A 57,671-nucleotide genomic window follows, 5' to 3' on the forward strand; every position below is an offset into this window, starting at 1 on the left:
GCTGTCTCTTGATCAGATCTCCTGATCAAGAGACTTCGCCAGTTTGTACCCCTCAACGACATCCTGAAGCCTGAACCAGCCTTCCCACATCACTACCCAGCCCGCCCGTCCTGTTCGTTTGCTGTCATACCATCGACCCATTTTCGCCAGTGCCAGATACGCCCATTTCAGGTTCGGCGCCTTCTTTGGCAGGGCTTTTCCTTCCTGTTTTACCCACAGCAGCTTCCATTCTATTGGGCTCAGCACCTGCTCGCAGGGCTCATTCAGCGTTTCCTCACTCAGCCCGCCCTGGCGCAACGCCAGTACCCTCACGGCGATAAACGCGAGGATGACCACCATCCGCTCCAGGTTATCCCGTGTCTGCATACGAAGCGATTCCACACAGGTGCCCCCGCTTTTCCATGCTTTGTGGTATTCCTCTATCAGCCAGCGGCGCTCGTAATAGCTGATGATGATGCGTGCCTGCTCCGCACTCTCCACTTTTTCTGACGTCAGCAGATGCCAGCAGGCCCCACTTTCCTCTTCCTCCCGACAGCAGATATACGTCACCGGCAACTGTTCGCCCGACCCGTCCGGTGCGGCAATATTCACCGCGCTGTAGCTGACGAACATCTGTGCCTGGCGCGCCGCTCTCCCCCCTTTCTGAACCACATTCAGCGTATGACTTCCCGCCTGCGTCAGCCTTTCAGGCAGGTCGAACAGTTTGCCTGCGCCATCCTCCAGTCGCCGGTTTTGCGCGGCCCGGACCACGAAGCGCTGCCCCTGGCTGGTTTTGTAATTCAGGTACTGCCAGATGTCCGCTTCACGGTCACACACAGAGATAACATTTGACTGAATATCGCCCAGGCGCTGCGCCATCAACTGAGATGACAACTGCCATTTAAAGCTCTCTTTTTCTTCATAAGGCCGCTCTTTTCGTTGATGTTTTTTGCCATAGGTGGCGGTCTCCCTGCTCCAACGTTGCTGGTCGATAAGGCCCACCATCCGGGCGCCGTCCGGGGCGTAGAGCAGTACCGAATGGGCAAGCAGGCCGCGTGTTTTCGGGCTGGTGGTGGTGTTGCCCAGTTCATCGCAGGCGCTGGAATGGCTGAAGTTGATGGTCGTTGTATCTTCCAGTGCGAGGAGAAGCGGATGCTCCCGGGCGGCTTTGGCCGTGGCAATAAATCCTGCCTCAGCGATAGCGTCAGGAAAGACGCAGGGGTTACGCAACAGGCGGTAAGCGCCTTCAACTTCGGCGGGAGACAGGGATGATTTCACGATAGAAAGTCCGGGGTGTTGAGTGAGTGAGGCGGCTACAGTCACGAGACGGCGGGTACGCCGCGGGTCACCCAGTTGCGCAAGCCCGAAAGTGTGTTTAGCCCATGAAAAACAATCAGAAAGCACCATACTAAAAACCCGAAAAGAGAGATATCAGAAGAGATCAACAGACGGGAAAATAGTTCAAAAAAATCCCCGACAAATTCGTCAGGGATTTGTGTATAAGAGACAGCCCCAAAGGGGAGAGGGGACAGTGCGGAGCTGTTTTTTCTCCCTCGCCCCTTTGGGGAGAGGGCCGGGGTGAGGGGGATCCCTCAACCAGCACGCAATAACACTTTCATTTTTTCACTGCGGCACAGCTGCCGTTTCATTTCCACCACCAGCGGGTGGCGTGACATCACAATCATCAGCGCGAAGGCCAGTGCACCAGCGGCCACCTGCACGGCCAGTAGCAGCGGTAAGGGCAGCGCATTTTTCAGCACCACGCCCAGGCCGTAACTCACCGCCAGCGTCGGCAGCGACAGGTAAAACGGCAGCCACAGGCTCAGCATGTATTCGCGATAGCTGGAACCCAGCACCGGTTTAATCATCACGAAGTAGCTCAGCACGGTGTTGATGATTTGCACCAGCAAGAAGCCCAGCGTCACGCCCAGCGCGCCAGCCAGATGGCCGCCCGCGATAATCGCCGGAATGAACAGAACGGTTTTAAAGACGTTGAATTTGAAGCTGATATCGACGCGAGCTTTGGCCATTAACAGCGAGCCAATCGGATTGCCGACGGAACGCAGCAGCCCCACCACGCACAGCAGTTGCAGCACAGGCACAATGCTGACCCACTTCTCGCCAAACACCAGCGGCACCATATTGTTGCTGACCACCATCAGGCCGAGCAGCACCGGGAAGTTGATGATCCCCACCACCGACAGCAGCTTGTAGAAGTTCACGCGAAGCTTCGCGGTATCATCCTGAATTTTGGCAAACGCCGGAAACAGCACGCGGGTGATAATCGGGTTGAGCTTCATCGGCGGCACAACCGCCACGTTGTAAGCCAGGTTGTAGCCCCCGGCGACGCTCGCGCCAAGAATACGCGCCAGCACCAGCGTCGACAGGTTGGTGTTCACATAGTTGATGATACTGTCTGCCGTCAGCCACGCGCCAAAGCGCAGGTTCGAGGAGACAGAAGCCAGCGAAAAATGCAGGCCCGGGCGATAAATCTTGCGGCCAAACCAGCCGAAGAGCAGCGTGCGCACGGCGCTGTTCACCAGATACCCCAGAATGGCGGTCATCGCCAATGGCCAGAAATGGGCGCTGATCACCGTGAAGGTAAACCCGGCCAGCACGGCAGAGGTTTCAATCATGCCAATCTTGTTGAATTCCAGTTCTTTTTGCATCAGCGCACGGAACTGCTGCCCGTGCGGGATAACCACAAAGGCGAACGACAGCGTGCGCATCAACGGCGCCAGATCCGGGTTATGCAGCACACTGGCAATCACCCCGCTCAGGGAAAAGACCAGCGCGAACACCACAATCCCTAAACCGACGTTCAGCCAGTACAGCGTGGTGAGCTCAAGGTGGCTTATCTCTTTACGCTGAATGATGGAGTTGGCGATACCGAAATCCGACAGCGTATCCGCCAGGGCAATGATCACCAGCGACACGGTCAGCAGGCCGAACTGGTGATTGTCGATAATGCGAGCCAGCACGGTCATTTGCACCAGGCCCAGACCGATAATCACCACGGTCGCCATCGCGGACCATTTGGCCCCGCTAATGGTTTTTTCTCTCAGGCTCATCTCGCTACCTCAGTACGCCGCTTTGTTGACAAAGCCTTTGAACACCGTCAGGAACACGATGCGAATATCGAACCACAGGCTCCATTCACGGATGTATTCCAGGTCGAACTCCACACGCTTTTCCATTTTCTCAAGCGTGTCGGTTTCACCGCGCCAGCCGTTGATTTGCGCCCAGCCGGTAATGCCCGGTTTCACCTTGTGACGCAGCATGTAGCCTTCAATTAGCTGACGATATTGCTCGTTATGCGCCACGGCATGAGGGCGAGGCCCAACAATCGACATGCCGCCGGTCAGCACATTGATAAACTGCGGTAATTCGTCCAGAGAAGTGCGGCGCAGGAAGTTACCGACAGGCGTCACGCGCGGGTCGTTTTGCGTCGCCTGCGTCACCACCGCATCGTTTTCCATCACCTTCATGGAGCGGAACTTCCACACTTTGATAGGTTTGCCGTCCATACCGTAACGGGTCTGACGGAAGATAATCGGCCCCGGCGAAGTGAACTTCACCGCCAGCGAGATGCACAGCAGCACCGGCGAAATCAGCAGCAAAATGAGCGAAGCAAGCACGATATCTTCCAGACGCTTGATCACCCGGTTCAGCCCGGAAAGCGGCGTGTCATACAAAGGCACCACCGGCACACCATTCACTTCATCAATGCGTGAATGCAGAATGTTAAAGGTGAACACATCCGGAATGAGGATCACCGAACAGGTGGTGTCCGCCAGGTCACGCACCAGATCTTTGATTCGCACTTCGTCCTGCATCGACAGCGCGATGTAGACGTTATGAATTTTGCCGCCGCGCGCATCTTCCAGCAGTTGCACATAGTTACCCGCCCAGTCTGCCGTCACGCCGCCCGGTTTGGCATCGTGATAGCTGCCGATAACATCGAACCCCAGCCACGGCTGATTGCGGAAGCTGTCGAGCAGCGCCTGGCCCGCAGGCATGTCGCCCGCGACCGCCACGGTGCGAACGTTGTAACCACAGTGGCGTAACCAGCCCACGCCAAAACGAATAAACGTCCGGCAACCGATCATTCCGCAGGTGCTTAACACATACCAACCGAGCCACAGAGAGGCGCTGTTGTTGAAGTCGTCGTTGAAAGCCAGTACGCCTGCAGTGAAAATCAGCGCCAGCGTCCAGTTTTGCAGCAGTAATAAGAGTTCCGTCGTAATACGCACGCCACGCCAGGAGCGGTAAAAGTCAGTCATCCCGCCGATCATCTGAAACACCACCAGGGTTATCAGAACCATCAGCTGATGCGTGTAGGAAAAAGGTAATCCCGCCCCTTTGCAGACAACCCACAAGGCACTCACCATGATGGTGATGTCAGAGAATCGCTGCACCATTGAAATTAACGATGCATTCGTTTTGGCTCGCTCGCGCTTTCTTAGAGTCGTCATCGTTGTTCCTGTTGTTGAGATTTTCCCCTCACCCCGGCCCTCTCCCCAAAGGGGCGAGGGAGAAAAGACCGCACCAGGCGATCCCCTCTCCCCCTGGGGGAGAGGGTTAGGGTGAGGGGCAGTGTTTTACTGATTCAGCAGCGCCAGAATGTCCCTGGTCCGCGCTTCCATCAGCGACGTATCGCCACGAGACTCGACGTTCAGACGCACCACAGGCTCGGTGTTGGAAGAGCGCAAATTGAAGCGCCAGTCTTCAAACGTGAGACTGATGCCGTCGGTGCGGTCGATCTCCAGCGCGTGCTGAGCAAAATGTTGCTCGACGCGGGCAATGGCCGCCGCTGGCTCTTCCAGCTTGCTGTTGATTTCGCCGCTCGCCGGGAAAGCCAGCATGCGGTCACGCACCAGCTCGCCGAGCGTTTTGCCTTTCAGGCACAGCAGTTCAGCCACCAACAGCCACGGGATCATGCCGCTGTCGCAGTAGGCGAAGTCGCGGAAATAGTGGTGAGCGCTCATTTCGCCACCGTAAATGGCGTCTTCCTGACGCATACGTTCTTTAATAAACGCGTGGCCCGTTTTCGACATCACCGGCGTGCCGCCTGCCGCTTCCACCACATCAACGGTGTTCCAGGAGAGGCGCGGGTCGTGAATGATGCGTTCGCCCGGCGCTTTCTCAAGGAACGCTTCCGCCAGCAGGCCAACAATGTAATAACCCTCAATAAACTGCCCGGTTTCGTCGAACAGGAAGCAGCGGTCGAAGTCGCCGTCAAAGGCGATCCCCATATCCGCCCCGTGTTCAATCACCGCATTGCGGGTATCGTCACGGCACTCCGGCAGCAGCGGATTTGGAATACCGTTCGGGAAGTTACCGTCTGGCGTGTTGTGAACTTTGATCAGCATGACCGGCACGTTCAGTGCCTTGAAGCGAGCTTCCAGCGCATCGACAACCGGGCCAGCCGCGCCGTTACCGGAGTTGATAACCAACTTCAGCGGCTTGAGGTTAGCGGTGTCAATGTAGCCCAGCAGGTGATCGATATACGCTTTGCGCAAATCGATTTTCTGGTAGCTGCCGCGTTTTTTGGCATCCACTGGCGAGAAGTCATTCGCTTCTGCTAAACGCTGCACATCACGCAGGCCGGTGTCGCCGCTGATGGGGCGCGCCCCTTCGCGCACCAGCTTCATGCCGTTGTAATCCATCGGGTTATGGCTGGCGGTCACTTCAATCCCGCCGTCCACGCCGAGGTGGAAGGTGGCGAAGTAGATCTCTTCGGTCCCCGACAGGCCGATGTCCAGCACGTCCACGCCCGCATCGCGCAGGCCCTTCGCCAGCGCCATTTTCAGGCTTTCGCTGGTCAGGCGTACATCGCCGCCGAGCACGATGGTTTTAGGTTTCAGGAACTCGCCATAGGCGCGCCCAATGCGGGTCGCAATCTCTTCATTCAGCTCTTCACCGAGCTTGCCGCGAATGTCATAGGCTTTAAAACAGGTTAGTCTGGTCATGTTTTTACCCTTTTCAGGCAACAGTCAGTCGTGACCCAAATGGGCCAAAATGTGTTTTTCAGGAGTTGCCCGGCGGCGTGTGATTTGCCGGGCCGGTGGTTGTTACACGCGCCCGTATCGGTCCTGGAATCGCACGATGTCATCCTCTTCGAGGTACGAACCCGAGCGCACTTCAATCAGGTCAAGCGGGATCTTGCCCGGGTTTTCCAGGCAGTGCGTGGCACCCAGCGGAATGTAGATAGATTCGTTTTCCCCGAGCAGCTTCACGTCTTCGTTGATGGTCACCTTCGCGGTGCCCGCCACGATAATCCAGTGTTCCGCACGGTGGTGGTGCATCTGCACCGATAAGCCTTCGCCCGGTTTCACGGTGATGCGTTTCACCTGATAACGGTCGCCGGAATCGATGGAGTCATATTTGCCCCAGGGACGGTACACTTCGCGGTGAATGTGATGCTCATGACGGCCGTCGGCCTTAATCTGCTCCACCACTTTTTTCACGTCCTGCACCGCGTTGCGGTCGGCGATGAGCACGGCGTCTTTGGTCTGCACCACCACCAAATCCTTTACCCCAACGGTGGTCACCAGCCCGGACTCGGCATACACATAGCTGTTTTCGGTTTTATGGCTGATAACATCGCCGTGGTGCACGTTCCCTTCGGCGGTGTGGTTGCTGATTTCCCACAGTGAGGACCAGGAACCGACATCGCTCCAGCCTGCATCCATCGGCACCACCACGGCGTCAGCGGTTCTTTCCATCACGGCATAGTCAATGGACTCTTCAGGGCAGGCCAGGAACGCCGCTTCATCAACACGGATAAAGTCGAGATCCGGGTCAACCACGTCCATGGCCTTTTCGCAGGCCTGCAAAATGTCCGGGCGGAATTTGCCCAGTTCTTCCAGATAGCGCCCTGCGCGGAACAGGAACATGCCGCTGTTCCAGTAATATTCCCCGCTGGAGACATACGCCTGCGCGGTTTCCAGATTCGGTTTTTCAACAAACTGCGCCACGGAAAACGCCACCGCGCCTTTCTCGCCCGGGCTCACTTCACCACGACGAATGTAGCCATAGCCGGTTTCCGGCAGGTCCGGCACGATGCCAAAAGTCACCAGTTTGCCGCTTTCGGCATAAGGGATGGCGTCACGCACGGCGTCACGGAACGCATCTTCATTCTGAATGACGTGGTCAGCGGCCAGCACCAGCATCAGCGGATCTTTCTCCGGGCTGCTGCGCTTTGCCGCCAGTGCTGCCAGCGCAATCGCCGGTGCAGTGTTACGACCCGCAGGTTCGAGAATAATGTTCTCGGTCAACTTGTTGAGCTTGCGCAGCTGCTCGGCAACGATGAAACGGTGTTGTTCGTTACAGATAACCACCGGGCTTTCACAGTCCACGCCGTTAAGACGGTTTACCGTCGCCTGCAGCATGGTTAAGTCGCCTTTCAGGCACAGGAACTGTTTCGGGTAAAGCACACGGGACAGCGGCCATAAACGGCTACCGGAGCCACCGGCCATCACTACCGGATAGAGTTGGGTCTGACTCATGATTTCACTCCGACGTCTGCTACGGAAATAGCATTAATGAATGTCTTCAGCACGTTCTCTTTGTCGAGCGTGCGTTCGGCGTAATCGCCAGCAATCGTGTTGTTCTGTGGCATCAGCAGTGCGCGTTCGATCCCGTCCACCAGCTCAGGAACCGACTCCGGTTCAACACAAACGGCAATACCAGGATGAGCCTCGCAAAGCTGGCCCAGTTCGGTTTCCGCTTCTGCGGTGATCACCGCGTTGCCGCCCACGGCCAGAATATTGGTCAGTTTTGACGGCAGCACCGCATCGGCTGCGCCGCGCTTCTGGATAACCAGATGGCAATCCGCCATTTTCAGCAGCGCTGGCAGCGCTTCGTAGGACTGCAACGGGAAGAAACGCACGTTGCTCAACCCCCGTTCTGCGACCAATTTTTCCAGTCGCGCTTTTCCGCCGCCCTGCCCGACAATGGCGAACAGCCACGGCTTGTCCTGCAACTGCTCAGCGGCGGCAACGACATTTTCCAGCCCCTGCTTTTCGCCGATGTTGCCGGAGTAAAGAATGATTTTGCGATCGTCAGGCAGACCAAGCTGTTCGCGCAACACGGCAACCTGCGTCGGGTTAACGTCGCGAAAACGGGCCACTTCTGACCAGTTGGGGAAGAAAATCACTTTCTCCGCCGCCACGCCTTTTTCCTGCGCTTTGTTCATCATCGAGCGCGAAATAGTGGAAACGTTGTCGACGTTATGCAGGCCGCTGCGCTCAAAGGCGCTGGCCAGTTTCGCCACTTTGCCGCCCTTGCCTTTGCCCGCCATGCCCAGGCCGAGCATCGCGTCGACTTCGTAATCCTGAATATGCAGCAGCGTGCGTGCGCCGGAGAGTTTCGCCAGCAGGCGCATGCCTGGGGTGCAAAACAGGGTCGGCACCACGCCAATAATGCGATCTGGCTTCCAGCGACGTTGCGCCATCAGCGGGAAAAAGCTGCTCAGCGCGAAGCTGCCTAAATGGATCAGGCGCTTCAGCGTTGAAGGTTGTTTCGGCACATACAGCGGGCAGCGCCAGACGGTCGCCGCGCCCTCTTCCCGGCGATAGCGCCAGGAAGAGTAACGTTCGCCCACTTTCCATTCCGGGTAATACGGCGGGGCAGTGATCACGCGCACGTCGTGCCCTTGTTGCGCCATCCACTCGACCATCTCTCCGGTGTATTTGCCGATGCCGGTCAGTTCCGGAGAGTAGTTGATGCCATAAACCAGGATTTTCACAGGACGGGTGCCTCCGTGCCTGGCTCAGTCTGGAAATAGGCGCGGCTGTTGGCGTGGACGTTATCCGCCGCCAGCAGCGCCTGCTTTGTGAGCCAGCAATAATCGTTATGCTGCGCGGTCGGCAGCGCGAGCGAAGTTTGCTCCACCTGAACGCGGAACCCCAGCACCACGTAATGGGTGCTGAAATCCGTGCCGGAGAAGTTGTCGTCGTAAAAGTGCTGCCACACGCCGTTGAGCTGCCCGGCAGACAGCGGCAGGCTCACGCCCAGCTCCGCTTCTGTCAGGCGGGCAAAAGCCTCCGCCAGCGTTTCGTCTTTCTGCACTCGCCCGCCCGGCACGAACCAGTAGCCCTGTGCCGGACGGTTGTTACGTTTCCCGAGCAGAAATTCGCCCTGCGCGTTCTCGACAATCAAATCAAGGGAGATGAGCGGCGTGGAACGCACCACGGTGGCAAAATCTTCTGGCTTCAGAAACATGGTTTACCCCCGGAAGCGGTGCTGGTTCTCAAGGAACCACTGGTAAGTACTCGCCAGACCCGCTTCGAGCGTCACTTCGTGATACCAGCCGAGCTGATGCAGACGAGACACATCCAGCAGTTTGCGCGGCGTGCCGTCTGGCTTAGTCGCGTCAAACACTACGCGGCCTTTGTAGCCCACCACTTTGGCGATGGTCTGCGCCAGTTCGCGAATGGTGCAGTCCACGCCGGTGCCGACGTTAATGTGTGACAGCATCGGTTCGGTGTTCTCCTGCCACACTTCACGATCCAGCTCCATCACATGAATGCTGGCTGCCGCCATGTCGTCGACATGCAGGAATTCACGCATTGGCGTGCCGCTGCCCCACACCACCACGTCCGGCGTATTCGCCTGAGTGGCTTCGTGGAAACGACGCAGCAGCGCAGGGATCACATGCGAGTTGCTCGGGTGGAAGTTGTCATGCGGCCCGTACAGGTTGGTCGGCATCACCGAGCGATAGTCGCGGTTATGCTGACGGTTGTACGATTCGCACAGCTTGATCCCGGCGATTTTGGCAATCGCGTACGGCTCATTAGTCGCTTCCAGTGTGCCCTGCAACAACTCGCTTTCCGGAATAGGCTGCTTCGCCATTTTCGGGTAAATGCAGGACGAACCGAGGAACAGCAGCTTGTTCACGTTATGCAGATGCGCCGCGTGAATGATGTTGCTTTCGATCATCATGTTTTCGTAGATGAAATCCGCCGGGAAGCTGTTGTTCGCCACAATCCCGCCGACTTTCGCCGCCGCCAGATACACCTGATCGATGCGCTCTTCAGCGAAGAACTCATTCACCGCTTTGCCGTCGAGCAGGTTCAGTCGATCGCGGGTACGCAGAACCAGTTCTACATCGCCACGCTGTTCAAGCTGTCGAACAATGGCGGAGCCCACCATGCCCCGATGGCCCGCCACGAAAATACGTTGTCTGGTCATGAAATCAGGACTCCAGCGCGATGGCTACCTCGTAGCCGTGAGCTTTAAGCAGGGAGTGTTTCTTCGCCGCTTCCAGATCTTTGGCTACCATCTCAGAGACCATTTCCTGCAGGGTGGTTTCTGGTTTCCAGCCCAGTTTCTCGTGCGCTTTGGTTGGGTCGCCGAGCAGGGTTTCCACTTCAGCAGGACGGAAGTAGCGCGGGTCAACTTCCACAATCACGTCACCTGGCTTCACGCCTGGCGCATCGTGGCCGGTCACGGAAACAACAATGCCCTTCTCTTCCACGCCAGTGCCTTCAAAGCGCAGTTTGATACCCAGCTGGGCCGCAGCCATCTCAACGAACTGACGCACGGAGTACTGCACACCGGTGGCGATAACAAAATCTTCCGGTTTTTCCTGTTGCAGCATCATCCACTGCATTTTCACGTAGTCTTTGGCATGGCCCCAGTCACGCAGGGAGTCCATGTTGCCGAGGTGCAGTTTCTTCTCCAGACCCTGAGCAATGTTGGCAATCGCACGCGTGATTTTGCGAGTCACGAAGGTTTCGCCACGGCGCGGAGATTCGTGGTTGAACAGGATACCGTTACAGGCGTACATGCCGTAGGATTCACGGTAGTTGACGGTTATCCAGTAGGCGTACATTTTCGCCACAGCATAAGGAGAACGCGGGTAGAACGGCGTGGTCTCTTTCTGCGGGATTTCCTGCACCAGGCCATACAGCTCAGAGGTGGAGGCCTGATAGAAACGGGTTTTCTTCTCAAGGCCGAGGAAGCGGATGGCTTCCAGCAGACGCAGGGTACCGATGGCATCCACGTCGGCGGTGTATTCCGGGGATTCAAAAGAAACCGCTACGTGGCTCATCGCGCCCAGGTTGTACACCTCATCCGGCTGCACTTCCTGCAGAATACGGGTCAGGTTGGAGGTGTCGGTCAGGTCACCGTAATGCAGATGGAATTTCGGGTTGCTGGAATGGGGATCCTGGTAAATGTGATCCACACGCTCGGTGTTGAAAGAAGAAGCACGACGCTTAATACCGTGAACTTCATAGCCTTTTTCCAGCAGCAGTTCTGCCAGGTAGGAACCATCCTGCCCGGTTACGCCGGTGATGAGTGCGACTTTAGTCATGATAATTTTTCCTCTCTACACATTTATGTTCGCCCTTACCCCTCACCCCAGCCCTCTCCCCAAAGGGGCGAGGGAGAAACCATCCCCTCTTTTTCCAGAGGGTTAGGGTGAAGGTGAAAGCACTCACGCTCGTTCGCGTATGATTACTGCAGGGTTGCCACGGCAAATCACATTTGCCGGAAGCGGTTTAAACACGCTGCTGCGCGCGCCAACGACGGTGCCATCACCGATCGTCACGCCGGGTGCGACAAACACATCCGTTGCCAGCCAGCATTTCTCGCCAATCACAATCGGCGTCGCGTTAATATCAAAATGCGCGCTCCTGTAATCGTGACTGCCGGTACACAAATAACATTTCTGCGACACCACGGAATTGGCGCCAATCGTAATATCGCCCAGGGTATATAACACGGCGTCATCGCCCACCCATGCGTAATCACCCACGGTTAATTTCCACGGATAAGTAATTTTCACCGAAGGACGAATCACTACGTTTTTTCCGATTTTTGCGCCAAACAGGCGCAATAAAAAAGCACGCCAGCGATAGAGTATTTGTGGTGACCAGGCAAACAAGGTTGCCTGCACAGCCCACCAGAGTTGAACCTTAATACCGTTCCCGCCCCGAAAGCCTTTCGGCACGGAGAATCCACTTAATTCCTGCATGGGTTATCCTTATATTCAGGCTTTGTTATATAAGGCTTTCGTTTTGCCTGTGGTGCGAAGTCTTAACCAATACGACATCTCTGCCCAGAAACCCGGCACTCGCAAAATCTGGCGCTGCACTTTCTTCGCATCCTGGCATAATTCAAGATTATTGGAGGTTGACACCCCGCCCATCGAGAATTCAGACACCAGGCCTTTAATGCGCTTAAAGGAATACCCTTCTTTATACATTCTGGCAGCCAGCGCATAATCCGACGAAACACGATATTGCAAATCATACGGGTAACGCTGCAACCCGCTCAGCGGGAAGAAAATAGCCTGATGGCTGGCCGGTAAGCTGTGATAGATATACCAGCCATGTTTCGCACTACGACGCACTTTATGGCCTTCGCCAAAATCGAGCATCGCATCACCGATATACATCGCATCGTCATTTTTGCTGCCGAGCTGCATGACGCTTTCCACGATATCCGGGTGGAACACGTCCCCGGAGTTAAGAAAGATAGCGAAGTTCCCGCGGGCCATATTGATGCCTTTATTCATCGCATCGTAGATGCCTTTATCTTTCTCGCTGATGTAGCGTAAGTTGTACTCACCATTGAGGTTTTCCAGAAACTCCGCGGTGCCGTCACCGGAACCGCCATCAACCACAATCCATTCGAATTCGATGTTGGGATCTTGCGCCAGATGGGCCAACGACGCCCAGGTTTTCACCACGCCTTCATAATTTCGAAACGCAACGGTAATCACACTTAGCAGCATCTTTTGACTCCTCATTAGCTGTTTGTCAGCTTCAGCGCTTTACGCAGAATAAAGGGACAAACAATTAAAAACGCATATTCCGGGCTAAAAATTGAACCGGTAAAAAACAGAGAGACCGGGCAAAATAAAAATAACTGAACGCGATAATTCTGATTATTGCCAAACGCGTTAATCATCATTTTTCCGATTTTCGCCATGTACCATGCGGTCAATAAAATAGCGAACCAGGAAAAATAAATAATCAGCAGATACAGTCCATTGTCTATGGTTTTACCGACGTCCGCACCGTTAAAGATTCCGAATGATGCAACATATTCATAAAGAGAACCAAAACGCACCACCCCATCAATATGGGTCAGGGAATAACCGACCATCACCAACGGGCCGATAATACGGTAATAGGATGATGAGCCTTCCGTCCCGAGATCGCCAACGCGCTCCGAGATATACGGAAAAGCAAAAACAATACCCACAACAAAGACAGCCAGTGAAATAATCGCCAGCGGCAACTTCTTACTGATCGCTTCTTTGTTTAAATACTGAAATGCCCATTCCAGTAAATAAAACAGGATAAAGGTCATCACCCCGGAAAACGATCCTGAGAGAACGATTCCTGCCAGAATCATAGCATCGGTCTTCGGTGTTTTGATACCAAACTGTTTGATGCTGAGCCAAATTGAGATTAGTGCCAGAGCGAAGAAGGCCGGTTCGAAATACAGTGCGGTGGTTCGCTTGCCGCCGAACTTGATAAAGTTCAGAACATAGCTGTTGCTGTAAATAAGATATTTCGAAATCGTCTCCATTAAACTGCTGCCGCCGCTGAGGATAATCTGCGCCATTTCGGCCGCGGCCAGCATCACCACCAGCCCCACGACGACATAAAAGAAGCGCAGGATTTTGCCGTAGTTATGCGGTGAGATAGTTTTGAAACGAATGCTCCACACCATGCCGACAATGATGACGATGTAGATAAACAGCATGGTCGAGGTGACGTACTTGCTGGCGTCCAGTGACTGACCAAAAATGTAGTTAAACAGCGTCAGCCCTGTCCCAATCCCGAGAGCTATCATCAGCTTTTTCAGGCTAATGCGCTCAACATACAGCAGCAGCAATACCGGCAGAAACGTCACAATGGTTATCGGGAAACTTTCACCCAACTGGGCGATTTTGACGTTAACCAGCAGGTAGATGACGGGCAGCAGCAGGTAACTACAGAGTCTGATAGAACGAGACATATTCCTCCAGCATCTGTTGTCCGCTATAGGCCTGGCGGCTTCGGGTGCGAAACGCGTCCAAAGACGTGCCAAAAATGGCTTCGGCAATCTCGGCTTTTGATTTCTGCACCAGGCTCAGCACTTCGTCGGTGTCTACCGTGCGCCCACCCGATTTCGCCAACACTTCCTGCGCGGCGTCACTTGGCGTAGCAATAACGGGCACACCTATGGAAAGCGCTTCACAGAGGATCAGCGGGTAATTATCCACGCGTGAGCTAAACAGCAACGCATCGAGCTGATTCAGTTCGCTCATCAGCTGGCGCTTGTCGGTCAGGAAGCCATGGTTAATGACGTTGCTACCTTCGAATGGCGAGAATTTACCGAAGGTGTGTACTTCCACCGCATCGCCCAGCGCGATGATGTCTCGCACCAGTTGCTGATTGGTTTTGCCGTCATAGCGCAGGTCATGGGCCACCACGGCGATTTTAGGTTTGCCGTTTGTCGCGCTAATCGGGGCCAGCTCAGCGAGAATCTCTTCAGTGGCAACATCAATGCCGTTGTTGATAATTTGGCAATGCCCTTCACCGTAAAGGCGATTAAACGCATCGGCCACGTGCTGACTTGGTGAGATGAACTGGCAGCCCAGGGAGATCATTTCACGGAACAGCTGGCGTTTGCCACCCACCAACAAATGCGCACGGTCGATTTTCACTGGCGGATAGTTGGTCAGCGTCGGGCATTTACCGCAGCCGCTTTTCCACTCTTCACAGCCATCAAGAAACGCACAACGCCCGGTCACGCTCCAGTGATCGTGCAGCGTCCAGATAAAACGCACATCGCGTTTGTGTTCATTCAGTTTGTGGCAAAAATCCACCACCTCATCCAGATTCAGCCAGTAGCTGTGCAGCACGTGAAAATGCAGCACCACCGGGCCGGAAGTGCGGGTCACGGTGCGATACAGATTGTTCAGGTTGCCGAACACATCGCGGTTGAACAGACGAAACAGCGCGATGTTGGCGATGGACGTCACGCGCGCGGTGTGCTTAATCACATTGGGATAGTTGTCATGGCTGACGCTTTTCTTGCCGCCTTTGCCATAGCCATACACAAAACGCGAAGCCAGGCCTTGTTGCAGCGCGCGCTGGTGTAAATCCAGCGCCACGCCCGCAGCGCCGCCTTCAGCCAGGCGCACGTTAAATTGAAGAATATTCATTTAATGACCTTTACTCGCGCTTTTTCGCCGACCACCAGCGCATTGTCCGGCACGCTGTCCAGCACCACACTGCCCGCGCCGACGGTGACGTTATTGCCGATGGTTATCTCGCCAATCATGACGACGTTGGCACCCAGCTCGACGCCGTTGCCAATCAACGGACACGCCAGGCTGTCTGCCCCGCGGTTGCCGAGGGTGACGCCGTGGCGAATGGTAAAATCATCACCGGCGACCACGTTCTTATTGATGACCACGGCATAGCCATGATGGATGGTGAAACGGCGGCCAATGGTGGCGGCAGCCTGAATTTCGTAACCAAACAGGCATTCAGTGATGAAGCGATACATCAGCAACACGGGCGCGGCCCACAGGTTGTTGATGACGCTCTTCTTACGCCAGACAGAGCAAAAATGCGCAATACGGTAGCTTACGACCATGCAGCACGGACGCAGGCTCCAGCTGTTGGCGCGGAGATCTTCAAGCAGCATCATTTCCCCCGCAGTCCATCCGCCAGACGTTTGCCGTTACGTACAGAAAGCAGCGTCAACAGCGTGCGCCAGTTCATGCGCTTATTGCGAATTTGGTACAGCGTGAACAGCTGATACTTCTTGCTCGCGCGGTCGAATTTGTCTTTGTGTTTGCGGTAAAAATGGAAGTAGCCGGAGAATTTCTTCGGCGAAGACGTTATCTGCATTTCACCGTGATTGATGTGCAGAATTTGCGTCGCCTCTTCCACCTTCCACGGCTCGCCGTATTCCGTGACCATACGCAGGAAGATGTCGTAGTCCTGAGCCGCTTTCAGTTCGGTATCGAACAGGTTTTCTTTGAAACGCCACGCCCAGCTAAACACCTGGTTACCAATGATGTTGCGCTTGAAAAACAGCTTGCGAGAAAACGGTGATTTTGGGTACAGCGGCAAGCTCGCAGGCTGGGAATACACCTCGCCTTCGCACACATAGTCGTTGGCATACAGGAACGCGTGCGTCACCAGTTGATGCTTGTGTTCAAGGAACACCGACAGACGGTTTGGCGTCCATTCATCATCGTCATCAATGCCAGTGATGAACTGCCCGCTGGCCTGCAAAATGGCCTGATTGCGCACCGCACAAGCCCCTGAGTTGAAGTCATTCCGGGTATAGCTGATGCGCGGGTCGTTCAATTCTTCGATGAACTGTTGCAGCTGTTCAAACGAGGAGGAGCAGTCGTCAACAATCCTCATTTCCCAGTGGGGGTAATCCTGGCGCAGCACCGATTTGATGGCGCGAATAGCCAACTGCTGACGGTTCCATGTCGGCATATAAATAGAAATCAAAGGGTGTTGGGTGGTCATTGTGTTCCCCGAATGGCTGATATTGCCCCTCACCCCGACCCTCTCCCCAAAGGGGCGAGGGAGAAAAGCAAAGCGAGACGGATGCACCGACTGTCCCCTCTCCCCTTGGGGGAGAGGGCTAGGGTGAGGGGTTTGGACTAAGCGTTATTTACTGTCAGACTTGTATTCGTACTCGTAGTAACCGTAATCCTGATACCCGGTCGCACGGCGGAAGATAGAGTTGAGGATCACGCCCTTCACGTGGATACCGTTCTGCTCGAAGCGGCTGAGGCTGGTTTCCACTTCTTTCAGGGTGTTCACCGCATAACGCGCTACCATCAGCGTGGCACCGACATGACGCCCCACAATGGCAGCATCGGTCACGGCCAGAATCGGCGGGGTATCAATCAGCACCAGGTCATACTCGTTACTTGCCCATTTCAGCAGGACCTTGAAACGGTCGCTCATCAACAATTCTGAAGGATTCGGCGGTACCTGCCCGCGCGTCACCAGATCGAAGTTAGTCATCGAGGTGCGTTTGGCGCAGGTGGCGATGTCCGCTTTGCCGACTAACACTTCCGACAGGCCGTTTTCGTTGGTCGTCCCCAGCAGTTCGTGGGTGTAGCCTTTACGCATATCGCAGTCGATCAGCAACACGCGTTTACCCGTCTGGCTAATCACCGCCGCCAGGTTGGCGCAGACAAACGTTTTACCGATAGACGGGCTGACCCCGGTCATCATCAACACGTTATTGCTGGCCTGCATCATGGCAAAGTGCAGGCTGGTACGCAGACTACGCACCGCTTCGATAGCCAGGTCCGTCGGGTTACCCATCGCCAACAGTTGGGTCTGTTTGTAACGCTTGATGCCTTTAACGGTTTTGACCTGATCGCGTTTCTTCTGCCACTCCGACAACGGGATGCTGGCGTACACATTGATGCCGTGATCTTCCAGCACCTGTGGCGACTCGATGCCACGGTTGAACAGCGAGCGCAGCAGTGCCCCAAGAATAGAAAGCATCAGGCCCAGAATGATGCCGCCAAGAATAATCAGCGCTTTCTTCGGTTTCAGCACGCCCGGTTGGGTAATGGCAGAGTCAACAATACGCACATCGCCGACGGTGCTCGCTTCCTGAATTTTCAGCTCCTGCTGTTTGTTCAGCAACTGCATGTACACCTGCTGGCCGGATTCCACATCGCGGGTCAGGCGCACGATTTCCTGCTGGGTTTCAGGCATCGCGGTAATGCGTTTGTTGAGGTTCGCCTTCTCGTCTTCCAGGGTGCGGCGCTTCTCCAGCAGGGTGCGATAAGCCGGGTGACGCCTGGTGTAAAGCTTAGAGATCTCAGCTTCGCTGAAGGTCAACTGGTTCAGCTGCGCGTCAATGTTGACCATCGAATCCAGCACCGACTTGGCTTCCAGCGACATGTCCACCGAGTCTTTCTGTTGGCGATAGGCGTTGAGTTTGTTCTCTGCGTCATCCAGGTGAGTACGCACTTCCGGCAGCTGCTTCGCCAGGAATTTCAGGCTGCGCGAGGCTTCTTCTGATTTACGTTCCACGTTTTGCGCCAGGTAGTTTTGCGCGATGCTGTTGAGGATCTGACGAATCTGATCTTTGTCTTCCCCGGTATACGTCAGGCTTAACACACCAGTGTCTTTCCCGTTTTCCGTTACGGTCAGGTTGTTTTGCAGGGTGTTAATCATGCCGAGCGTGGAATATTTGGTGACCGTGAATTCACCGCCTTCCTGCGCGTGAACGGCGCTCACCAGCATGCTCACACCAGATTTCGTTAGCATTTGCCCTACGGTGCCGCGTGCGGAAAAACCGCCGTCGCTGGTCAACTGGTAACTTTGCGGCCCCAGTACTTCAAGAGTGAACGTTTGATCGTGCATGCCTGCTGGCAACGTGAAGGTATCGACCGCCACGCTCTCATTTGCGCGGCCCATCAAGCGTTCCCAACCTGTACCAAAAATCGGGAAGGTATTTTTCGTTACCGCGATATCAAGGTTGAGATCGTCGACGGTTTTTCCCAGCACCATGCGGGACTGAATCAGCTGCATTTCTGCTTCAGAAGCAGGCGGCTTGCTGTTCAGCGCCGAGTTGATGTCTTGCACCAGCGAGCTGCTGGTATCCTGCTCGATTTGCACCAGCGCATCGGCGCTGTATATCGGTGTGGCAAACAGCGTATAAATGACGGCTGCGGCGGCGAACAGCGCGGTGATGCCGAGCACCCACCATTTCGCCTCAACCACCGTGCCGACCAGGCGGCCAATGTCGATTTCATCACTGCCGACAGCGTGCGGATTCGCTGATTTTACGTTATCTGTCATTGTTATCCCTGCTGTACTTTCAGTGCCTGCGCCCACTGTTGGGCAGACTGATCGAGTAAGTGGTAAACCGCTTCAAAGGCGTCGCGACTTTTGCGATACGGATCGGGGATTTCGCGTTCATCATCCCAGTGACCAAACAGCATCACTTTGCCGCGCATTTCCGGCGCGAGTTCGCACAGACGGGCAATGTGGCGTTTTTCCATGGTCAGAATGAGATCGTATTCACGACACATCTTGCCGGTGATTTGACGGGCGCTGTGCCCGTCCAGGGAAATGTTATGGACTGCGGCAACGCTTGCCGCAGCGTCGTCTGCCCCTTTACCCACCAGCGCACCGAGCCCGGCTGACGCCACATTGACCGACGGAAGATAGTTTCTCAGCAGCCGCTCCGCCGTGGGGGAGCGGCAGATATTGCCGACGCATACCACCAGAATTTTGTTGAACATAATGGTTACCAGGTATGGATATCTTTCGCCGTATCCGTCATGTAGCGAACGCCACTGATGGTCGGCAACAGTTGGTTGATCAGGCGGTTCCAGCGTGCGACCGGTGCGGTGGTGACATACACCACGTCATACGGCTGCAGCGTGAAGTTGGTTGCCATGACCAGCGAAGTCGCATCAGACATATCAAGCTGATAAACGTTGGCAATCTTGCCGCTCTTGTCGTCCTTCAGTGGACGAATCACAAAGATGCCGCTGGCGTTCGAGGTGGTCATATCGATGCCTTCGGCCTGGCCCAGCGCCTCGGTCAGCGTCATGCCGCTGAAGTCCATTTTGAGGGTGCTTTGTTTCTTCACTTCGCCCATCACGAACACTTTCAGGTCGTCATTGCGCGGCACGAACAGAATGTCGCCCGGATACAACAGGCGGTTCTGGCTCAGGTCGCCGTTTTGCATCAGCGCCTGCAGCGAAATACGCTCTTCCTTCCCGTTGTGCGTCAGCACCACGTTGCGCCAGTCAGCCAGATCGGTCATGCCGCCCGCGGAGTTAATCGCATCCAGTACAGTCAGCGGGACGTTGGTAATGGCCTGCTGGCCGGATTTATTCACCTGCCCGGAAACATAGGCTTTCTGAGAACGGAAGGCAGCAACGTTGACGTCGACCTGCGGGTCTGTGATGTAAGCTGCCAGGCGGCCGGTGATCACGCTACGGATTTCAGACAGCGTTTTGCCCGCCACCTGCACTCGCCCAATGTAGGGATAGAAAATCGAACCGTCCGGCTGAACCCAGTTACCGGTATCGCTTGAACTGCGATATTGCCCGGCGGGTGTCGTCAGTTCCGGGTGATCCCAAACGGTGACGCTCAACACGTCGCCTGCGCCGACACGATACTGATAATTGCTTAACTCCTGATCCAGCGACACATTCGGTTGCGCTACGTTTGGACGTGGTCGCAATTGTTCAATCAGTCGCGGGGTCAGCGGATAAACATTCACCATCCGGTCGATGTCAAAATCAGCATCCTGCTGCTTAATCACATCTTTACCGTAGGTAGACATATTGCTGCCGGGAAGGACAGTACAACCACTCATCAGGATTGCAGACACCAATAATGGCATCAATTTCAGTTGGGATTTCATCATTGATTATTTATCACTTTGGCAGAGAAATGATCCTGTGCGAATAAAACAAACCGGAATGCATTCCAGTCATTTACATTGAGCATGCCGTTAACCGAAACGAAATATAACTGGCATCATTCCTAAAAAATTTTATTCACATGTCAGCATGTTGACAGAATAATCGAGGCTGATTAATGGCCTTCGGGCACGCTACCGCCCTTGGCTTTCAGTTACCAATTCACTGTTTAATCATGAAATTATTGTCGATTTGATGACCAGAGCCATAGCGGAGCTTTCACCATACATACCGCATAGCTTTTCTTTGAGAGAACCTCATTTATTAAGCAAAAAAAGACCAGACAATATTCATTTATGCTATCGAATTGTTGCAGCAATATCTATATCAGACAAGGAACCCTTGGATACCAGCGGCATTTTTCGGATAAAGATTAAGAATGCACACTTATTTTTAGGATTTTCTTTATATTGACAATAAGGGATATTGCTCAATCATCAAAAAACAGATTTATGAATTAAAAAAACAAAATAATTCATCCCAGAAACAATAAGGATATATTCTGACTGATAAAAAATTCATTTTAAGATTATCCTCAGCCTATATTGCAATTTTACTTCTCATTATCCATGATCTTATTGTGATATTAGCCATATTGCTGAAGGTGTTAAATGACATATGGAATGGATTGCCGATCCATTCCTCTGGATGAGAAACGTGAATCTCACACCATTGCGGGCTTGCTGATGGAACATCTCCAGCGTATTCCAACTGCGGGTGAAACAGTGGAGATTGACGGGTTCACATTGAAGGTGCTGAGCGTTGAAAATCACCGTGTGCAGAGAGTGCAGATTATCCCGCCGGTGCAGGAAGAGGATGCGTTGAATTACGAAGTTTGATGGGATGCCCGGTGGCGGCTTTCGCCTTACCGGGCCTACATTTTAGGTTTTGTAGGCCCGCGCAAGCGAAGCGCCGCCGGACAACAACACCCGGCGTGAAGGTTGATTACATTTTCTCTAAAAACTTCTTCAGGTCTTTCCCGCTCTGGCTGTTCTGATTTTTATCAGCCCAGGCTTTCAGGCGGTCTTTCGCTTCATTCTGCAGTTGATTACGTAACACCTGATCCACTTGCAGGCTGTAATTGAGCGCCGTCCATTTGCCATAAACACGCAGCGGGATGGCCGTTTTCTTCAGGGTGTCAATCAGCTTACTTTCGCCCTGCCAGCCTTCAAGCACACGAACGTTGAAGCGAACATCGGCTTCTTCTTTGAGCAAATCGAGTGCGCCCTGCCCATCCAGAGAGATCATGGCAGAACTGCCGGACATTTCGCTGAGCTTCATTTGCCCCTGGTCTAGCGTCATGGCGGTCTCGAAGTTATCCAGACGGGTGGCGCTGTCGTAATTCTCTTTGGCCTTCACGTTGGTGCTGCGCTCAACGGCTTGTTGCACCAGCTGCTGGAAGTTCAGCCCTTCTGCTCGCGAATCCTTGAGTTGAAGTTGGGCATCGCCCTGCCAGCTTCGGCGGAAATTATCCGCATCAATTTTATCGCCGCTGAAATTGCCTGTTAACGACAGCTTACCGGTCAGATCGATAGGATAATCAAAGGCCTTCAGCAGGGTGCCAATTTCGATATTGTCGAGCTTCGGCGCAAATTCGGACACCGGTGTATCACCGCGTGCATCCAAAGAGCCCGGCAGCGACATCGTGCCTGCATCGAGCTTGCCTTGCAGCTTCGCCACTTTCAGCAAACCAAAATCATTGCTGGCCTGAACATCAACGCCGGTGAAGTTCATCCCTCGCCAAAGGATTTGGTTCGCCGCAAGGCTAATATCAGCGCTGTAACCGCGCAGACTGCTGTAGTCGGGCTTTGAATTGCCTTCAGCAATGATCGGACGCTGTTGACGCGGCTGGCTTTGCCCTTGCTGACTGGCGCTGGTGTTATCCGCCGGGCTTGCCTCGGACAACAGATTATCCAGGTTCAACTTGTCGGAGCGAAGATTGAGCTGCCAGACAGGTTTATCCGCAAGCGTCACGCTACCCGCACCGCCCAGTGAGCTGTCATTGGCGGTCAGTTGCAGATTGCTGAAGCTCAATGTTTTCTGGTCTTCCTGCCATTTCGCTTGCAGAGAGCCCTGCCCTGCAATGCCCTGGCTCGGCAAATCCGCGCCCTGCAATTGCCAGGTCACGTTTTCAAGCGTTGCCGTAAGCTGGTGCGGATAGTCACCGGCATCCACCTGAGCATTAAAGGAGAGATTCAGATCGCGCTGATCGCGATTAACACGCCCGGAGAATTCAACGGTCGCCTGATAATGATCGTCCTGCTCCATTTGCAGCTTGATATCACGAACTGTGATCTGCTCGTCGCCTTCATGCTGGAAAACCAGCACGCTATCAGCCACCTGCAAACGTGAGATGTCAAAAGACCAGCCTTTGTCTTCCGGTGCCTGAGGCAGCGTATTTTCACGCGGAGCTACAGGGGCCTGAGTATCTTTAACCGCTTCGGTTTGTGGCGTCAGTTCAATGACCGCGCCTTTAAGCATCACCTGCTTAACCTGCAGCTGATGAGAAAGCAGCGGGAGCAATGCGACATCGAGGCGCATGTTATCCGCTTTCACCAGTGGCGCTTGTGCACCAGGCTCGGTGAGCGTCATGCGCCCCGAAAGGATGCTGAGCTGCGGCCAGACGTGCCAGCGCAGGGGGCCATCAAGCTTGAGCTGATAGTCACTGCGTTCAGCAACCTGACGCACCAGGTAATCACGAAAATCATTCGGATTCACCAGCAGCACCAGCGCCGAAAGACCAGCGACAATCACCACCAGCAGGATCATCAGCGTTGTCAGCAAACGTCTCATGGTTTCTCCGGCCTCTGCGCCACGTCAGTCTTTGTCGATACGGCTGGCAACCGCACCTTGCTGATCGCGGTATTTTGCGTCTTCGCGGCGGTTGTAAGGACGCGCTGCCGGGCCGGACAGCGGTTCAAAACTGAGGGCACCGATGAGCATGCCCGGACGCAGCGCCAGCGGCAGCTTGCCCGAGTTATAGAATTCCAGCACGATGCAGCCAGACCAGCCTGGATCGATGCGGTGCGCGGTGACGTGAACCATCAGGCCCAGACGCGCGAGGGAAGAACGGCCATCCAGCCAACCGACGAGATCGGCTGGAATGGTGACAGATTCTAATGTGACGGCCAGCGCCAGTTCACCCGGATGCAGGTAGAAAGCTTCGCCTTCGGCCAGCACTATTTCTTCGCTCATGACTTTGTCGAGCGCCGCGCTCACTTCCGCTTTGGGGCCGCTAAGGTCGATAAACGCCGCGGTGTGTCCGCTGAACGTCCGGAATTTATTCCCGAGGCGGACGTCAACCGTGGCGCCGTTAATACGCTCGACAGGAGGACGAGGGGAAATCGCCAGACGGCCTTCATCCAGCCAGGCTTCAATATCTCGGTCACACAGACGCATGCGCTATCTCCTTTGATGCATCATGCCCGGCTGATGCCGGGCCATCACTGCACAGTACCTAATTCAGGGGAATTATTCAAAAAACTGACTGATTTTGGCCTTGAGGATATCAATCGCGATGCGGTTTTTACCGCCGCGCGGGACAATAATATCCGCGTACTGTTTTGACGGTTCAATAAACTGCAGGAACATGGGGCGAACCGTTTTCTGGTACTGGGCCATCACCGAATCCATTGAACGGCCGCGTTCATTGACATCACGTTTGATACGACGCATCAGACAGATGTCCAGCGGGGTGTCAACGAAAATAGAAAAGTTCATCTCTTCGCGCAGACGGGCATCCGTCAGCAGCAAAATCCCTTCGAGAATAATGACTTTCTTCGGCTTGATATGGACCGTCTGCGGCATGCGGGTATGTTCCACATAGCTGTACACCGGCAGTTCAATCGCTTCGCCGCGCTTCAGCATTTGCAGGTGCTGATACAGCAAGCTGTGGTCCATTGCGCTCGGATGGTCATAGTTGGTTTTGACACGGTCTTCCATCGACAGATGACTTTGGTCTTTGTAATAGCTGTCTTCAGGGATCACGCCAATGTGCTCATCACCAACCTGTTCACGTAATTCGCGGTAAAGCGTGCTGGAGATGAGACTTTTACCCGAAGCCGATGCGCCGGCGATGCCTATAATGACGCACTGATGAGACTTATCAGTCATAAATTTTTGCGACCTGATTAACCTGGATGAGAGGAAGGGTGGCGCCAGAGCGCCAAACGCGGCAATTATAGGGATTTCCCCCTTGCGATACCAGTCGAAAACAACATTCACGCGAGTTGGCGCAAAAAGTGACTCTTGCCAAATTAAGATGCTCACTTTTCCGACTGTTAAGGCGATTTTTGTCCCGCTTCGCTCATTAATCTCTCAATGCTGTTAAATTAATGAACAGATGCCATAGGAAATGTAAATCGTTTGTACTAGCATGATCCCATTTATCATCCTAATGAATTCAGGCCAGTTCCTCGCACATTCCTCGCGGGAAAGCCCTGGCGGAAGCGGTTAATGAAGATACCTGAAAAACGAGCGTCCGGTACACCCACTCATCCTTTATTGCGTATGGTCAGCCTTGGGCTACTGACATTCATTTTCACCCTTTTCTCGCTCGAATTGACGCGTTTTGGAACTATTCTGGCACCGGTCTGGTTCCCGACCTCGATCATGATGGTCGCGTTTTATCGTCATGCCGGAAAGATGTGGCCGGCCATCGCGATTGTCTGTTCGCTGGGAAACATTCTGGCCTCACTGCTGCTGTTCCCTGCCAGCTCGCTGAACGTCATTTTTACCTCAATAAACCTGGTCGAGGCGGTCATCGGTGCACTGTTACTGCGTAAATTCTTGCCCAGCTATAATCCGCTGCAAAATCTGCATGACTGGGTTCGTCTGGCGATGGCCAGTGCGGTGGTACCGCCCTTAGTAGGCGGTGCGCTGGTGATGATCTTCTTCCCGGGTGATAACTGGCTGCATACCGTGCTGGTGTGGGTGTTATCGGAAGCGATTGGCGCGCTGGCATTGGTGCCACTGGGCCTGCTGTACAAAAACCACTACCTTAACCGTCACCGTAATTCTCGCCTGCTGTTAGAAACGTTACTGACGCTGGCTGTGACGCTCGCGTTGAGTGCGATGGCGATGCTCTGGCTACCATGGCCATTCACCTGCATTATCGTTCTGCTGATATGGAGCGCCGTCCGCCTGCCGAGGATGGAAGCCTTCGCCGTATTCCTGATCACCATCATGATGGTGTCGCTGATGATGGTGACCAATCCTGTGCCGCTGAACACCCCTCAGGCTTTCGCGCTCAGCAATGCGCCGTGGCTGCCGTTCCTGATGATGCTGTTGCCTGCCAACGTGATGACCATGGTAATGTACGCCTTCCGCGCAGAGCGGAAACACATTACCGAAAGTGAAGAACGGTTCCGTAACGCCATGGAGTATTCCGCTATCGGCATGGCGCTGGTCGATACCGAAGGCCAATGGTTGCAGGCCAACAAGGCGCTGTGCAAGTTCCTGGGGTATTCTCAGAATGAACTGCGCAACATGACCTTCCAGCAGCTGACCTGGCCGGAAGACCTGGAGAACGATCTGGCGCAGCTTGAGCAACTGATGAACGGTGAAATCAACACCTACACCATGGAGAAGCGTTACTACAATCGCAAAGGCGATGTTATCTGGGCGCTGCTGGCGGTCTCGCTGGTGCGTCACGCCGACGGCACCCCGCTCTATTTCATTGCCCAGATTGAAGACATCAACGATCTGAAGCACACCGAATGGGTGAACAAGCGCCTGATGGAGCGCATTACGCTCGCCAACGAAGCAGGCGGGATCGGCATCTGGGAGTGGGAGCTTGAGCCAAACCTTATCTCCTGGGATAAGCGCATGTTTGAGTTGTATGAGATCCCTTCACACATCAAACCGACGTGGCAGCTTTGGCACAATTGCCTGCTGGAAGAAGATCGTGAGCAGGCGGAACGCGTTATCCGCAACGCTCTCAGCGCCCGTTCCCCGTTCAAACTTGAGTTCCGTATTCAGGTGAAAGAAGGCATCCGGCATATTCGCTCGCTGGCTAACCGGGTGTTGAATAAACAAGGCGAAGTGGAGCGCCTGCTCGGCATCAATATGGACATGACCGAGGTGAAACAGCTCAACGAAGCCCTGTTCCAGGAGAAGGAGCGTCTGCATATCACGCTCGACTCCATCGGCGAAGCGGTGCTGTGTACGGATGTCGACATGAACGTCATCTTTATGAATCCGGTCGCCGAGAAAATGAGCGGCTGGACTCAGGAGCAGGCGATGAAACAGCCGCTGCTCAACGTCCTGCGCATCACCTTTGGCGATAACGGCCCGCTGATGGAGAACATCCACAGCGGCGATATGTCACGCACGGATATCGAACAGGACGTGGTGTTACACTGTCGCAACGGCGGCAGCTACGATATTCACTACACGATCACGCCGCTCAGCACCCTCGACGGGCAAAATATCGGTTCGGTACTGGTTATTCAGGATGTTACTGAATCCCGTAAAATGCTGCGCCAGCTTAGCTACAGCGCCTCTCACGACGCACTGACCCATCTGGCTAACCGCGTCAGTTTTGAAAACCACCTCAAGCGCCTGCTGCAGACCGTACAGGAAACCCATCAGCGTCATGCGCTGGTGTTTATCGATCTCGACCGCTTCAAAGCGGTGAACGATACCGCAGGCCATGCGGCGGGCGATGCGCTGCTGCGTGAACTCTCGGCAATGATGCTCAGTATGCTGCGTACCAGCGACGTGCTCGCCCGTCTTGGCGGCGATGAGTTCGGGCTGCTGCTGCCGGATTGCAATGTGGAAAGCGCTCGTTATATTTCCGGGCGAATCATTCAGGCCATCAACGACTACCACTTTATGTGGGAAGGCCGCTTGCACCGCATCGGGGCCAGCGCCGGGATAACGTTGATTGACGAAAGCAACAATCTGGTTTCTGAAGTGATGTCACAGGCGGATATCGCCTGTTACACCTCGAAAAATAACGGACGCGGCATTGTCAGCGTTTATGAACCCCAGCAGGACCGACTGCATCAGCAGCGCAGCATGATGTCGTTAGACGAACAATGGCACATGATTAAAGACAACCACCTGGTACTAATGGCACGTGGCGTCGCCTCCCCTCGCGTACCGGAGGCCAGTAATTTCTGGTTGCTGTCGTTGCGCTTATGGACCAGCGAAGGCGAGATGGTGGAAGAACAAGCTTTCCGCAAAGGGCTAGCCGACCCGGAACTCATTCACGCACTGGACCGCCGTGTGTATCAGGAATTTTTCAACCGCTGGGCAAGTAGCGTTGCGGCCCGCGGGATAAGCATCACCTTGCCACTTTCCGCTTCAGGCCTGACGAGCCCAACGCTGGTGCAAGAGTTGCTCGACGGATTGAACGAAAGCGGCATGCCGGCCCGTTTGCTGTATCTGGTGATTGCCGCCGACAGCCTGATGCAATCTGGCGTTGCGGAAGGTCTGGCCCAGCTCAGAAAAGCAGGCTGCAAAATTATCCTCAGCCAGGTTGGACAGGATCTGGAGTTGTTCGACCCTATCACGGCAGGAACTGCAGACTACATCATGCTTGATCCGGAGATTATCGGGAATGTCCACGCAAGCCTGATGGACGAAATGATGGTCACCATTGTGCAAGGGCACGCTCAGCGTCTTGGGATGAAGACTATCGCCGGGCCGTCGAACCAGGCTCTGATGATGGACACGCTCTCCGGTATCGGCGTGGATTTACTCTACGGCGACACCATTGCCCACAGCCAACCGCTTGAGCTAATGCTCAGCACCAGTTATTTCGCTATCAACTGATCCCCTGCCCGTCGCTGTCGCGGCGGGCCTTGCCGTTTTAACTCCTCCTGCGATTTACAAAATCTAACCATTATCCTGCTAACCAATTTATCTTTACATGTAATATACAAATGATTAACAAACAATCCTTCCCCGGCGACAGGCACTGTCGAACTTCTTGCCCGCACACCACCTGATTGCCCCGGTCGTCTGACGTACTGTTTTCTCAGGACAATGATTATGACCTCACCTTTTAGCTGGACTGCTACTCAAAAACACGTCGCTGTCGCCAGTTTTTCAAGCTGGATGCTCGACGCCTTCGATTTCTTCATTCTGGTCTTTGTGTTAAGTGACCTCGCCAACTGGTTTCATGCCTCGGTCTCTGAGGTGTCGATAGCCATTATGCTGACGCTCGCCGTCCGCCCCATTGGGGCGTTGGTATTTGGGCGTATGGCGGAAAAATTTGGCCGTCGCCCTGTTCTGATGCTCAACATTCTGTTCTTTAGCATCTTCGAACTGCTGTCGGCCTGGTCGCCGACCTTTGCGACATTCCTGGTCTTGCGAGTGCTGTATGGGATAGCGATGGGCGGGATTTGGGGCGTGGCGTCGTCACTGGCGATGGAAACCATTCCGGATCGTTCCCGTGGGCTGATGTCAGGGATTTTTCAGGCAGGCTATCCCTGTGGGTATCTTTTGGCGTCGATCGTCTTTGGCCTGTTTTACTCGACCGTCGGTTGGCGTGGGATGTTCCTGATAGGCGCCCTGCCTGTTTTCCTGCTGCCCTACATCTGGTTCAAAGTGCCGGAATCCCCGGTATGGCTGGCCGCTCGCGAGCGTAAAGAAAGCACTTCCCTGCTGCCGGTGTTACGCAGCCACTGGAAACTGTGCCTCTATCTGGTATTGCTGATGGCGTGCTTCAATTTCTTCAGCCACGGCACGCAAGATCTCTACCCCACCTTCCTGAAAGTGCAGCACGGATTTGACCCGCACACCGTGAGCCTGATTGCTATCAGCTATAACATCGCCGCGATGCTGGGCGGCATCTTCTTTGGCACGGTATCGGAAAAAATTGGCCGTAAAAAAGCGATGATCATTGCCGCTTTCCTGGCGCTGCCCGTGTTGCCACTGTGGGCGTTTTCAACCGGCTCGTTCAATATCGGGCTGGGCGCCTTCCTGATGCAGTTTATGGTTCAGGGCGCGTGGGGCGTGGTGCCAACCTATCTTAACGAACTGGTTCCGGCGAATGCTCGCGCGGTGCTGCCGGGGTTCGTTTATCAGTTAGGGAATTTGCTGGCCTCGGTGAATGCCACGCTGCAGTCGCGTATAGCGGAAGCGAATGGCGGAAACTATGGCATGGCGATGGCGTTAGTGGCCGGTACGGTGGCCATTCTGATTTGTCTGTTCGTCGCTTTTGGTCGAGAAACGCGTGGCGTGGTTATCTCCGGGCATCAGCCTCAGGGTTCTGCCCGGGAACAGCACACGCATTAGTCAGGCTGAAAACCGTCGCTATACCAGATGTGCAGCAACGCGTAGGAACGCCAGGGTTGCCAGCGTTCGGCATAGCGACGGATTTGCGCGGGCGTCATGCCGGCAAAACGCTGCTTAATCAGATAATCGTCTGGCAGGAACACGTCTTTCGCCTGCCAGCCGCGCAGGGCAAAGTAATTGGCTGTCCAGCGGCCAATGCCCGGGAAGGTTTGCAGATGTTTCATCGCCGCTTCCACATTGTCGGGTGGCAGCAAAGGAAGCGCCCCGGAGAGTGCCGCCTGTGCCAGATGAATCAGTGATTCCGCCCTTTTAACCGGCATACCCAATGCTTTCAGCGCCAGTGGGTCGGCCACTGCGATCTGTTCCGGCGTGGGGAAACACACCATATCTGGCGCTTCCTCAAGCGGTGTACCGTACAATTTCGCCACCCGGCTGGTGAGTTTGGCGGCCATCGCAACGCTAACCAGTTGGCCCAAAATCGCCCTGACGCCCTGCTCGAAAGGGTCAACACAGCCAGGCAGGCGTAACCCCGGCCTTGCCGCGGCCAACTCACCAAGCGCCATAGAAATCTGCTGCGGGTCACAGCGTAAATCGAAAAGTTGCTCCAGTTTCGCGAGACACTGCTCTTTTACCGGCAATAATCCTTCGGACAAACTCACCGCCAGCGTTGACGTTTCAGGGTTCGGCGTGGCCCGGATAATGCCGCGATGTGGCCCCAGCGCGAACGAGCGAACATAGGTGTCGCCTTCGAAACGTTCAACGCCCTCAACGGTACGGCCTTCAAGAAAACCAAACATCCAGGCCCAGTCATACGGGGGCTGCCAGGCTAAACTCAACATTGTTTCTCCTCGGTAAGTCACTACAGGATAACCGCTTCGTGCCTTTCTCGCCTTGCTTTCATATTGTGACTTGTCGCCCAGGCCACATTCGGCTAAAGTCGTCGCCCTTTCTTCACTGGCATGGGGAATTTTAAGGTGTTTATTGGTTTTGACTACGGAACAGCTAACTGTTCAGTTGCCGTCATGAAGGGCGATTCGCCTCAGCTTTTAACGCTGGAAAACGGCAGCACCTTGCTGCCCTCAATGCTGTGCGCCCCGACGCGCGAAGCGGTCAGCGAATGGCTTTATCGCCAACACGATGTGCCTGCGACCGGGGATGAAACAGAGGCCCTGTTGCGCCGCGCTATCCGCTATAACCGCGATGAAGATATCGACGTGCAGCGTAACAGCGTGCAGTTCGGCCTCTCGTCATTGCGTCAGTACATTGATGACCCGGAAGAGGTTTACTTCGTTAAATCCCCGAAATCGTTCCTGGGTGCCAGCGGCCTGAAGCCGCAGCAGGTTGCGCTGTTCGAAGATTTGGTCTGCGCCATGATGTTGCATATCAAGCAGCAGGCCGAAGCTCAACTGCCTGAAGCCATCACTCAAGCTGTGATTGGCCGCCCGATCAACTTTCAGGGACTGGGCGGTGACGACGCCAACGACCAGGCACAAGGTATTCTGGAGCGAGCGGCAATGCGCGCCGGTTTCCGCGATGTGGTGTTCCAGTACGAACCTGTCGCTGCAGGCCTCGATTTCGAAGCGACACTCACGCAGGAAAAACGTGTGCTGGTCGTCGATATCGGTGGCGGAACGACCGACTGCTCCCTGCTGCTGATGGGCCCGCAATGGCGTTCGCGTCGCGATCGCGAAGGCAGCCTTCTTGGACACAGCGGCTGTCGCGTGGGTGGTAACGATCTGGATATTGCGCTGGCTTTTAAATGCCTTATGCCTTTACTCGGCATGGGGGGCGAAACAGAAAAAGGGATTGCCCTGCCGGTGCTGCCGTGGTGGAACGCAGTGGCGATAAACGATGTTCCGGCACAAACGGATTTCTACAGCACGGCGAATGGCCGAATGTTACGGGCTCTGGTGCGTGATGCGCGCGAGACCGACAAAGTTACGTTGCTGCTGAAAACGTGGCAACAGCGTCTGAGCTATCGTCTGGTTCGCAGTGCGGAAGAGAGCAAAATCGCCCTCTCCGACAAGACCGAAATCACCACGACTCTGCCGTTCCTTAGCCCGACTCTGGCGGCGGATATTGATCTGATGGGCCTCGAAAACGCGTTGAATCAGCCTCTGACCCGCATTCTTGAGCAAGTGCAACTGGCGCTGGATAATGGCCAGGAAAAACCTGACGTGATTTACCTGACAGGCGGTAGCGCGCGTTCACCGTTGATCAAAAAAGCGTTAGCCCAGCAGTTGCCGGGGATTGAGATTGCCGGTGGCGATGACTTTGGTTCTGTAACGGCAGGTCTGGCTCGCTGGGCGCAGACTCTTTTTGCCTGAAATCGCGATCCTGCTCGAAAAGCGAGGATTGACTTCGCTGCTTTTTCAACCTAACGTAAAGGGTAAAGGGCGAGGAGGGATTTCTCCCCCCTCTGGTCTCTTAGTAAGCTGGTAGGCTAATCACTAAGAGAATGACCAGTATGATGACTAACTTCATCATAACCCTTTTTCCTTTTATCAAGCCCCTTCGTCAGGAGGGGCTTTCCTGTTTTAGCCCCTTGCTAACTTCCTTATCAGCCAGACATTCAGCATGAATGCGGCTGGCGATGACTTTACCTCGCCACTTTCAAACCCGCTTACTTTTCATCCGCTTTTACGAGGAGCCTCGTAAAACACCCAGGCATTCAGACGTTTCCAGACAGTCTTTCATATTTCCTCCATTATTCCGGGGGGTTCCGTTACTAAACTAGTATCATTCGGTGAAAGGTTTCAGGACGAGATACGTATAACGATGAAAGGCAGCAATAAATCGCGCTGGTTACTAGCGCTGGGTGTCGTGGTTGTGGCGGGTGCCGCGGTGTTTTACTGGCACAGTCGCGGTGCGTCTGATAACGGTGCATCCACCGCCACGACTCAGGCGCCTAAAGCAGGCGGAGGCCGTCATGGTGGGCGCTTTAGCGGGGCGCTTGCGCCTGTTCAGGCAGCCACCGCCACCAGCGAGGCCGTCCCGCGCTATCTGACCGGACTCGGGACAATCACCGCTGCTAATACCGTCACAGTACGCAGTCGCGTCGATGGTCAGCTTTTAGCGCTGCATTTCCAGGAAGGTCAGCAGGTGAAAGCAGGCGATTTACTCGCAGAAATCGATCCCAGCCAGTTTAAAGTTGCCCTGGCTCAGGCACAGGGCCAGTTAGCGAAAGACAACGCCACGCTCGCCAATGCCCGTCGGGATTTGTCTCGTTACCAGCAACTGGTCAAAACCAACCTGGTGTCACGTCAGGAAATGGACACCCAACAATCTCTGGTCACCGAAAGTTTAGGCACCGTCAAAGCGGATGAAGCCGCCGTCGCCAGCGCTCAGTTGCAGTTAGACTGGACGCGCATCACCGCGCCGATTGACGGACGTGTCGGCCTGAAACAGGTCGATATCGGCAACCAGATTTCCAGCAGCGACACCACCGGTATTGTGGTGCTGACCCAAACCCACCCTATCGATCTGGTATTCACGCTGCCGGAGAATGACATCGCCACTGTCGTGCAAGCCCAGAAAGCGGGGAAAAGCCTGACGGTCGAAGCCTGGGATCGCACCAACAAACAGAAGCTCAGCAGCGGTTCGCTGTTAAGCCTCGATAACCAGATTGACGCCACCACAGGCACCATCAAGCTGAAAGCACGCTTCGATAATCAGGACGACGCGCTGTTCCCGAATCAGTTCGTTAACGCGCGGATGTTAGTCGACACCGAGCAAAATGCCGTTGTGATCCCCACCGCCGCTTTACAAATGGGTAATGAAGGCAACTTTGTCTGGGTGCTGAACGATGAAAACAAAGTCAGCAAACACATCGTGGTAGCGGGCATTCAGGACAGCCAGAAAGTCGTTATTAATGCAGGGCTTTCCGCGGGTGACAAAGTAGTAACCGACGGGATTGACCGTCTGACCGAAGGCGCGAAGGTCGAAGTTGTCGAAGCGCATAGCGCCGCAGCGGAAAAACCTGCCGCAGAACAGAGCGGTAAAAAAGGAGCTCGCTCCTGATGCAAGTCTTACCTCCTGGCAACACAGGCGGCCCGTCCCGCCTGTTTATTCTGCGTCCGGTTGCCACCACGCTGATGATGATAGCCATTTTGCTGGCGGGGATCATCGGCTACCGTTTTCTGCCTGTCTCTGCCCTTCCCGAAGTGGATTACCCGACCATTCAGGTGGTTACGCTCTACCCTGGTGCCAGCCCGGATGTGGTGACTTCATCCATCACCGCCCCGCTTGAACGCCAGTTTGGGCAGATGTCTGGCCTGAAACAGATGTCTTCCCAAAGTGCAGGCGGCGCGTCCGTCGTGACGTTGCAGTTCCAGCTTGAGCTGTCGCTGGATGTCGCTGAGCAGGAAGTGCAGGCCGCGATTAACGCCGCCACCAACCTGTTGCCGAGTGATTTACCGAACCCGCCGGTCTACAGCAAAGTGAACCCGGCGGACCCGCCAATCATGACCCTGGCTGTCACCTCCAGCGCCCTGCCGATGACGCAGGTTGAAGACATGGTAGAAACGCGTGTCGCGCAGAAAATTTCGCAAGTCTCTGGTGTCGGCCTCGTCACGCTGGCGGGCGGTCAACGCCCTGCCGTTCGCGTAAAACTCAATGCTCAGGCCATCGCCGCGTTGGGTCTTACCAGTGAAACTGTCCGCACAGCGATCACCAACGCCAACGTTAACTCGGCAAAAGGCAGTCTCGACGGCCCTACCCGCGCGGTTACGCTGTCTGCTAACGATCAGATGCAGTCCGCCGAAGAGTATCGCAACCTGATTATTGCTTATCAGAATGGTGCGCCCGTGCGGCTTGGCGCTGTGGCAACTATCGAGCAAGGCGCTGAAAACAGCTGGCTTGGTGCGTGGGCTAATAAGCAGCAGGCGATTGTGATGAACGTCCAGCGTCAGCCTGGGGCCAACATCATCGCCACCGCTGACAGCATCCGTCAGATGTTGCCGCAGCTCACCAGCAGCCTGCCGAAATCCGTGCAGGTCAAAGTGCTGTCTGACCGCACCAACAACATCCGCGCGTCCGTCAGCGACACACAGTTCGAACTGATGCTGGCGATCGCCCTGGTGGTGATGATCATCTACGTTTTCCTGCGTAACATCCCGGCGACCATTATTCCCGGCGTCGCCGTGCCGCTGTCACTGGTCGGCACCTTTGCGGTGATGGTGTTCCTCGATTTCTCGATCAACAACCTGACGTTGATGGCGTTAACCATCGCCACCGGCTTCGTGGTCGATGATGCGATCGTGGTGATTGAGAACATCTCGCGCTATATCGAAAAAGGCGAGAAACCGATGGCGGCGGCACTGAAAGGCGCTGGCGAAATCGGCTTCACCATTATCTCGCTCACCTTCTCGCTGATTGCGGTGCTGATCCCGCTGCTGTTTATGGGCGATATCGTTGGTCGCTTGTTCCGTGAGTTTGCGATAACGCTGGCGGTGGCGATCCTGATATCCGCCATCGTCTCGCTCACCCTGACGCCGATGATGTGCGCCCGCATGCTGAGCCACGAATCGCTGCGTAAACAGAACCGTTTCTCGCGTGCCAGCGAACGCTTTTTTGAGCGGGTCATTGCCGCCTATGGCCGAATGCTCGCCAAAGTGCTGAATCACCCGTGGCTGACGCTGGGCGTGGCGCTGAGCACGCTGGCGCTGTCGATTCTGCTGTGGGTCTTTATTCCCAAAGGCTTCTTCCCGATTCAGGACAACGGCATTATTCAGGGCACGCTTCAGGCACCACAATCGGCCTCGTTCGCCAGCATGGCGCAGCGTCAGGAGCAGGTTTCTGAGATCATCCTGAAAGACCCGGCGGTTGAAAGCCTGACTTCGTTTGTCGGCGTGGACGGCACCAACCCGGCGCTGAACAGCGCCCGACTGCAAATCAATCTTAAACCGCTTTCTGACCGTGACGACCGCGTGCAGAAGGTGATTCGTCGTCTGCAACATGCCGTCGACAGGGTGCCAGGCATCGAGCTTTACCTGCAACCGACGCAAGACTTGACCATCGACACCACTGTCAGCCGCACACAGTATCAGTTCAGCCTGCAGGCTAACTCGCTGGATGCGCTGAGCGAATGGGTGCCGCAACTGATGGCGAAACTGCAAACCTTGCCACAACTGGAAGACGTCAGCAGCGACTGGCAGGACAAAGGCCTTGCGGCTTACGTGAACGTCGACCGCGACAGCGCCAGCCGTCTGGGCATTAGCATGGCGGATGTCGATAACGCGCTGTACAACGCCTTTGGTCAGCGTCTGATTTCGACCATTTATACGCAGTCGAACCAGTATCGCGTGGTGCTGGAACATGACACCAGCGAAACGCCGGGGCTGTCGGCGCTGGATAACATCCGCATCACCAGCAGCAGCGGCGGTATCGTGCCGCTCAACGCCATCGCCAAAGTGGAAGAACGCTTCACGCCACTGTCCATCAACCACCTCGACCAGTTCCCGGTGACCACCATTTCCTTTAACGTGGCGCAGGATTCCTCACTCGGCGATGCGGTGCAGGCGATCATGGATGCAGAAAAAACGCTGAACCTGCCGGTAGATATTCGTACTGAATTCCAGGGCAGTTCACTGGCGTTCCAGGCCGCGCTGGGCAGCACCGTCTGGTTGGTTGTGGCTGCTGTGGTGGCGATGTATATCGTGCTCGGCATTTTGTACGAAAGCTTTATCCACCCCATTACCATTCTCTCAACACTGCCAACCGCAGGCGTCGGCGCATTGCTGGCGCTGTGGGTTTCCGGCAGTGAACTGGACGTTATCGCTATCATCGGCATCATTCTGCTTATCGGCATCGTGAAAAAGAACGCCATCATGATGATCGACTTTGCGCTTGCCGCAGAACGCGAACAGGGCATGCCGCCGCGCGAAGCCATCTATCAGGCTTGCTTGCTGCGTTTCCGTCCGATTCTGATGACCACGCTGGCAGCACTTTTGGGTGCACTGCCGTTAATGCTGAGTACCGGGGTTGGCGCAGAATTACGCCGTCCATTAGGCATTGGTATGGTCGGGGGTTTGCTGGTCAGCCAGGTGTTAACGCTGTTTACCACCCCGGTGATTTATCTGCTGTTCGACCGTCTGTCGCTGTACCTGAAAAGCAGACTGCCGTCGCGTGAAGAGGAGGCGTAAGTGAAGTTTTATGCCCTCTTCATTTACCGCCCGGTGGCGACGATTTTAATCTCGCTTGCCATCACCCTGTGCGGCGTACTGGGCTTCCGGCTGTTGCCGGTGGCTCCGTTGCCGCAGGTGGATTATCCGGTGATCATGATCAGCGCCTCTCTGCCAGGCGCTTCACCAGAAACCATGGCTTCTTCGGTGGCAACGCCGCTGGAACGCTCTCTGGGTCGCATCGCCGGGGTCAACGAAATGACATCGATGAGTTCCCTTGGCAGCACGCGCATCATCTTGCAGTTCGATTTTGATCGCGATATCAACGGCGCTGCTCGTGACGTACAGGCAGCTATCAATGCAGCTCAAAGCTTGTTGCCGACAGGAATGCCAAGCCGCCCAACCTATCGCAAAGCGAACCCGTCAGATGCGCCAATAATGATCCTGACGCTCACCTCGGATACTTATTCGCAGGGCGAGCTGTATGATTTTGCGTCCACACAGCTGGCGCAAACCCTTTCCCAGATTGACGGCGTGGGCGATGTCGATGTGGGCGGCAGTTCTCTGCCCGCGGTTCGTGTTGATTTAAATCCTCAGGCGCTGTTTAACCAGGGCGTATCGCTCGACGATGTGCGTTCAGCCATCACCAGTGCCAACGTACGTAATCCTCAGGGTGCGATTGAAAGCAGTTCTCAGCGCTGGCAGCTCGCCACCAATGACGAGCTGAAAACGGCAGCAGAATATAAGCCGCTGATTATTCATTACAACAACGGTTCCGCCGTTCGCCTGAGCGATGTCGCGAACGTCATCGACTCCGTGCAGGACGTGCGCAACGCGGGGATGACCAACGCCAAGCCGGCGATTTTGCTGATGATCCGCAAGCTGCCGGAAGCCAACATCATCCAGACCGTCGATGCTATCCGCGCCAAATTACCGGACCTGAAAGAGACCATCCCGGCCTCAATTGATCTGCAGATTGCTCAGGATCGTTCCCCGACCATTCGCGCCTCACTCGATGAGGTGGAACAAACGCTGATCATCTCCGTCGCGCTGGTGATCCTGGTGGTCTTTTTGTTCCTGCGTTCAGGCCGAGCCACGATTATTCCTGCCGTTGCCGTACCGGTATCGCTTATCGGCACGTTTGCCGCCATGTATCTCTGCGGCTTCAGTCTCAATAACCTGTCGTTGATGGCGTTGACCATCGCCACCGGCTTTGTGGTCGATGATGCGATTGTGGTGCTGGAGAACATTTCACGCCATCTGGAAGCAGGGATGAAACCGTTGCAGGCGGCGCTTCAGGGTAGCCGTGAGGTCGGGTTTACCGTGCTGTCGATGAGCGTTTCACTGGTCGCCGTTTTCCTGCCGTTATTGCTGATGGGCGGTCTGCCCGGCCGTTTACTGCGCGAGTTTGCCGTGACGCTTTCGGTAGCGATTGGGATTTCACTGGCGGTATCGCTCACGCTCACGCCAATGATGTGCGGCTGGATGCTGAAATCTTCCCGTCCGCATCAACCGACGCGTAATCGGGGTTTCGGCAAGCTGCTGGTCGGCATGCAGCAAGGCTATGGCAAATCGCTGAAATGGGTGCTCAACCACGCACGGCTGGTCGGTGTGGTGTTGCTCGCCACCATCGCGCTTAATGTCTGGCTGTACATTTCCATTCCGAAAACGTTCTTCCCCGAACAGGACACCGGCGTGGTGATGGGCAATATTCAGGCCGATCAGAGCATTTCTTTCCAGGCGATGCGCGGCAAGCTGCAGGACTTCATGAAAATCATTCGTGAAGACAAAGCCGTGGATAACGTTACCGGCTTTACCGGCGGCTCGCGCGTGAACAGCGGGATGATGTTTATCACCCTCAAGCCGCGCAGTGAACGTAACGAAACGGCCCAGCAGGTCATTGACCGTCTGCGTAAAAAACTCGCTAAAGAACCCGGCGCAAACCTGTTCTTAATGGCGGTGCAGGATATTCGCGTCGGCGGCCGTCAGGCCAATGCCGGGTATCAGTACACCCTGCTTTCGGACAATCTGGCGGATTTACGCGAATGGACGCCAAAAATCACCACCGCGCTGTCGAAGCTGCCCGAACTCGCTGACGTGAACTCGGACCAACAGGACAACGGTGCGGAGATGGATTTAGTCTATGACCGCGAAACCATGGCGCGGCTGGGGATTAACGTTGAAGCCGCGAACAGCCTGCTGAACAATGCCTTTGGTCAACGGCAGATTTCGACCATCTATCAGCCGCTGAACCAGTACAAAGTGGTGATGGAAGTCGACCCGGTGTATACCCAGGACATCAGCGCGCTGAACCAGATGTTTGTCATCAACAGCGAAGGCAAGGCCATCCCGCTCTCTTACTTTGCGAAATGGCAACCGGCCAACGCGCCGCTGTCGGTGAACCATCAAGGGCTTTCTGCGGCCTCAACCATCTCATTCAACTTGCCGACCGGAAAATCGCTGTCGGAAGCAAGCGCGGTGATTGACCGCACCATGACGCAGCTTGGCGTGCCGCAAACCATCCGCGGCAGTTTTGCCGGCACCGCGCAGGTGTTCCAGCAAACCATGAACTCGCAGGTGATCCTGATTATCGCGGCGATTGCGACGGTCTACATCGTGCTCGGCATTCTTTATGAGAGCTATGTTCACCCGCTGACCATCCTCTCGACGCTGCCTTCCGCTGGCGTGGGTGCCTTGCTGGCGCTGGAACTGTTCGGCGCGCCGTTCAGCCTGATTGCCTTAATCGGCATCATGTTGCTGATAGGCATTGTGAAGAAGAATGCGATCATGATGGTCGATTTCGCCCTTGAGGCGCAGCGCAACGGCAATCTGCCGCCGGAAGAAGCCATTTTCCAGGCCTGCCTGCTGCGTTTCCGCCCGATCATGATGACCACCCTCGCCGCCCTGTTTGGCGCTCTGCCACTGGTGCTTTCCGGGGGCGATGGGTCTGAATTACGCCAACCGCTCGGCATTACGATTGTCGGCGGTCTGGTGATGAGCCAACTGCTGACGCTGTACACCACGCCGGTGGTGTATCTGTTCTTCGACCGCCTGCGGTTGCGGTTTACGCGTAAATCTCGTCAAACGGTGATTGAGTAACTATGGAAGAACTGCCCGCCAGCGTGCGCTGGCAACTGTGGATTGTGGCCTTCGGCTTCTTTATGCAGGCGCTGGACACCACCATCGTCAATACCGCCCTCCCCTCGATGGCGAAAAGCCTGGGGGAGAGCCCGTTACATATGCATATGGTCATCGTCTCCTACGTGCTGACAGTGGCGGTGATGTTGCCTGCCAGCGGCTGGCTCGCCGACCGCATCGGCGTGCGCAACATTTTCTTCACGGCCATTGTGCTGTTTACAGCAGGATCGGTTTTCTGCGCACAGTCCAACACGCTCAATGAGCTGGTGATGTCACGCGTCTTGCAAGGGATTGGCGGCGCGATGATGGTGCCGGTCGGCAGGCTGACGGTGATGAAAATTGTGCCGCGTGACCAATATATGGCGGCGATGACCTTCGTCACTATTCCCGGTCAGGTCGGCCCGCTGGTTGGCCCGGCGCTGGGCGGTATTCTGGTGGAATACGCTTCGTGGCACTGGATTTTCCTGATCAACATTCCAGTCGGCATTATTGGCGCTATTGCCACATTGTGGCTAATGCCGAATTACACCATGCAGACCCGACGCTTTGATATTTCAGGGTTTATCCTGCTGGCGCTCGGCATGGCAACGCTGACGCTGGCACTCGACGGCCAGCGTGGGCTGGGCATCACGCCGTGGATGCTCGCCCTGCTGGTCGCGGTCGGCGTGCTTTCCCTGCTGTTTTATCTCTGGCATGCACGCGGCAATGACAATGCGTTATTCAGCCTCGACCTCTTCAAAAACCGTATTTTTTCACTGGGGCTTTCAGGCAGCTTTGCCGGACGCATCGGCAGCGGCATGTTGCCGTTCATGACGCCGGTGTTCTTACAGATTGGCCTTGGTTTTTCGCCCTTCCACGCGGGCTTGATGATGATCCCGATGGTGATGGGCAGTATGGGCATGAAACGCATTGTGGTGCAGGTCGTGAACCGCTTTGGCTATCGCCGGGTGCTGATCACCGCCACGCTCGGCCTGGCGCTTATCAGCCTGCTCTTTATGGCAACAGCGCTAATGGGCTGGTACTGGCTGCTGCCAGTGGTACTGTTCCTGCAAGGAATGATCAACTCCAGCCGCTTCTCATCGATGAACACGCTGACGCTTAAAGAGCTGCCGGACGATCTCGCCAGCAGCGGCAACAACATGCTGTCGATGGTGATGCAGCTTTCAATGAGTATTGGCGTCACCGTGGCAGGTTTACTGCTGGGCCTGTACGGTCAGCACCATATCAGCGTCGACAGCGCCGTCTCGCATCAGGTCTTTTTGTACACCTATCTCAGCATGGCCGTAATCATTGCGCTCCCGGCGCTAATTTTTGCCCGTGTGCCCGACGACATCAGTAAAAACGTGATTATCGCAAGACGCAAAAGGAGCGAGCCGTGAAATTCTGGCGCCCAGGTATTACCGCGAAGCTTTTCCTCGCTATTCTCGCCACCTGCATTGTGCTGCTGATCAGCATGCACTGGGCGGTGCGCCTGAGTTTTGAGCATGGCTTTATCGATTACATCAAGCGAGGAAACGAGCAGCGCCTGCAAATGCTGAGCGACGCGCTGGGCGAGCAATACGAAACGCACGGCAACTGGCAATTCCTGCGTGGCAACGACCGTTTTGTGTTCCAAATCCTGCGCTCCTTTGAACATGATGGCCCGGACGATAAGCACGGAGGCCCGTCAGGCCCGGGGCCGGGAATGCCGCCACACGGCTGGCGTACACAGTTTTGGGTTGTCGATCAGAATGCCAAAGTGATGGTCGGCCCACGTTCCCCTATTCCGCCAGACGGCACACGCCGTGGCATCATGGTAAACGGGGTTGAAGTCGGCGCGGTGATTGCCTCGCCGGTTGAACGCCTGACACGGAATACCGATATCAACTTTGATCGGCAGCAACGCCGCACCAGTTGGTTGATTGTCGCCCTTTCCACCCTGCTTGCCGCGCTGGCGACGTTCCCGCTGGCTCGCGGATTACTGGCTCCGGTCAAACGGTTGGTGGAAGGCACGCATCGTCTTGCGGCGGGTGATTTTTCGACGCGCGTGGATTCGACAGGATCCGACGAATTGGGCCGACTGGCGCAGGATTTTAACCAGCTGGCCAGCACGCTTGAACGCAATCAGCAGATGCGCCGCGATTTTATGGCTGATATCTCCCACGAGCTGCGAACGCCGCTGGCGGTGCTGCGCGGCGAACTGGAAGCGATTCAGGATGGGGTAAGGAAATTCACACCGGAATCCGTAGCTTCACTTCAGGCCGAGGTCGGCACCCTGACGAAATTAGTGGACGACCTGCATCAACTGTCGATGTCCGATGAAGGTGCGCTGGCCTACCAGAAAGCCCCGGTCGATCTCATCTCGCTCATCGAAATGGCCGCCGGTGTTTTCCGTGAACGCTTCGCCAGCCGTGGACTTAGCCTGAACCTCAAACTGCCGGAAAGCGCCAACGTCTTTGGCGACCGTGACCGCCTGATGCAGCTCTTCAACAACCTGCTGGAAAACAGCCTGCGCTACACCGACAGCGGCGGCCAGCTGCAGATTTCAGCCGAAAAAGCGCAGCATCACATCACGCTGTCGTTCTCTGACAGCGCCCCTGGCGTCAGTGATGAGCAACTGGAAAGGCTGTGCGAACGCTTCTATCGCACGGAAGGCTCGCGAAATCGGGCCAGTGGCGGCTCAGGATTAGGGCTCGCCATTTGCGTGAATATTGTGGCGGCGCACGGCGGCTCCCTTCGCGCCGGGCATTCGCCTTTTGGTGGGGTAAGCATTAAAGTAGAGTTACCTCTGGACCGCGATTTACCGGGAAATGTATGACCGAGCTACCGATTGATGATAAAACCCCGCGCATCCTGATTGTTGAGGATGAGCCCAAGCTTGGGCAGCTGTTGATTGATTATCTGCTGGCCGCCAACTATGCGCCGACGCTGATTAATCACGGAGACAAAGTGCTGAACTTTGTGCATCAGTCGCCGCCGGACCTGATCTTGCTGGACCTGATGCTGCCAGGCACTGACGGCCTGACCTTATGCCGCGAAATTCGCCGCTTCTCGGAAGTGCCGATTGTGATGGTGACCGCCAAAATCGAAGAGATCGACCGCCTGCTGGGGCTTGAAATCGGGGCGGATGATTACATCTGCAAGCCATACAGCCCGCGTGAAGTCGTGGCGCGAGTGAAGACCATTCTGCGTCGTTGCCGCCCACATCGCGAGCTGCAGGTGCTGGATGCCGAAAGCCCGCTGATTGTCGATGAAAGCCGCTTTCAGGCCTCGTGGCGTAACAAGGTGCTGGATTTAACACCGGCGGAATTCCGCCTGCTGAAGACCCTTTCCCAGGAGCCGGGGAAGGTGTTCTCCCGCGAGCAGTTGCTGAATCACCTTTACGATGATTACCGCGTGGTCACCGACCGCACCATCGACAGCCACATCAAAAACCTGCGCCGCAAGCTGGAGGCACAAGATGCCGAGCAGTCGTTTATCCGCGCGGTGTATGGCGTGGGTTATCGCTGGGAAGCGGATTCCTGTCGCCTGGCATGATGGGGTGATGGCCAATAGGCTGCCGAAATTTATGCATATAAAGCAGCAGTGGAATCGTTCCGTTCACTATGAGTCCATTGCTACTCTGTTATCCCCGCAGCGGTGAACGTGCTAAGGGAATTCACCGCCATTCCCTTACATTATTCGGCCCATCCATGGGCCGAATATTGTGCAAAGCACCGGTTTCATTCGCGGGGTCGCAGGGATTGACAAGGGAGACGCGAGAGTCTCCCTTGTCCCGTTCACGTGCAGAGAAAGTTGAGGTGATTGCAGGTCATAAAGTGAACGGAACAGTGCTCTGTACAGCATTCAATGAAAATGGCAGGGGATTCCCCCCAAGCGACTAGTTATAGCTAAAATTAATCACCGCAGTAGCATTGGCATTACCCGATGTCACAACAGGCAACGTTTGATAATAGGCCGCCGAAATCGAGAGTTTATTATCAAGCGCACTCATGCCGTTGTTCCAGACCACGGTTGATTGCTCGACATTCCAGTTCCGGTTAGCGTCCGGGGTTAGCGCTAGCGCAGTATTCAGCGGCGTGGCATCGCTGGAATAATAAGGCACACCATCAACCTTCAGCGCTGTTTTCAACAGCACGCCCACTCCTTTTGCCGTGCTGGCGTCCGTTGGCGCATTCAGACGAATAGCATTTGAACCCGGCTGATCGGGGTCTGACTGCGCGGCAAGGGTCATCGTCATTTTTGTCCCTGCTACGCAGTCGAAGGTTAATTCGCGGGAGTCGGAGTATGGCGTGGTGTAACCCACATGAGTAAACTCCCCAAGCTGCCTCTCACCCAGCGCCAGTAGCAGCGAAGAGGTATTCACATTGCAGCCGGGCGTACGCAAGTTGACCTGAACATCGTTGGAACTGTAGAGATCGGCGATAAATGCAATCTCGCTATTTCCTCCCATTCGTGGGCCAATAACATAACGCGCCAGCCGCCCGCTGACACCAAGAGGAGCATTGGTAGGCGCAATACCTGTCGCCACAAGCGTTAACCTTATTTCAAGATTGCTAAAATAGCCATTGGTATAAAAAAGGGTGTTAGTCGAAGATCCCCACGTCCAGGCGGCAGTGTCAGAATAGTTATACGTCGTGTAAAAGCGGTCAGAAGGTACAAAATCATTGCTGGCGGGTTTCATTTCTATTTTTAATGCCACTCCGGGGTTATTGGTTTGAAACACTCCATCGTCTGTCGTATTTTGCCGTGTTGTACCAAGATAGTTTCCGGCATAGTTAGTGCCCCGGCAATACAACGTAATCCCAATATTAGTTGAAAACTCCGAGCTCCATAAAACAGTCCCTTTGGGTACTGTTGTGGCATCGAGAGTAAAGGATGAGGGTAAATTTAGAGTGACGTTTTTGACATCCCCCCAGTAATAACAATCGTCGTAAGCGAACGCTGCCTGGATATGAAAACCAGAGAATACCAAAGCCATCAGAATAAGGAGCCTGGACATACAATTTACTCACATAATTTTTATTGATAGGAAACGTTCATGGTCACGGTAGCCGAAAACTTGCCCGGTGTTGCCAGCCCATGCATGGTGTACATTCGGGCATAAAAGTTAAGCACCGCCGTTTGATTGACCACGTCCAGCTGCACGGACTTGTATTCATCTCCAGGGCCAATGGATTGGGTTCCTCCCTGGGCCGGCTTGTAAAAGAGCTGTAAGCCGACATCGCTTGTCGCGTCTTCGCCCGTGAGATTGTTCGCAAACAGCAAGCTTTCAAATCCACTGTCAGCAACCGGCTGGCCCATAAACGTAATGCCCACCTGATTCGTTCCCATCGGGCAGTTAATAAACTCAATATTCACCGACTTGGTTTGCGTATTCCCACCGGGTCCTGCCCGGTTCAGATCGGAGGCAAGATATAAGCCAAGATTAAAAGCATTGGGCGGCCAGATCACCGTACAAGGTGATGCTTTTATCGAACCTGTCACCTCTACCTGAACGCTGTCTTCTGTGTTATACGCCCAGCTTGTACTGGATATCATCAACATAAAACCGGGAAGGCATTTGAGCAGTGAGACTACTTTCATCGGGATCCCCATCATTATTTCGCCTGCTAGTGACAAATAGCCTGGAATATTTCGATGCCTGACGCTGATGGCACCGAAGGGATTGTAAAGTCGAAAATGCAGCGTTGGTCTGCACCATTTCCCCATTGCACTTCTCTCTGCCCTTTATTTTCCAGCCCCGTGAGATACACCACGCCTTCATCGCCCACCAGCGCGGAATTCACTCTGTTTTTATCTTCGGCATTGTTTTCCACCATCGCACCAAAGGGCACAAAGCTCTTATCCGGCCTCATGAGCGTGATCAGCGCGCGATATCCCACCGAGGTTTGATACTCCGCTTTCACCACCGCTCCACGCGTAGGGATGACGGTTTTGTTGGTATCCACGAGTTCGATATTTCCGTCCTCAAGAGATTCCGTATTTAAGCTGACGTTATTTTTCCGGTAAGGCGTAGCATAAGGCAGCACAGCGTAACCCAGGTTGTTGGTTCGCACGCCAGCCTGGTTGTTAACGGGTACGTTCGCCACATCAGGCGCTTTGACCAGCACGGCGGTATCGATAATCGGTTGAGACAGCGTTATCCCTTCATCATGAATCACCATCCCACCCTGCAAGCCATAGCTTAACCGGTCGGCATTGGGGTCATGGCTGAGGCCCGCCGACACGTTGCCATAACGGGCGTTGTAGTTTGCTGAGACGTTACTGTTGTATTGCCGCCCATCGCCCTGATAGCCCATCTGCACATTCCACTGCAAACTGTCATCCTGCAACGCATTTCCGGACATATTCACATTCTGCACAGGCGCTGACGACCCGCCGCCCGACATCGAGTAAGACACCGATACCGGCGTGGAAAACAGAGAAAACGGCACGCTGAACGAGAGTGCGATTTGCCGATCGTTGCTGTTGTTGTTCTCACTGTCGCTGTCCCCGGTGTTTTTGCGATAGGAATAATTCACGTTGTAGTTCACGCTATGCCAGCTATTGCTATAGCCCAGGCTTACCGAACTCATTTTACTCTGCGCCCAGTACTGCTCCTGCACCAGGCTCAACGACAGCGCCCCCAAAAAAGTCTCTTGCGATAACGTCAGATCGGTACGGCTGCGGGTTCGCCCATTGTCACTGTCCCCATCCTCGCTGGTGTAATGGGTCATGGCTTCCTGGAGGGTGTAATACCCGTCAGTCGAATAGCGGTAGCCGGAAATCAGCACATTAGTACCGGTATTGAGAAAATTTTTGCTGTAACGCATGCGCACCGAATGCCCTTTTTGACTCTGGCGCTGGCTCGTTTGCGGCTGTGAGATTTGTGCATGGGACTGAGTAACATCCACCGAAACGGCGCCGATGACGCCCATGTTCCAGCCAATCCCCAGTGCCGCAGCCGAATAAACATCGGAGGCCACCTGCACGCCACCGTACAGCGTGATGTCGTGCGGAAGGCCATACATCAGCGAACCCTGCGCAAATTCGGTGTCGCTTTCATCGTCATGGCTGGCGTTAAAACGCGTCTTGCCGACGGTGGAGCTGTATTTCAGATGTCCCGCCCGCTGCATGACCGGTAAGGAGGCAAAAGGCACAATAATGTGCTGCTCACTGCCGTCACTTTCCGCCACGACCAGTTCTAAATCGCCAGAGCCGCCAGTCGGGAAAATATCATTGATTTGAAAGGCACCCGGCGCGACGGTTGTTTGATAAATGGTGTAGCCGTTTTGTTTTACCGACACGGTCGCATTGGTTCTGGCAATCCCGTTTAATACAGGAGCAAACCCCTTCTCGCTGTCAGTCAGCATCTCTTCACTGCTGGCAAGCTGAGCGCCAGTAAATGCCACACTATCAAACACGTCTGAAGGCGTATTGCTGTCACCCAGTACAAGCTGGCTTTTTAGCGCCCGAATATCGCGGCTCAGGTAGTTGTAAACTGATTCCCAGGCGCTTTTTCCGTCGCTGTCCCGGTTCCAGGTTGAATAATTGCGATAACGCCATGGGCCAATATTGAAACCGGGACGCAGGTTAAGATATTGAGAGTTCTGCTTTCCCTCCTGGCTTCGTGACGCCGTCTGGCTACCCGCCAGCGAGTAATTCATCAAAAAAGTCGTGATCCCATCGTCCCATTTGTCCGTCGGCACATAGCCTCGGCTCTGCGTATCCATCGCAATTTGCGGGATGCTCAGGTTCAGCTTCTGATGGTTAAAGTCAAACGTGACCTGTGCCTGAGGAATAGCAGTAAGATCCACGCATTTTTCGTCTCCTTTCAATAAATCAGGATACTCATTGGTTTTAATAGCCCAGTCTTTTAGCTGTTGTAACGATAAACAAGGGGCAAGTTTAGCTGTTTTATCATGAGTGAAAGAAATATCTTTAACGTCTATATTTTCGTTATTCACAAAAACGTCAACATGATAAACACCAGGTTCCTGGTTACCATCCTCAAAATGGCTTAAATCTGTAACGCTGGTATTTGATGTATCTAATAACGCAGGATTAAAATACTCATCTGCATAGACTCTATTTATTGCCATCATCAACCCGCAGAAAATAGTCCCTGACAGCAAGCTATCACGAATTATAAATCGCCGTGAGATGATGTTTTTTTTCATGGTAATCGCTTACTGTTATAGTCCCTTACTGACCGGGAAATTACAATACTGAACGGTGCACAGCTCCTTGCGTGCCAAAATCGTTAATCACACTCCATTCAATTTTTGAGCCTGAAGCAGGATTTTTACCCGCTAGCGAAAATGATGCTGATGACATCGGAGGAACATAAGTAAATGCAGGAAGCATTTTCCCGGCGACTTTTATCTCAAAAAAATTCATGAAATGCGGGGAAGAATTTGTCACTTTTAACTGATGATTTTCCACACGCCAGCGCAATTTTCCGGCAAAGTCTTCAGGTTTGCTTTTTAAGGCTGCAGGTCGATAAATCAGTTTTACACGTGAGTTAATAGCCAGTTGCAGAGAGTGTGTCGGCACACTGCCTTTTTCCACCGCGGTAATGCCTTTCACATTCAGCCAGTACATCGACTCTTTATTTTCAGGCAATGCCGAACCGGAACGCACAATGCGCAACACATTGCGTTCACCAGGATTCAGTCGAAAGAGTGGCGGCGTGATAATCAGCGCTTTTTTATCGGGCGAACCGGTCTCCACCGCCGACACCCACGTTTGCACTAAATTAGCGCTGCTGTCTTTATTTTCGACGGAAATAGAGGTTTCTTTTTTATTGCCGTCGAAAACAACGCGTGTTCCGCCAACAACAACACTCGCTTCGACGCTGAGCGAAAGAAAAAACCCGCACAGTGCGAGGACTGATAATTTTAATTCCATGGTATTTCTCGAGGATGACTTATTCAATAAACTCACATCACCAGTCGAATCCAATGGGAAGTGTCCAGGAGACAAACCGCTATTACAAATAATAACGGCCGTCCCCTGGAAACAAACCAGAATTATTGATAATCGATGGTGAAATTAACCGGAACGCTAATAGTACCATCGGTTCCGGCGGTGGTTACGCCCGTCGAATAAAGACGTGCAGAAAAAGGCAGCGTGGCCGTTCCGGCACCATCGTTAAATTCAGCCCCTTTGACGGTGACAATTTTTTGTCCACTGACGACAGGCTGTTTATCCTGATCGAGGATTTGCACCCCAATATTGGTTGCACCTGTCGATACGGTGTTCATGAAGACCTGTCGGCCTGCATCAAAATCGCCCGATGCCGAAAAGGTGATGTTGGCATGGGTCATACCCGCCGGGCAACCGCTCAGACTAATGACGATATCAGAGGCTAACGATGAACTGTCAGCCGTACCAAACTGACTTAAGGGGTAAGTGCCAAAGTTAACGGTATTCTGGCTTCCTGCATCAATTTTGCAGGAGGTCGCGCTCAGCACCCCGTTAAAGGTGATGATGCCGTCATTGTCACCCGCTATAGCCTGCGTGAAGGCTAAAAGCTGGCTTATCACTACGCCAGCAATCATACTTCTGGTAAGTTTCATTTTACTGCCCCTATTGTGTTTCACTTAACGTTGACTCCATCAACGCATTATTGCCCTTACCTGAATACGCCCTCATTTCGACGCATCCCGGCAGAACATTCGATATTTCGATAGACATTGGCATAAATCAGGACGGACTGAGCCGTGAGATGATTTAATCCCAATTTCTGCAAGGCGTGTTTTTTATGCAAAGAAACGGCCTTATCGCAAATTTGCAAGCGGGTCGCTATCTGGTATGCATTCCATCCACCTGAAAACAGCGTCAGAATGTCGGTCTCTCTTTTCGAGAGCAAAGGAGCATATCTGGCGTTCTCTTTATTTTTCTTCCCCGATAATATTCTGAGCAATACATTGGCGGAAATCTTTTTTGAGATAATTTTACAGTCACAATAAAAATTAACCCTTGCTGGCATGTCCACATTCACGAAGATAACGACCCGCGAACGAAAACCCAGCATTTTCCGTAGCCAGTTTTTGAGTACCTCAGTTTCTTCGATGGCAACAAAAACAATATCATCTTCCGTTAATAGTAATCTGTATCGTTCAATAACATTGGATTCTATAACGCAGATCTCTTTGTTTTTAGCCGAAAAAATATGGTACAAGCCGGATGAAAAAAATCGATCGTCTGAAAGGATATAGATCATAGTTAGCCATCCATTTCTGTGTGTTCATTATCTCACTGCGCGCGAGTCATGCTTCTCTGCCGCCTTCGTGCAGTGAGGAAAGTCCTTTTTGTCATATGCCCTCATTCCGACCAGACAAATCTTATGAATGCATCACCAAAAAGAATAGCTGAATTATTTTAATAAGATTCTTTGGGGAAGATGCAACTTAGGTTTCTCACTAAAGCATGCGCAGCGACTGTCTCTCAGCGAGATTGCGCAGACGATAAAAAAAATTAACCATAAATATCAATGAGATGATCATGAATAAAAACATGATCAGGCGCAAAGATCCCGGCCTTTTCGCATTGATAAAAATAATATCTCATCTAGTATTCATTGCGGTATGCTATTATTAAATCGTGAAATTCACAGTCTTACCCTTCAGAAAAAGTGAGAAATGAGTCTGGACAATGCCTAGTCGTTACCTTCTGAATTCCAGCATTCTATTTGAGGCAGAAAAGAACCGGCTCTCGACGCCAAGTGCTGGACAGGCGCCTGTTATGCTGAATCAACCCGCCAGCCGCTGCCTGGAACTGCTGATCAAAAACCATCCAGAGGTGGTTAAACAACGCGACTTTTTCGATTACGTCTGGGGTGAGTTTGGGCAAAACGTCCCAAACAACACGCTTTATCAAAATATTTCGTTGTTGCGTAAGGGCCTTAAAGCCTTTGGCCATGAATTTGACAATGCCGTCATTACCCTTCCCCGGCAGGGATTTAAGCTAAACCCGGCAATTCATATCACTGATGCTGATATAAAAGAGGACATGGATGTTGCGCTCAATGACCCCTTATCAGCAGATAAGAACGAAAAATCGGTGGAAATAGACGAGGAAACTTTGATATATGAGTCTCTCGACTCGCTAATTCCTCCTGACCTCCCACAATCGAAAAAAAAAGTCACCACACTTTTCGTCTTATTTTCTCTTCTGTTAAGTATGGCATTAGGAGGCATTATCGGGGTGATTGCTGAAAGCACCACACTTGAATCACCTCCTTTTGACATGAGTTATTTGTCGCAGACATTAAAACTTGATGGTTGCACGTTGTATGAATTAAAAGGTTCAGAATTTATATTGACCAATGAAGATATTATTCATTGGGGAATTCAATGCCACACCTCGCCGTACCTTTATTTGATGCAGTATAAATACAGCGCATTAGCCAACATTCTTAACTGCAAATCCCCATTATCGCGGACCACAACGCCAGACTGCGTCAACTACTTCATCGTCGGCAGGGCCAGACCATGAATAAGACACTGCTGGCAGTGATACTGATGTGTTGTGTGATATGCAGTGCCGTACTGAGTTTTTCGCTCGTTCGTGAACATAAAATCACGCATATGCGCTGCACCACCTACAACACAGTGGTTATCGGTTCACAGATCAGTTCGTTGCGCTTTGATATCGTCGCCGACGGTGATAGCGGCATCACGAATATTGACGGCTTCTACATGAACGACAGCGGTGTGCGTATCCCGGTCCGCGCCGCGCACGCGTTTGACATGAAACATAGTGGGAATACCTATACTTTTTCGCATAAAACGCTGAGCACGCTTGCCGGTAACGAAGCCACGTCAGAACAGATTAAACGCGTTCTCCCTGAGTACATGACCAAACAAGGTGCAGCCATTAAGCTGACCCGCTATCAGCAAGGGAAACGCGGTTATATTCTCAGTACAGGTTCGATGGTTGCGTATTGCAAGCAACCGAATGAAGGCCGATAAACCCCGATATGTGCAGCCGTGAGTGCCAGGTGAAGTGGTTTACTCTTGCGCCCTGCGGCGCTACAATTCCCGCCCTTAAAGTAGGGGGACTCCCCCCATCGCCTTACCCTGTGAGGCGAGTCTGACCTGTCATCAGAACGAGAAAATCATGTTTAAACCGGAACTCCTCTCCCCGGCGGGAACGCTGAAAAATATGCGTTACGCTTTCGCCTATGGTGCCGATGCGGTCTACGCTGGGCAACCGCGTTATTCCCTGCGTGTGCGCAATAATGAATTCAACCACGAGAATTTGCAGCTCGGTATCAACGAAGCGCATGCCTTAGACAAAAAATTCTACGTGGTGGTGAACATCGCGCCGCATAACGCGAAGCTGAAAACCTTCATTCGCGATCTGCAGCCTGTTGTGGATATGGGGCCGGATGCGCTGATCATGTCCGACCCGGGCCTGATTATGCTGGTGCGTGAGCATTTCCCGCAGATGGATATCCATCTTTCCGTACAAGCTAACGCCGTTAACTGGGCCACGGTGAAGTTCTGGCAGCAAATGGGCCTGACCCGCGTGATCCTCTCCCGCGAACTGTCGCTGGAAGAAATCGAAGAAATTCGCGCTCAGGTACCGGAAATGGAAATCGAGATTTTCGTTCATGGCGCACTGTGCATGGCCTATTCCGGCCGCTGCCTGCTTTCCGGTTATATCAACAAGCGTGACCCGAATCAGGGCACCTGCACCAACGCTTGCCGCTGGGAATATAACGTCCAGGAAGGCAAAGAGGATGATGTGGGTAACATCGTCCACAAACACGAACCTATTCCCGTGCAGAATATCGAGCCAACGCTGGGTGAAGGCACCCCGACCGACAGCGTGTTTATGATTGAAGAGGCCCAGCGTCCGGGCGAGTACATGACCGCCTTTGAAGACGAACATGGCACCTACATCATGAACTCCAAAGACCTTCGCGCCATCGCACACGTTGAACGTCTGACGCAGATGGGCGTGCACTCGCTGAAAATTGAAGGCCGCACCAAATCCTATTACTACTGCGCCCGTACCGCGCAGGTTTACCGCAAAGCGATCGACGATGCAGCTGCTGGAAAACCGTTTGATACCACGCTGCTGGAAACCCTCGAAGGGCTGGCGCATCGCGGTTACACCGAAGGCTTCCTGCGTCGTCACACCCACGAAAGCTATCAGAATTACGAGCATGGTTATTCTGTTTCCGAGCGCCAGCAGTTTGTCGGTGATTTCACCGGTGAGCGCAAAGGTAATCTGGCCGCCGTCGCGGTGAAGAACAAATTCCTGAAAGGCGACAGCCTGGAATTGATGACCCCACAGGGCAACGTCAACTTCGTGCTGGAGCACATGGAAAACAGCAAAGGCCAGCCAACCGACGTCGCCCCGGGCGATGGCCACACGGTGTGGATCCCGGTGCCGGAAGACATTAGCCTGGATTACGCGCTGCTGATGCGCAATTTCGTCGGCGAGCAAACCACCGTCAATCCACACGGTAAGTAGTTCATTCGGGTTATTTTTCCGCTGTGGGATAATTCTTAGAATCGGATCACATACCGTTTCGTTTATTACGGGTATTATCCCTGATGCTGAAAAACATAACCCATAAATGCTAGCTGTACCAGGAACCACCTCCTTAGCCCACGTAATCTCCCTTACGCGGGCTTATTTTTTTCTGCTTCCCATACCTCCCGCTTTCAGTCTATTCCTCAGGCACAAACGCGACTCCTGCTATACACTTTTATCATGTTGAATAACTGGATAAAAAGATGACCGACTTCCCTGCCAGCTTACTGATCCTGAACGGCAAAGGTGCCGGTGACCCACAGCTGCGTGAAGCGATACTTCAGTTGCGTGCTGAAGGTGTGGAGATTCACGTGCGTGTCACCTGGGAAAAAGGCGATGCGGCACGTTATCTTGAAGAGGCGCGCCAGCTGGGTGTTGAAACCATCATTGCTGGCGGTGGCGATGGCACTATTAACGAGGTGGCGACGGCGTTAATCCATTGTGAAGGCGAGAATATCCCGGCGTTGGGCATTGTGCCGCTGGGCACCGCCAATGACTTTGCCACCAGCGCGGGTATTCCGGACGCGATGGATAAAGCGCTGAAGCTTGCGATTGCAGGCAATGCCACCGCCATTGATATTGCCCGCGTTAACGATCGCACTTGCTTTATCAATATGGCAACCGGCGGGTTTGGCACGCGCATTACCAGCGAGACGCCGGAAAAACTCAAGGCTGCGCTTGGCGGCGTGTCTTATTTGATTCATGGCCTGATGCGCATGGATACCCTGAAGGCAGACCGCTGTGAAATTCGCGGCGAGAATTTCCACTGGCAAGGTGATGCGCTGGTGATAGGTATCGGTAACGGCCGTCAGGCTGGCGGCGGCCAGCAGCTTTGCCCGGATGCGCTGATCAACGACGGCCTGCTGCATCTTCGTATTTTCACTGGTGAAGAGCTGTTGCCTGCCCTTTTCTCCACGCTGGCTCGCCCGGAAGAAAGTCCGAATCTTATCGATGGCATTTCTTCCTGGTTTGAAATCACCGCGCCGCACGACATCACCTTTAATCTGGATGGCGAACCGCAAACGGGCCGTGAATTCCGCATTGATATTTTGCCCGACACCCTGCGCTGTCGCCTGCCACCAGGTTGTCCTTTGCTGCGTTAACGCTCGCAGAATACGGAAGGAGAACGGCTGGTATAACACGGCCAGGTACTGCTGTTAAGCTGCAATATGCTGAAATAAAGTGGGATATACCTCTCCCGGGGGAGAGGTATTTACCTGTCAGGCGATAGTGACTTTGTTATCGAGATAAACATCCTGCACGGCATTTATTAATTTAACGCCATCGGCCATGGACTTTTTAAACGCCTTACGACCAAGTATAAGCCCCATACCGCCCGCACGTTTATTAATAACGGCGGTACGTACAGCATCGACCATGTCATTTTCACCGGCGGCACCACCGGAGTTAATTAACCCGGCGCGGCCCATATAGCAGTTTGCCAGCTGATAGCGCACCAGATCGATCGGGTTGTCAGTGGTCAATTTACTGTACACACGCTCATCGGTGTAACCGAAGTTGACGGCTTTATAGCCGCCGTTATTCTCGGCCATTTTCTGTTTCACGATATCCGCGCCAAGGGTGGCCGCCAGATGGTTCGCCTGACCGGTCAAATCAGCAGATACGTGGTAATCCACCCCGTCTTTCTTGAACGCTGAATTACGCAGATAGGCCCACAGCACGGTAACCATGCCCAGCTCATGCGCGCGTTCAAACGCGGCAGAGATCTCTTCAATCTGACGGCGAGACTCTTCAGAACCGAAATAAATAGTCGCGCCAACAGCCACCGCCCCCATATTAAACGCCTGCTCCACGCTGGCATACAGCGTCTGGTCAAAGGTGTTTGGGTAACTCAACGTCTCGTTGTGGTTGAGCTTCACGAGGAACGGAATGCGGTGCGCATAACGGCGCGATACGCTTGCCAGCACGCCATAAGTCGAGGCCACACAGTTGCATCCGGCCTCAATCGCCAGTTCAACAATGTTTTTCGGGTCAAAATAGAGCGGATTTGCAGCAAACGACGCCCCGGCAGAGTGCTCTACTCCCTGGTCAACGGGTAAAATAGAGAGGTAGCCCGTGCCCGCAAGCCGCCCGGTGTTGTACAGGGTTTGCATATTACGGAGCACCGCAGGCGGCCGATTGTTGTCGACCATCACGCGGTCAACGTAGTCAGAGCCGGGAAGGTAAAGCTGTGCGGATGGAATGGTCATACAACGATGCTGGAGAAGGTTGTCGGCATCTTTGCCAAGCAACTGCGCAATATCAGTCATAGTGATAACTCCCGTAAGCGCCAGCCGAAGCTGGTCGTGAATGTCCTGTGCCTGAGTATAAGGCAATCCTTAGCCTGGTCTCCTGAGGCGGATTTTTCCAGCCTGTTTGTGCTTTTTTAAGGGCAATCTGCTGGCACGATTCAGGGACAGTAAAGTGTTAAGTCGCTCAAGGAATCACCACAAAGGTATTTAAAAGGTATTATTGAATGGTATTGTTCTGACGTACCTTACCTGTCATGAAGGATGTAAAGATGAAAACTACAGCAAAGCTGTCGTTCATGATGTTCGTGGAGTGGTTTATCTGGGGCGCGTGGTTTGTGCCACTGTGGCTGTGGCTGAGCAAAAACGGCTTCAGCGCAGGCGAAATCGGCTGGTCCTATGCCTGTACGGCCATCGCGGCGATCCTCTCGCCTATTCTCGTCGGCTCGCTGACTGACCGTTTCTTCCCGGCGCAAAAAGTACTGGCGGTGCTGATGTTCGTCGGCGCGATCCTGATGTATTTCGCCGCACAGCAAACCACCTTCAGCGGCTTCTTCCCGCTGCTGCTGGCTTATTCATTGACCTATATGCCGACCATCGCGCTGACTAACAGCATTGCGTTTTCCCACGTGCCGGACGTAGAAAGAGACTTCCCGCGCATCCGTGTGATGGGCACCATTGGCTGGATTGGCTCAGGCCTGGTGTGCGGTTTCCTGCCGCAAATGCTGGGCTATAACGATATTTCGCCCACCAGCATTCCACTGCTGATAACGGCTGGCAGCTCTGCGTTGCTGGGCGTATTTGCGCTATTCCTGCCAGATACGCCGCCAAAGAGCACCGGCAAACTGAGCCTGAAAGTGATGCTGGGGCTGGACGCGCTGGTGCTGCTGCGCGACAAAAACTTCCTCGTCTTTTTCTTCTGCTCCTTCCTGTTTGCCATGCCGCTGGCGTTCTACTACATCTTTGCCAACGGCTATCTCACCGAAGTGGGGATGCACAACGCCACCGGCTGGATGACGCTCGGCCAGTTCTCTGAAATCTTCTTCATGCTGGCGCTGCCGTTCTTCACCAAACGCTTTGGTATCAAAAAGGTATTATTACTTGGTCTTATCACCGCGGCAGTCCGTTACGGCTTCTTTGTTTACGGCGGCGCAGAACATTACTTTACTTACGGCCTGTTGTTCCTCGGCATTCTGCTGCACGGCGTAAGTTATGACTTCTACTACGTCACCGCCTACATCTATGTGGACAAGAAATCCCCGGTTCACATGCGCACTGCGGCGCAGGGGCTGATTACCCTGTGCTGTCAGGGCTTCGGCAGCCTGCTCGGCTACCGCCTTGGCGGCGTAATGATGGAAAAAATGTTCGCCTGGAAAGAGCCCGTCAACGGCCTGACGTTTAACTGGGCGGGCATGTGGACATTCGGGGCAGTGATGATTGCCGTGATTGCCGTGCTGTTTATGCTGTTCTTCCGCGAATCGGATAAAGAAATTACCGCCATTAGCGTCAGCAATGACGAACGAGATGTGGCGCTGACACATGAGGAAGTGAAATGAAAGACCAACGAATTCTCGGCGCGCTGTACGGACAAGCTTTAGGTGATGCCATGGGAATGCCTTCGGAACTGTGGCCTCGCTCGCGGGTGAAAGCGCACTTCGGCTGGATTGACCGTTTTCTGGATGGCCCGGCCGAAAACAACGCGGCCTGCTACTTCAAGCGCGCGGAGTTTACCGACGACACCTCGATGGCGCTTTGCCTGGCCGATGCGCTGATTGAATGCGATGGCGAGATTGTGCCGGACGTGATTGGTCGCCACATTCTGGCGTGGGCCGAAGGATTTGATGCGTTCAACAAAAACGTCCTCGGGCCAACGTCTAAAATTGCCCTGAATGCCATTCGGGACGGCAAACCGGTTAGCCAGCTTGAGAACAACGGCGTGACCAACGGCGCGGCGATGCGCGTTTCCCCACT

At 54.0% G+C, this 57,671-nt stretch carries 45 protein-coding genes and 1 pseudogene (1 of these 46 running past the window's edge); 16 read left to right on the forward strand and 30 right to left on the reverse strand.

The genetic code is table 11. The features are described from left to right. Positions 1–12: 12 nt before the first annotated feature. The 18 genes from ACLW56_RS03185 to ACLW56_RS03270 all read right to left on the reverse strand — a co-directional run bounded on the left by ACLW56_RS03185 (position 13) and on the right by ACLW56_RS03270 (position 20,376). Entirely contained in the window at positions 13–1,386 is a 1,374-nt protein-coding gene (locus tag ACLW56_RS03185) for an IS4 family transposase (protein ID WP_330982379.1), read from the reverse strand. Positions 1,387–1,571: 185 nt separating this feature from the next. Next, positions 1,572–3,050, reverse strand: a complete 1,479-nt coding sequence (wzxC, locus tag ACLW56_RS03190; protein WP_330982380.1) for a colanic acid undecaprenyl disphosphate flippase WzxC — start codon at positions 3,048–3,050, stop codon at positions 1,572–1,574. A gap of 9 nt (positions 3,051–3,059) precedes the next feature. Continuing rightward, positions 3,060–4,454 (reverse strand): undecaprenyl-phosphate glucose phosphotransferase, encoded by a 1,395-nt coding sequence (gene wcaJ / locus ACLW56_RS03195; protein ID WP_330982381.1) that lies wholly within the window; start codon positions 4,452–4,454, stop codon positions 3,060–3,062. A 126-nt stretch (positions 4,455–4,580) separates the two neighbouring features. Then, positions 4,581–5,951 carry a colanic acid biosynthesis phosphomannomutase CpsG gene (gene cpsG / locus ACLW56_RS03200; RefSeq protein ID WP_330982382.1) on the reverse strand — a complete coding sequence of 457 codons (1,371 nt, stop codon included), beginning with the start codon at positions 5,949–5,951 and terminating at the stop codon, positions 4,581–4,583. 102 nt (positions 5,952–6,053) lie between these two features. Next, positions 6,054–7,490 (reverse strand): mannose-1-phosphate guanyltransferase, encoded by a 1,437-nt coding sequence (gene cpsB, locus ACLW56_RS03205; protein ID WP_330982383.1) that lies wholly within the window; start codon positions 7,488–7,490, stop codon positions 6,054–6,056. Beyond that, on the reverse strand, positions 7,487–8,731 hold the full coding sequence (gene wcaI / locus ACLW56_RS03210) for a colanic acid biosynthesis fucosyltransferase WcaI (RefSeq protein ID WP_330982384.1): 1,245 nt from the start codon (positions 8,729–8,731) through the stop codon (positions 7,487–7,489). The genes cpsB and wcaI overlap by 4 nt, the downstream gene beginning before the upstream one ends. Continuing rightward, a complete protein-coding gene (locus ACLW56_RS03215) occupies positions 8,728–9,207 on the reverse strand; it encodes a GDP-mannose mannosyl hydrolase (RefSeq protein WP_330982385.1) in 480 nt (159 codons plus the stop codon). The genes wcaI and ACLW56_RS03215 overlap by 4 nt, the downstream gene beginning before the upstream one ends. A gap of 3 nt (positions 9,208–9,210) precedes the next feature. After that, positions 9,211–10,176: a GDP-L-fucose synthase gene (gene fcl, locus ACLW56_RS03220; protein ID WP_330982386.1), complete on the reverse strand. Its 966-nt coding sequence runs from the start codon at positions 10,174–10,176 to the stop codon at positions 9,211–9,213. A 4-nt stretch (positions 10,177–10,180) separates the two neighbouring features. Further along, on the reverse strand, positions 10,181–11,302 hold the full coding sequence (gene gmd / locus ACLW56_RS03225; RefSeq protein ID WP_330982387.1) for a GDP-mannose 4,6-dehydratase: 1,122 nt from the start codon (positions 11,300–11,302) through the stop codon (positions 10,181–10,183). Between the two features lie 123 nt (positions 11,303–11,425). Then, positions 11,426–11,965, reverse strand: a complete 540-nt coding sequence (gene wcaF, locus ACLW56_RS03230) for a colanic acid biosynthesis acetyltransferase WcaF (RefSeq protein WP_330982388.1) — start codon at positions 11,963–11,965, stop codon at positions 11,426–11,428. Between the two features lie 15 nt (positions 11,966–11,980). Further along, entirely contained in the window at positions 11,981–12,727 is a 747-nt protein-coding gene (gene wcaE, locus ACLW56_RS03235) for a colanic acid biosynthesis glycosyltransferase WcaE (protein WP_330982389.1), read from the reverse strand. A 14-nt stretch (positions 12,728–12,741) separates the two neighbouring features. Next, on the reverse strand, positions 12,742–13,962 hold the full coding sequence (gene wcaD, locus ACLW56_RS03240) for a colanic acid polymerase WcaD (protein WP_330982390.1): 1,221 nt from the start codon (positions 13,960–13,962) through the stop codon (positions 12,742–12,744). Beyond that, positions 13,937–15,154 carry a colanic acid biosynthesis glycosyltransferase WcaC gene (gene wcaC, locus ACLW56_RS03245; RefSeq protein WP_330982391.1) on the reverse strand — a complete coding sequence of 406 codons (1,218 nt, stop codon included), beginning with the start codon at positions 15,152–15,154 and terminating at the stop codon, positions 13,937–13,939. The genes wcaD and wcaC overlap by 26 nt, the downstream gene beginning before the upstream one ends. Further along, a complete protein-coding gene (wcaB, locus tag ACLW56_RS03250; protein ID WP_330982552.1) occupies positions 15,151–15,639 on the reverse strand; it encodes a colanic acid biosynthesis acetyltransferase WcaB in 489 nt (162 codons plus the stop codon). The genes wcaC and wcaB overlap by 4 nt, the downstream gene beginning before the upstream one ends. A 2-nt stretch (positions 15,640–15,641) precedes the next feature. Beyond that, positions 15,642–16,484: a colanic acid biosynthesis glycosyltransferase WcaA gene (wcaA, locus tag ACLW56_RS03255; protein WP_330982392.1), complete on the reverse strand. Its 843-nt coding sequence runs from the start codon at positions 16,482–16,484 to the stop codon at positions 15,642–15,644. 144 nt (positions 16,485–16,628) lie between these two features. Further along, on the reverse strand, positions 16,629–18,791 hold the full coding sequence (gene wzc / locus ACLW56_RS03260; protein WP_330982393.1) for a tyrosine-protein kinase Wzc: 2,163 nt from the start codon (positions 18,789–18,791) through the stop codon (positions 16,629–16,631). A 2-nt stretch (positions 18,792–18,793) separates the two neighbouring features. After that, entirely contained in the window at positions 18,794–19,237 is a 444-nt protein-coding gene (gene wzb / locus ACLW56_RS03265) for a low molecular weight protein-tyrosine-phosphatase Wzb (RefSeq protein WP_330982394.1), read from the reverse strand. Between the two features lie 5 nt (positions 19,238–19,242). Next, entirely contained in the window at positions 19,243–20,376 is a 1,134-nt protein-coding gene (locus tag ACLW56_RS03270) for a polysaccharide export protein (protein WP_330982395.1), read from the reverse strand. A gap of 693 nt (positions 20,377–21,069) precedes the next feature. On the opposite strand from ACLW56_RS03270, the pseudogene ACLW56_RS03275 reads away from it, so the two are divergent. Beyond that, positions 21,070–21,270 (forward strand): annotated as a pseudogene (locus tag ACLW56_RS03275) (transporter associated domain-containing protein); the annotation flags it as partial. Positions 21,271–21,376: 106 nt separating this feature from the next. Here ACLW56_RS03275 and asmA read toward each other — a convergent pair. The 3 genes from asmA to udk form a co-directional block, all read right to left on the reverse strand. Further along, positions 21,377–23,224 (reverse strand): outer membrane assembly protein AsmA, encoded by a 1,848-nt coding sequence (asmA, locus tag ACLW56_RS03280; protein ID WP_330982396.1) that lies wholly within the window; start codon positions 23,222–23,224, stop codon positions 21,377–21,379. A 24-nt stretch (positions 23,225–23,248) separates the two neighbouring features. Continuing rightward, positions 23,249–23,830, reverse strand: a complete 582-nt coding sequence (gene dcd, locus ACLW56_RS03285; protein WP_330982397.1) for a dCTP deaminase — start codon at positions 23,828–23,830, stop codon at positions 23,249–23,251. A 72-nt stretch (positions 23,831–23,902) separates the two neighbouring features. Then, a complete protein-coding gene (gene udk / locus ACLW56_RS03290; protein ID WP_312627665.1) occupies positions 23,903–24,544 on the reverse strand; it encodes a uridine kinase in 642 nt (213 codons plus the stop codon). Between the two features lie 342 nt (positions 24,545–24,886). Between udk and ACLW56_RS03295 the strand changes: the two genes are divergently transcribed. Then, a complete protein-coding gene (locus tag ACLW56_RS03295; protein WP_330982398.1) occupies positions 24,887–28,210 on the forward strand; it encodes a diguanylate cyclase in 3,324 nt (1,107 codons plus the stop codon). A gap of 219 nt (positions 28,211–28,429) precedes the next feature. Next, positions 28,430–29,677, forward strand: a complete 1,248-nt coding sequence (locus ACLW56_RS03300) for an MFS transporter (RefSeq protein ID WP_330982399.1) — start codon at positions 28,430–28,432, stop codon at positions 29,675–29,677. Here ACLW56_RS03300 and alkA read toward each other — a convergent pair. After that, positions 29,674–30,516: a DNA-3-methyladenine glycosylase 2 gene (gene alkA, locus ACLW56_RS03305; protein WP_330982400.1), complete on the reverse strand. Its 843-nt coding sequence runs from the start codon at positions 30,514–30,516 to the stop codon at positions 29,674–29,676. The genes ACLW56_RS03300 and alkA overlap by 4 nt on opposite strands. 135 nt (positions 30,517–30,651) lie before the next feature. On the opposite strand from alkA, the gene yegD reads away from it, so the two are divergent. Then, positions 30,652–32,004: a molecular chaperone gene (gene yegD / locus ACLW56_RS03310; protein WP_330982401.1), complete on the forward strand. Its 1,353-nt coding sequence runs from the start codon at positions 30,652–30,654 to the stop codon at positions 32,002–32,004. A gap of 100 nt (positions 32,005–32,104) precedes the next feature. On the opposite strand, the gene ACLW56_RS03315 is transcribed toward yegD, so the two are convergent. After that, positions 32,105–32,164, reverse strand: coding sequence for a type I toxin-antitoxin system Ibs family toxin (locus ACLW56_RS03315; protein WP_108418456.1), 60 nt, complete (start codon positions 32,162–32,164; stop codon positions 32,105–32,107). Between the two features lie 291 nt (positions 32,165–32,455). Between ACLW56_RS03315 and ACLW56_RS03320 the strand changes: the two genes are divergently transcribed. Genes ACLW56_RS03320 through baeR form a run of 6 tightly spaced genes read left to right on the forward strand, consistent with a single transcriptional unit; the run spans position 32,456 to position 43,452 of the window. After that, complete coding sequence (locus tag ACLW56_RS03320; protein WP_330982402.1) at positions 32,456–33,697, forward strand: MdtA/MuxA family multidrug efflux RND transporter periplasmic adaptor subunit; 1,242 nt, start codon at positions 32,456–32,458, stop codon at positions 33,695–33,697. Further along, positions 33,697–36,819 (forward strand): MdtB/MuxB family multidrug efflux RND transporter permease subunit, encoded by a 3,123-nt coding sequence (locus ACLW56_RS03325; RefSeq protein WP_330982403.1) that lies wholly within the window; start codon positions 33,697–33,699, stop codon positions 36,817–36,819. The genes ACLW56_RS03320 and ACLW56_RS03325 overlap by 1 nt, the downstream gene beginning before the upstream one ends. Next, entirely contained in the window at positions 36,820–39,897 is a 3,078-nt protein-coding gene (gene mdtC, locus ACLW56_RS03330; protein WP_330982404.1) for a multidrug efflux RND transporter permease subunit MdtC, read from the forward strand. It abuts the gene before it with no gap. A gap of 2 nt (positions 39,898–39,899) precedes the next feature. Continuing rightward, on the forward strand, positions 39,900–41,315 hold the full coding sequence (locus ACLW56_RS03335) for an MFS transporter (protein WP_330982405.1): 1,416 nt from the start codon (positions 39,900–39,902) through the stop codon (positions 41,313–41,315). Then, complete coding sequence (gene baeS / locus ACLW56_RS03340; protein WP_330982406.1) at positions 41,312–42,733, forward strand: two-component system sensor histidine kinase BaeS; 1,422 nt, start codon at positions 41,312–41,314, stop codon at positions 42,731–42,733. Before ACLW56_RS03335 ends, baeS begins: the two co-directional genes overlap by 4 nt. Continuing rightward, positions 42,730–43,452: a two-component system response regulator BaeR gene (gene baeR / locus ACLW56_RS03345; RefSeq protein WP_330982407.1), complete on the forward strand. Its 723-nt coding sequence runs from the start codon at positions 42,730–42,732 to the stop codon at positions 43,450–43,452. Before baeS ends, baeR begins: the two co-directional genes overlap by 4 nt. A gap of 343 nt (positions 43,453–43,795) precedes the next feature. Here baeR and ACLW56_RS03350 read toward each other — a convergent pair whose 3' ends face one another. From ACLW56_RS03350 to ACLW56_RS03375, 6 genes are all read right to left on the reverse strand, one after another. Next, complete coding sequence (locus ACLW56_RS03350) at positions 43,796–44,641, reverse strand: fimbrial protein (protein WP_330982408.1); 846 nt, start codon at positions 44,639–44,641, stop codon at positions 43,796–43,798. A gap of 296 nt (positions 44,642–44,937) precedes the next feature. Next, positions 44,938–45,501 (reverse strand): fimbrial protein, encoded by a 564-nt coding sequence (locus ACLW56_RS03355; RefSeq protein WP_330982409.1) that lies wholly within the window; start codon positions 45,499–45,501, stop codon positions 44,938–44,940. A 26-nt stretch (positions 45,502–45,527) separates the two neighbouring features. Next, positions 45,528–48,077: a fimbria/pilus outer membrane usher protein gene (locus tag ACLW56_RS03360; RefSeq protein WP_415377518.1), complete on the reverse strand. Its 2,550-nt coding sequence runs from the start codon at positions 48,075–48,077 to the stop codon at positions 45,528–45,530. A gap of 40 nt (positions 48,078–48,117) precedes the next feature. Continuing rightward, on the reverse strand, positions 48,118–48,807 hold the full coding sequence (locus tag ACLW56_RS03365) for a fimbria/pilus periplasmic chaperone (RefSeq protein ID WP_330982411.1): 690 nt from the start codon (positions 48,805–48,807) through the stop codon (positions 48,118–48,120). Between the two features lie 122 nt (positions 48,808–48,929). Next, on the reverse strand, positions 48,930–49,478 hold the full coding sequence (locus tag ACLW56_RS03370) for a fimbrial protein (RefSeq protein ID WP_330982412.1): 549 nt from the start codon (positions 49,476–49,478) through the stop codon (positions 48,930–48,932). Positions 49,479–49,534: 56 nt separating this feature from the next. Beyond that, a complete protein-coding gene (locus ACLW56_RS03375; RefSeq protein WP_330982413.1) occupies positions 49,535–50,125 on the reverse strand; it encodes a LuxR C-terminal-related transcriptional regulator in 591 nt (196 codons plus the stop codon). 431 nt (positions 50,126–50,556) lie between these two features. Between ACLW56_RS03375 and ACLW56_RS03380 the strand changes: the two genes are divergently transcribed. The 4 genes from ACLW56_RS03380 to yegS all read left to right on the forward strand — a co-directional run bounded on the left by ACLW56_RS03380 (position 50,557) and on the right by yegS (position 54,554). Beyond that, positions 50,557–51,399, forward strand: a complete 843-nt coding sequence (locus ACLW56_RS03380) for a winged helix-turn-helix domain-containing protein (RefSeq protein WP_330982414.1) — start codon at positions 50,557–50,559, stop codon at positions 51,397–51,399. Further along, on the forward strand, positions 51,396–51,875 hold the full coding sequence (locus ACLW56_RS03385; RefSeq protein ID WP_330982415.1) for a hypothetical protein: 480 nt from the start codon (positions 51,396–51,398) through the stop codon (positions 51,873–51,875). Before ACLW56_RS03380 ends, ACLW56_RS03385 begins: the two co-directional genes overlap by 4 nt. Positions 51,876–52,023: 148 nt before the next feature. Beyond that, positions 52,024–53,388 (forward strand): tRNA 5-hydroxyuridine modification protein YegQ, encoded by a 1,365-nt coding sequence (gene yegQ, locus ACLW56_RS03390; protein ID WP_330982416.1) that lies wholly within the window; start codon positions 52,024–52,026, stop codon positions 53,386–53,388. A gap of 266 nt (positions 53,389–53,654) precedes the next feature. Next, positions 53,655–54,554 carry a lipid kinase YegS gene (gene yegS, locus ACLW56_RS03395; RefSeq protein ID WP_330982417.1) on the forward strand — a complete coding sequence of 300 codons (900 nt, stop codon included), beginning with the start codon at positions 53,655–53,657 and terminating at the stop codon, positions 54,552–54,554. Positions 54,555–54,671: 117 nt separating this feature from the next. Here yegS and fbaB read toward each other — a convergent pair whose 3' ends face one another. Further along, the gene (gene fbaB, locus ACLW56_RS03400; RefSeq protein WP_330982418.1) at positions 54,672–55,721 is read right to left on the reverse strand and encodes a class I fructose-bisphosphate aldolase; all 1,050 of its coding nucleotides are present in this window, start codon (positions 55,719–55,721) and stop codon (positions 54,672–54,674) included. Positions 55,722–55,972: 251 nt separating this feature from the next. Between fbaB and ACLW56_RS03405 the strand changes: the two genes are divergently transcribed. Together ACLW56_RS03405 and ACLW56_RS03410 are read left to right on the forward strand one after the other, a co-directional pair. Then, a complete protein-coding gene (locus ACLW56_RS03405; RefSeq protein ID WP_330982419.1) occupies positions 55,973–57,256 on the forward strand; it encodes a nucleoside permease in 1,284 nt (427 codons plus the stop codon). Continuing rightward, positions 57,253–57,671, forward strand: partial view of an ADP-ribosylglycohydrolase family protein gene (locus ACLW56_RS03410; RefSeq protein WP_330982420.1) — the 5' end (the start) only. 589 nt of this gene lie beyond the right edge of the window; 419 of the gene's 1,008 nt are visible here — the first part of the coding sequence; its start codon is at positions 57,253–57,255; its stop codon lies beyond the right edge, outside the window. Before ACLW56_RS03405 ends, ACLW56_RS03410 begins: the two co-directional genes overlap by 4 nt.

Source organism: Pantoea sp. sgz302252 (genome assembly GCF_047713085.1).
In the GTDB taxonomy this organism is placed as follows: domain Bacteria; phylum Pseudomonadota; class Gammaproteobacteria; order Enterobacterales; family Enterobacteriaceae; genus Scandinavium.

What these genes read in the sequence shown, in the direction of transcription:
- fcl (WP_330982386.1), bottom strand. Translation starts at nt 10,176, where the DNA reads ATGACCAGACAACGTATTTTCGTGGCGGGCCATCGGGGCATGGTGGGC.
- ACLW56_RS03355 (WP_330982409.1), bottom strand. Translation starts at nt 45,501, where the DNA reads ATGAAAGTAGTCTCACTGCTCAAATGCCTTCCCGGTTTTATGTTGATG.
- wzxC (WP_330982380.1), bottom strand. Translation starts at nt 3,050, where the DNA reads ATGAGCCTGAGAGAAAAAACCATTAGCGGGGCCAAATGGTCCGCGATG.
- ACLW56_RS03385 (WP_330982415.1), top strand. Translation starts at nt 51,396, where the DNA reads ATGAATAAGACACTGCTGGCAGTGATACTGATGTGTTGTGTGATATGC.
- ACLW56_RS03365 (WP_330982411.1), bottom strand. Translation starts at nt 48,807, where the DNA reads ATGGAATTAAAATTATCAGTCCTCGCACTGTGCGGGTTTTTTCTTTCG.
- ACLW56_RS03325 (WP_330982403.1), top strand. Translation starts at nt 33,697, where the DNA reads ATGCAAGTCTTACCTCCTGGCAACACAGGCGGCCCGTCCCGCCTGTTT.
- ACLW56_RS03215 (WP_330982385.1), bottom strand. Translation starts at nt 9,207, where the DNA reads ATGTTTCTGAAGCCAGAAGATTTTGCCACCGTGGTGCGTTCCACGCCG.
- fbaB (WP_330982418.1), bottom strand. Translation starts at nt 55,721, where the DNA reads ATGACTGATATTGCGCAGTTGCTTGGCAAAGATGCCGACAACCTTCTC.
- wcaA (WP_330982392.1), bottom strand. Translation starts at nt 16,484, where the DNA reads ATGACCACCCAACACCCTTTGATTTCTATTTATATGCCGACATGGAAC.
- ACLW56_RS03380 (WP_330982414.1), top strand. Translation starts at nt 50,557, where the DNA reads ATGCCTAGTCGTTACCTTCTGAATTCCAGCATTCTATTTGAGGCAGAA.
- ACLW56_RS03360 (WP_415377518.1), bottom strand. Translation starts at nt 48,077, where the DNA reads ATGAAAAAAAACATCATCTCACGGCGATTTATAATTCGTGATAGCTTG.
- alkA (WP_330982400.1), bottom strand. Translation starts at nt 30,516, where the DNA reads ATGTTGAGTTTAGCCTGGCAGCCCCCGTATGACTGGGCCTGGATGTTT.
- ACLW56_RS03320 (WP_330982402.1), top strand. Translation starts at nt 32,456, where the DNA reads ATGAAAGGCAGCAATAAATCGCGCTGGTTACTAGCGCTGGGTGTCGTG.
- ACLW56_RS03300 (WP_330982399.1), top strand. Translation starts at nt 28,430, where the DNA reads ATGACCTCACCTTTTAGCTGGACTGCTACTCAAAAACACGTCGCTGTC.
- ACLW56_RS03375 (WP_330982413.1), bottom strand. Translation starts at nt 50,125, where the DNA reads ATGATCTATATCCTTTCAGACGATCGATTTTTTTCATCCGGCTTGTAC.
- wcaJ (WP_330982381.1), bottom strand. Translation starts at nt 4,454, where the DNA reads ATGACGACTCTAAGAAAGCGCGAGCGAGCCAAAACGAATGCATCGTTA.
- wcaF (WP_330982388.1), bottom strand. Translation starts at nt 11,965, where the DNA reads ATGCAGGAATTAAGTGGATTCTCCGTGCCGAAAGGCTTTCGGGGCGGG.
- cpsB (WP_330982383.1), bottom strand. Translation starts at nt 7,490, where the DNA reads ATGAGTCAGACCCAACTCTATCCGGTAGTGATGGCCGGTGGCTCCGGT.
- ACLW56_RS03295 (WP_330982398.1), top strand. Translation starts at nt 24,887, where the DNA reads ATGAAGATACCTGAAAAACGAGCGTCCGGTACACCCACTCATCCTTTA.
- yegS (WP_330982417.1), top strand. Translation starts at nt 53,655, where the DNA reads ATGACCGACTTCCCTGCCAGCTTACTGATCCTGAACGGCAAAGGTGCC.
- yegQ (WP_330982416.1), top strand. Translation starts at nt 52,024, where the DNA reads ATGTTTAAACCGGAACTCCTCTCCCCGGCGGGAACGCTGAAAAATATG.
- gmd (WP_330982387.1), bottom strand. Translation starts at nt 11,302, where the DNA reads ATGACTAAAGTCGCACTCATCACCGGCGTAACCGGGCAGGATGGTTCC.
- ACLW56_RS03405 (WP_330982419.1), top strand. Translation starts at nt 55,973, where the DNA reads ATGAAAACTACAGCAAAGCTGTCGTTCATGATGTTCGTGGAGTGGTTT.
- ACLW56_RS03335 (WP_330982405.1), top strand. Translation starts at nt 39,900, where the DNA reads ATGGAAGAACTGCCCGCCAGCGTGCGCTGGCAACTGTGGATTGTGGCC.
- asmA (WP_330982396.1), bottom strand. Translation starts at nt 23,224, where the DNA reads ATGAGACGTTTGCTGACAACGCTGATGATCCTGCTGGTGGTGATTGTC.
- wcaC (WP_330982391.1), bottom strand. Translation starts at nt 15,154, where the DNA reads ATGAATATTCTTCAATTTAACGTGCGCCTGGCTGAAGGCGGCGCTGCG.
- dcd (WP_330982397.1), bottom strand. Translation starts at nt 23,830, where the DNA reads ATGCGTCTGTGTGACCGAGATATTGAAGCCTGGCTGGATGAAGGCCGT.
- wcaD (WP_330982390.1), bottom strand. Translation starts at nt 13,962, where the DNA reads ATGTCTCGTTCTATCAGACTCTGTAGTTACCTGCTGCTGCCCGTCATC.
- ACLW56_RS03270 (WP_330982395.1), bottom strand. Translation starts at nt 20,376, where the DNA reads ATGATGAAATCCCAACTGAAATTGATGCCATTATTGGTGTCTGCAATC.
- wcaE (WP_330982389.1), bottom strand. Translation starts at nt 12,727, where the DNA reads ATGCTGCTAAGTGTGATTACCGTTGCGTTTCGAAATTATGAAGGCGTG.
- baeR (WP_330982407.1), top strand. Translation starts at nt 42,730, where the DNA reads ATGACCGAGCTACCGATTGATGATAAAACCCCGCGCATCCTGATTGTT.
- udk (WP_312627665.1), bottom strand. Translation starts at nt 24,544, where the DNA reads ATGACTGATAAGTCTCATCAGTGCGTCATTATAGGCATCGCCGGCGCA.
- ACLW56_RS03370 (WP_330982412.1), bottom strand. Translation starts at nt 49,478, where the DNA reads ATGAAACTTACCAGAAGTATGATTGCTGGCGTAGTGATAAGCCAGCTT.
- wzc (WP_330982393.1), bottom strand. Translation starts at nt 18,791, where the DNA reads ATGACAGATAACGTAAAATCAGCGAATCCGCACGCTGTCGGCAGTGAT.
- cpsG (WP_330982382.1), bottom strand. Translation starts at nt 5,951, where the DNA reads ATGACCAGACTAACCTGTTTTAAAGCCTATGACATTCGCGGCAAGCTC.
- ACLW56_RS03185 (WP_330982379.1), bottom strand. Translation starts at nt 1,386, where the DNA reads ATGGTGCTTTCTGATTGTTTTTCATGGGCTAAACACACTTTCGGGCTT.
- wzb (WP_330982394.1), bottom strand. Translation starts at nt 19,237, where the DNA reads ATGTTCAACAAAATTCTGGTGGTATGCGTCGGCAATATCTGCCGCTCC.